At 71.9% G+C, this 55296-nt stretch carries 54 protein-coding genes and 1 riboswitch (2 of these 55 cut by a window edge); of the genes, 21 read left to right on the forward strand and 33 right to left on the reverse strand.

The annotated features are described in order from the left end of the window. A protein-coding gene (locus tag ACWDX6_RS02795) for an adenosine deaminase (protein WP_451483148.1) crosses the window boundary here: on the reverse strand, positions 1-267 show its 5' portion. The gene continues 888 nt to the left of window position 1, outside the view; only the first 267 of its 1155 coding nucleotides appear in the window; the start codon lies at positions 265-267; its stop codon lies off the left edge, out of view. Positions 268-382: 115 nt separating this feature from the next. On the opposite strand from ACWDX6_RS02795, the gene ACWDX6_RS02800 reads away from it, so the two are divergent. Continuing rightward, positions 383-1159, forward strand: coding sequence for an alpha/beta hydrolase (locus tag ACWDX6_RS02800; RefSeq protein WP_451483149.1), 777 nt, complete (start codon positions 383-385; stop codon positions 1157-1159). A 4-nt stretch (positions 1160-1163) separates the two neighbouring features. Here the strand turns inward: ACWDX6_RS02800 and ACWDX6_RS02805 are convergent, their stop codons facing one another. After that, positions 1164-2117, reverse strand: coding sequence for a LysR family transcriptional regulator (locus tag ACWDX6_RS02805; RefSeq protein WP_451483150.1), 954 nt, complete (start codon positions 2115-2117; stop codon positions 1164-1166). Between the two features lie 62 nt (positions 2118-2179). Here ACWDX6_RS02805 and ACWDX6_RS02810 point away from each other — a divergent pair, with 62 nt between their 5' ends. From ACWDX6_RS02810 to ACWDX6_RS02820, 3 genes are all read left to right on the forward strand, one after another. Continuing rightward, a complete protein-coding gene (locus ACWDX6_RS02810; RefSeq protein ID WP_451483151.1) occupies positions 2180-3454 on the forward strand; it encodes an MFS transporter in 1275 nt (424 codons plus the stop codon). 77 nt (positions 3455-3531) lie between these two features. Then, positions 3532-4230, forward strand: coding sequence for a L,D-transpeptidase family protein (locus tag ACWDX6_RS02815; RefSeq protein WP_451483152.1), 699 nt, complete (start codon positions 3532-3534; stop codon positions 4228-4230). An 81-nt stretch (positions 4231-4311) separates the two neighbouring features. Then, complete coding sequence (locus ACWDX6_RS02820) at positions 4312-5289, forward strand: sigma-70 family RNA polymerase sigma factor (RefSeq protein ID WP_451483153.1); 978 nt, start codon at positions 4312-4314, stop codon at positions 5287-5289. Here ACWDX6_RS02820 and ACWDX6_RS02825 read toward each other — a convergent pair whose 3' ends face one another. Next, positions 5290-5559 (reverse strand): STAS domain-containing protein, encoded by a 270-nt coding sequence (locus ACWDX6_RS02825; protein ID WP_451483154.1) that lies wholly within the window; start codon positions 5557-5559, stop codon positions 5290-5292. It lies immediately after the preceding gene. Positions 5560-5612: 53 nt separating this feature from the next. On the opposite strand from ACWDX6_RS02825, the gene ACWDX6_RS02830 reads away from it, so the two are divergent. Then, on the forward strand, positions 5613-6272 hold the full coding sequence (locus ACWDX6_RS02830; protein ID WP_451483155.1) for an HAD family hydrolase: 660 nt from the start codon (positions 5613-5615) through the stop codon (positions 6270-6272). Between the two features lie 37 nt (positions 6273-6309). On the opposite strand, the gene ACWDX6_RS02835 is transcribed toward ACWDX6_RS02830, so the two are convergent. The 11 genes from ACWDX6_RS02835 to ACWDX6_RS02885 form a co-directional block, all read right to left on the reverse strand. Then, entirely contained in the window at positions 6310-7587 is a 1278-nt protein-coding gene (locus ACWDX6_RS02835) for a thymidine phosphorylase (protein WP_451483156.1), read from the reverse strand. 80 nt (positions 7588-7667) lie between these two features. After that, positions 7668-8072 (reverse strand): cytidine deaminase, encoded by a 405-nt coding sequence (locus ACWDX6_RS02840; RefSeq protein ID WP_451483157.1) that lies wholly within the window; start codon positions 8070-8072, stop codon positions 7668-7670. After that, on the reverse strand, positions 8069-9358 hold the full coding sequence (locus tag ACWDX6_RS02845) for an ABC transporter permease (RefSeq protein WP_451483158.1): 1290 nt from the start codon (positions 9356-9358) through the stop codon (positions 8069-8071). The genes ACWDX6_RS02840 and ACWDX6_RS02845 overlap by 4 nt, the downstream gene beginning before the upstream one ends. After that, a complete protein-coding gene (locus ACWDX6_RS02850; RefSeq protein ID WP_451483159.1) occupies positions 9355-10467 on the reverse strand; it encodes an ABC transporter permease in 1113 nt (370 codons plus the stop codon). The genes ACWDX6_RS02845 and ACWDX6_RS02850 overlap by 4 nt, the downstream gene beginning before the upstream one ends. Continuing rightward, the gene (locus ACWDX6_RS02855; protein ID WP_451483242.1) at positions 10464-12074 is read right to left on the reverse strand and encodes an ABC transporter ATP-binding protein; all 1611 of its coding nucleotides are present in this window, start codon (positions 12072-12074) and stop codon (positions 10464-10466) included. The genes ACWDX6_RS02850 and ACWDX6_RS02855 overlap by 4 nt, the downstream gene beginning before the upstream one ends. Before the next feature lie 194 nt (positions 12075-12268). After that, positions 12269-13309: a BMP family lipoprotein gene (locus ACWDX6_RS02860; RefSeq protein WP_451483160.1), complete on the reverse strand. Its 1041-nt coding sequence runs from the start codon at positions 13307-13309 to the stop codon at positions 12269-12271. A gap of 376 nt (positions 13310-13685) precedes the next feature. Then, positions 13686-14906, reverse strand: a complete 1221-nt coding sequence (locus ACWDX6_RS02865; RefSeq protein ID WP_451483161.1) for an amidohydrolase — start codon at positions 14904-14906, stop codon at positions 13686-13688. Between the two features lie 116 nt (positions 14907-15022). Beyond that, positions 15023-16267 carry a hypothetical protein gene (locus ACWDX6_RS02870; protein ID WP_451483162.1) on the reverse strand — a complete coding sequence of 415 codons (1245 nt, stop codon included), beginning with the start codon at positions 16265-16267 and terminating at the stop codon, positions 15023-15025. Continuing rightward, positions 16264-17175, reverse strand: a complete 912-nt coding sequence (locus ACWDX6_RS02875; RefSeq protein ID WP_451483163.1) for an N-acetylneuraminate synthase family protein — start codon at positions 17173-17175, stop codon at positions 16264-16266. The genes ACWDX6_RS02870 and ACWDX6_RS02875 overlap by 4 nt, the downstream gene beginning before the upstream one ends. 14 nt (positions 17176-17189) lie before the next feature. After that, positions 17190-18470, reverse strand: a complete 1281-nt coding sequence (locus ACWDX6_RS02880) for a cytidylyltransferase domain-containing protein (RefSeq protein WP_451483164.1) — start codon at positions 18468-18470, stop codon at positions 17190-17192. Then, entirely contained in the window at positions 18470-19762 is a 1293-nt protein-coding gene (locus ACWDX6_RS02885) for a DUF6716 putative glycosyltransferase (RefSeq protein WP_451483165.1), read from the reverse strand. The genes ACWDX6_RS02880 and ACWDX6_RS02885 overlap by 1 nt, the downstream gene beginning before the upstream one ends. Before the next feature lie 219 nt (positions 19763-19981). Between ACWDX6_RS02885 and ACWDX6_RS02890 the strand changes: the two genes are divergently transcribed. After that, positions 19982-20986, forward strand: coding sequence for a glycosyltransferase family 2 protein (locus ACWDX6_RS02890; protein ID WP_451483166.1), 1005 nt, complete (start codon positions 19982-19984; stop codon positions 20984-20986). Continuing rightward, a complete protein-coding gene (locus tag ACWDX6_RS02895) occupies positions 20983-22356 on the forward strand; it encodes an alpha-2,8-polysialyltransferase family protein (protein ID WP_451483167.1) in 1374 nt (457 codons plus the stop codon). Before ACWDX6_RS02890 ends, ACWDX6_RS02895 begins: the two co-directional genes overlap by 4 nt. A 60-nt stretch (positions 22357-22416) precedes the next feature. Here the strand turns inward: ACWDX6_RS02895 and ACWDX6_RS02900 are convergent, their stop codons facing one another. From ACWDX6_RS02900 to ACWDX6_RS02910, 3 genes are all read right to left on the reverse strand, one after another. Next, on the reverse strand, positions 22417-23241 hold the full coding sequence (locus ACWDX6_RS02900; protein WP_451483168.1) for a MerR family transcriptional regulator: 825 nt from the start codon (positions 23239-23241) through the stop codon (positions 22417-22419). A gap of 69 nt (positions 23242-23310) precedes the next feature. Further along, the gene (leuE, locus tag ACWDX6_RS02905; protein WP_451483169.1) at positions 23311-23964 is read right to left on the reverse strand and encodes a leucine efflux protein LeuE; all 654 of its coding nucleotides are present in this window, start codon (positions 23962-23964) and stop codon (positions 23311-23313) included. 58 nt (positions 23965-24022) lie between these two features. Further along, on the reverse strand, positions 24023-25603 hold the full coding sequence (locus ACWDX6_RS02910) for an acyl-CoA mutase large subunit family protein (RefSeq protein ID WP_451483170.1): 1581 nt from the start codon (positions 25601-25603) through the stop codon (positions 24023-24025). 204 nt (positions 25604-25807) lie between these two features. On the opposite strand from ACWDX6_RS02910, the gene ACWDX6_RS02915 reads away from it, so the two are divergent. Then, positions 25808-26674 carry a L,D-transpeptidase family protein gene (locus ACWDX6_RS02915; RefSeq protein WP_451483171.1) on the forward strand — a complete coding sequence of 289 codons (867 nt, stop codon included), beginning with the start codon at positions 25808-25810 and terminating at the stop codon, positions 26672-26674. A 187-nt stretch (positions 26675-26861) separates the two neighbouring features. Here ACWDX6_RS02915 and ACWDX6_RS02920 read toward each other — a convergent pair whose 3' ends face one another. The 3 genes from ACWDX6_RS02920 to ACWDX6_RS02930 form a co-directional block, all read right to left on the reverse strand. Continuing rightward, positions 26862-28070: a hypothetical protein gene (locus tag ACWDX6_RS02920; RefSeq protein WP_451483172.1), complete on the reverse strand. Its 1209-nt coding sequence runs from the start codon at positions 28068-28070 to the stop codon at positions 26862-26864. Then, positions 28070-28738 (reverse strand): RNA polymerase sigma factor, encoded by a 669-nt coding sequence (locus tag ACWDX6_RS02925; protein WP_451483243.1) that lies wholly within the window; start codon positions 28736-28738, stop codon positions 28070-28072. Before ACWDX6_RS02925 ends, ACWDX6_RS02920 begins: the two co-directional genes overlap by 1 nt. A gap of 324 nt (positions 28739-29062) precedes the next feature. Then, entirely contained in the window at positions 29063-29725 is a 663-nt protein-coding gene (locus tag ACWDX6_RS02930; protein ID WP_451483244.1) for a hypothetical protein, read from the reverse strand. Between the two features lie 67 nt (positions 29726-29792). Between ACWDX6_RS02930 and ACWDX6_RS02935 the strand changes: the two genes are divergently transcribed. Next, positions 29793-30530, forward strand: a complete 738-nt coding sequence (locus tag ACWDX6_RS02935) for a Clp protease N-terminal domain-containing protein (protein WP_451483173.1) — start codon at positions 29793-29795, stop codon at positions 30528-30530. Between the two features lie 69 nt (positions 30531-30599). Here ACWDX6_RS02935 and ACWDX6_RS02940 read toward each other — a convergent pair whose 3' ends face one another. Continuing rightward, a complete protein-coding gene (locus ACWDX6_RS02940; RefSeq protein ID WP_451483174.1) occupies positions 30600-31145 on the reverse strand; it encodes a hypothetical protein in 546 nt (181 codons plus the stop codon). Between the two features lie 163 nt (positions 31146-31308). Further along, entirely contained in the window at positions 31309-32961 is a 1653-nt protein-coding gene (locus ACWDX6_RS02945) for a beta-N-acetylhexosaminidase (protein WP_451483175.1), read from the reverse strand. Between the two features lie 216 nt (positions 32962-33177). Between ACWDX6_RS02945 and ACWDX6_RS02950 the strand changes: the two genes are divergently transcribed. From ACWDX6_RS02950 to ACWDX6_RS02975, 6 genes are all read left to right on the forward strand, one after another. Then, on the forward strand, positions 33178-33711 hold the full coding sequence (locus ACWDX6_RS02950) for a 2-oxo-4-hydroxy-4-carboxy-5-ureidoimidazoline decarboxylase (protein ID WP_451483245.1): 534 nt from the start codon (positions 33178-33180) through the stop codon (positions 33709-33711). Positions 33712-33883: 172 nt separating this feature from the next. Further along, on the forward strand, positions 33884-34264 hold the full coding sequence (gene sdhC, locus ACWDX6_RS02955; protein WP_356885877.1) for a succinate dehydrogenase, cytochrome b556 subunit: 381 nt from the start codon (positions 33884-33886) through the stop codon (positions 34262-34264). 8 nt (positions 34265-34272) lie between these two features. Then, positions 34273-34749, forward strand: a complete 477-nt coding sequence (locus tag ACWDX6_RS02960; protein ID WP_451483176.1) for a succinate dehydrogenase hydrophobic membrane anchor subunit — start codon at positions 34273-34275, stop codon at positions 34747-34749. 24 nt (positions 34750-34773) lie between these two features. Continuing rightward, on the forward strand, positions 34774-36528 hold the full coding sequence (gene sdhA / locus ACWDX6_RS02965; protein WP_392287908.1) for a succinate dehydrogenase flavoprotein subunit: 1755 nt from the start codon (positions 34774-34776) through the stop codon (positions 36526-36528). Then, the gene (locus ACWDX6_RS02970; RefSeq protein ID WP_451483177.1) at positions 36528-37286 is read left to right on the forward strand and encodes a succinate dehydrogenase iron-sulfur subunit; all 759 of its coding nucleotides are present in this window, start codon (positions 36528-36530) and stop codon (positions 37284-37286) included. Before sdhA ends, ACWDX6_RS02970 begins: the two co-directional genes overlap by 1 nt. Positions 37287-37389: 103 nt before the next feature. Next, positions 37390-37899 (forward strand): hypothetical protein, encoded by a 510-nt coding sequence (locus ACWDX6_RS02975; protein ID WP_451483178.1) that lies wholly within the window; start codon positions 37390-37392, stop codon positions 37897-37899. 47 nt (positions 37900-37946) lie between these two features. Here the strand turns inward: ACWDX6_RS02975 and ACWDX6_RS02980 are convergent, their stop codons facing one another. After that, complete coding sequence (locus ACWDX6_RS02980; RefSeq protein ID WP_451483179.1) at positions 37947-38522, reverse strand: MarR family winged helix-turn-helix transcriptional regulator; 576 nt, start codon at positions 38520-38522, stop codon at positions 37947-37949. A gap of 86 nt (positions 38523-38608) precedes the next feature. On the opposite strand from ACWDX6_RS02980, the gene ACWDX6_RS02985 reads away from it, so the two are divergent. Next, complete coding sequence (locus ACWDX6_RS02985) at positions 38609-39850, forward strand: MFS transporter (protein WP_451483180.1); 1242 nt, start codon at positions 38609-38611, stop codon at positions 39848-39850. On the opposite strand, the gene ACWDX6_RS02990 is transcribed toward ACWDX6_RS02985, so the two are convergent. Next, on the reverse strand, positions 39847-40608 hold the full coding sequence (locus ACWDX6_RS02990) for an alpha/beta fold hydrolase (protein ID WP_451483181.1): 762 nt from the start codon (positions 40606-40608) through the stop codon (positions 39847-39849). The two genes, ACWDX6_RS02985 and ACWDX6_RS02990, sit on opposite strands and share 4 nt — an antisense overlap. Before the next feature lie 134 nt (positions 40609-40742). Between ACWDX6_RS02990 and ACWDX6_RS02995 the strand changes: the two genes are divergently transcribed. Beyond that, the gene (locus tag ACWDX6_RS02995) at positions 40743-41609 is read left to right on the forward strand and encodes a TetR family transcriptional regulator (RefSeq protein WP_451483182.1); all 867 of its coding nucleotides are present in this window, start codon (positions 40743-40745) and stop codon (positions 41607-41609) included. Between the two features lie 24 nt (positions 41610-41633). Here the strand turns inward: ACWDX6_RS02995 and ACWDX6_RS03000 are convergent, their stop codons facing one another. From ACWDX6_RS03000 to ACWDX6_RS03010, 3 genes are all read right to left on the reverse strand, one after another. After that, positions 41634-43193 (reverse strand): ABC transporter substrate-binding protein, encoded by a 1560-nt coding sequence (locus ACWDX6_RS03000; protein WP_451483183.1) that lies wholly within the window; start codon positions 43191-43193, stop codon positions 41634-41636. 186 nt (positions 43194-43379) lie between these two features. Continuing rightward, positions 43380-44744, reverse strand: a complete 1365-nt coding sequence (locus tag ACWDX6_RS03005; RefSeq protein WP_451483184.1) for a metallophosphoesterase — start codon at positions 44742-44744, stop codon at positions 43380-43382. Positions 44745-44756: 12 nt separating this feature from the next. Beyond that, complete coding sequence (locus ACWDX6_RS03010) at positions 44757-45002, reverse strand: SCO4848 family membrane protein (protein WP_451483185.1); 246 nt, start codon at positions 45000-45002, stop codon at positions 44757-44759. Positions 45003-45111: 109 nt separating this feature from the next. On the opposite strand from ACWDX6_RS03010, the gene ACWDX6_RS03015 reads away from it, so the two are divergent. Next, positions 45112-46407, forward strand: a complete 1296-nt coding sequence (locus ACWDX6_RS03015; protein WP_451483186.1) for a D-alanyl-D-alanine carboxypeptidase family protein — start codon at positions 45112-45114, stop codon at positions 46405-46407. On the opposite strand, the gene ACWDX6_RS03020 is transcribed toward ACWDX6_RS03015, so the two are convergent. The 3 genes from ACWDX6_RS03020 to ACWDX6_RS03030 are packed head-to-tail and all read right to left on the reverse strand — an operon-like array spanning position 46337 to position 48881. Then, positions 46337-47242 carry a YihY/virulence factor BrkB family protein gene (locus tag ACWDX6_RS03020; RefSeq protein ID WP_451483187.1) on the reverse strand — a complete coding sequence of 302 codons (906 nt, stop codon included), beginning with the start codon at positions 47240-47242 and terminating at the stop codon, positions 46337-46339. The two genes, ACWDX6_RS03015 and ACWDX6_RS03020, sit on opposite strands and share 71 nt — an antisense overlap. A gap of 26 nt (positions 47243-47268) precedes the next feature. Beyond that, complete coding sequence (locus tag ACWDX6_RS03025; protein ID WP_451483188.1) at positions 47269-48237, reverse strand: decaprenyl-phosphate phosphoribosyltransferase; 969 nt, start codon at positions 48235-48237, stop codon at positions 47269-47271. After that, complete coding sequence (locus tag ACWDX6_RS03030; RefSeq protein ID WP_451483189.1) at positions 48234-48881, reverse strand: phosphatase PAP2 family protein; 648 nt, start codon at positions 48879-48881, stop codon at positions 48234-48236. Before ACWDX6_RS03030 ends, ACWDX6_RS03025 begins: the two co-directional genes overlap by 4 nt. 181 nt (positions 48882-49062) lie before the next feature. On the opposite strand from ACWDX6_RS03030, the gene ACWDX6_RS03035 reads away from it, so the two are divergent. Together ACWDX6_RS03035 and ACWDX6_RS03040 are read left to right on the forward strand one after the other, a co-directional pair. After that, positions 49063-50460, forward strand: coding sequence for an FAD-binding protein (locus tag ACWDX6_RS03035; RefSeq protein ID WP_451483190.1), 1398 nt, complete (start codon positions 49063-49065; stop codon positions 50458-50460). 103 nt (positions 50461-50563) lie between these two features. After that, positions 50564-51319 (forward strand): decaprenylphospho-beta-D-erythro-pentofuranosid-2-ulose 2-reductase, encoded by a 756-nt coding sequence (locus ACWDX6_RS03040; RefSeq protein ID WP_451483191.1) that lies wholly within the window; start codon positions 50564-50566, stop codon positions 51317-51319. Between the two features lie 38 nt (positions 51320-51357). On the opposite strand, the gene ACWDX6_RS03045 is transcribed toward ACWDX6_RS03040, so the two are convergent. The 3 genes from ACWDX6_RS03045 to ACWDX6_RS03055 form a co-directional block, all read right to left on the reverse strand. Then, complete coding sequence (locus ACWDX6_RS03045; protein ID WP_451483192.1) at positions 51358-51948, reverse strand: 2'-5' RNA ligase family protein; 591 nt, start codon at positions 51946-51948, stop codon at positions 51358-51360. A gap of 94 nt (positions 51949-52042) precedes the next feature. Next, on the reverse strand, positions 52043-53056 hold the full coding sequence (gene trpS, locus ACWDX6_RS03050; RefSeq protein ID WP_451483193.1) for a tryptophan--tRNA ligase: 1014 nt from the start codon (positions 53054-53056) through the stop codon (positions 52043-52045). Positions 53057-53182: 126 nt separating this feature from the next. After that, on the reverse strand, positions 53183-54451 hold the full coding sequence (locus ACWDX6_RS03055; protein WP_451483194.1) for a serine hydroxymethyltransferase: 1269 nt from the start codon (positions 54449-54451) through the stop codon (positions 53183-53185). A gap of 70 nt (positions 54452-54521) precedes the next feature. Continuing rightward, positions 54522-54612, reverse strand: a riboswitch (ZMP/ZTP riboswitch). A 108-nt stretch (positions 54613-54720) separates the two neighbouring features. On the opposite strand from ACWDX6_RS03055, the gene rocD reads away from it, so the two are divergent. Continuing rightward, positions 54721-55296 carry the start of an ornithine--oxo-acid transaminase gene (gene rocD / locus ACWDX6_RS03060; protein ID WP_451483195.1) on the forward strand. Its footprint extends 630 nt past the window's final position, so the window shows 576 of its 1206 coding nt (coding positions 1-576); it begins with the start codon at positions 54721-54723; the stop codon falls past the right edge of the window.

Below are 55296 nucleotides of genomic sequence, written 5' to 3' on the forward strand. Positions count from 1 at the left end.
CACGAGCGCCTCACGGGTCTGCATGACGGCGCAGGTGTGCGCGAAGGTCTCCAGATAGCGCTCCAGCGAACCCGAGTCGGCGGCTTCGCGGAACCAGCTGCCGAGCTTGTCGGGCTCGGTCTCGGGGAGGTTGCCGTAGCCCTGGGCGGCGGCGAGGTCGAGGATCGTCGCGGGGCGCAGACCGCCGTCGAGGTGGTCGTGGAGGAGCACCTTCGGGGCGCGGCGGATCTGGTCCGTGGTGGGGACGTTCGGGATCTGGCTCGTCATTGCGGCACTCTAGCCCCTACGCGCGTAGAGCGCCCCCTCTCCACTCCCCTGTCGATACGTAACAGTGACCGCGCGTACGGATGGCGTACACCTCGGCTTCTGAGACTGTTCTGCCATGGCGCACTCCGCACTCGTAGGGACTGCCGACAGCCGGACACCCCGGCTCGGACGGCCCGTCGGCGCATCGCACCCGGTCACCTCGGTGGGCGGCGTGGTCCTGCTCCTTCCCGACGGCGAGGTGGCGTCCGGGCGGCGCGCCTCCGGCCGTGCCCACCTGGCCCTGCTGCCGCTGGCCCGGCGGCTGGTGGGAGCCGGGCGGGCGGACGGTCTCGTGGCGCACGTGGTGCGTTACCGGGGCCGGGGCTGGAACGGCGCGGACGCGCGGCTCGCCTCGGACGCGAGCTGGGCGGTGGCGGAGGTGGTACGGCGCTACGGCGACGTGCCGGTCTGTCTGGCCGGCCATGGGATGGGCGCGAGGGCGGCGCTGCGGGCCGGCGGGCACGAGGCGGTCGGCGCGGTGCTCGCGCTGGCACCCTGGCTGCCGGAGGACGACGTGGCGGCGGAGCCGGAGCCGGTACGGCAGCTGGTGGGGCGCCGGGTGCTGATCGTGCACGGCACGAACGACGCGCGGACGGACCCGGAGCTGTCGTACCGGCTCGCGGAGCGGGCGAAGAAGTCGAATCGCGACACCTGCCGCTTCGAGGTCCACTCGGACGGCCACGCGCTGCGCCAGTACCACGCCGAAGTGCGGGCCCTGGCCTGCGACTTCGTGCTCGGTTCACTCTTTTCCCGCCCGTACGCCCGCCCGCTCGCCGACGCGCTGGCGGCCCCGCCGCCGCTGGGTCTGCGGATGCCCCTGGCGGCGGGGTTCGGCCGCTCGCCGCGGCGGTGAGCCGTCACTCCGGCAGGAGATGGCCCCGCTTGCTCAGGAGGAACTTCTTGAAGGCGGCCACCGGGGCGGTGTCCGGGTGGCCGTCGAGCCAGGCGACGCCGATCTCGCGGACGGCGCGGGGGGCCGTGACGTTGAGTTCGACGACGCCGGGGCGCGGGACGGCCGGGGGCGGCAGCAGCGCCACGCCGAGGCCCGCCGCGACCAGGCCGCGCAGGGTCTCGGCCTCCTCGCCCTCGAAGGCGACGCGGGGCCTGAACCCGGCCTCCGCGCACAGGTCGTCGGTGATGCGGCGCAGCCCGTAGCCGGGCTCCAGCGTCACGAACGTCTCGTCGGCGGCCTCCGCGAGGCGGACGCGCCTGCGGGTCGCGAGGCGGTGGTCGTCGGGCACCACCAGGCGCAGGCGCTGTTCGTCGATGCGCCGGGCGACCAGGTCGGGCGCGTCCGGGACCGGGGAGGTCAGGCACAGGTCCAGGTCCCCGGCCCGGAGGCGTTCGATCATCGCCTCGCCGTAGTTCTGGACGAGGGTGAAGCGGACCCGGGGGTGGTCGACCCGGAAGGCCCGGATCAGCCCCGGCACGGTCTCCGAGCCCATCGTGTGCAGGAACCCGAAGGCGACCCGCCCCGCCGTGGGGTCCGCGTCCGCCCGTACGGAGTCCGCCGCCCGCTCCACCTCCGCGAGCGCCCGCTCGGCCGAGGCGAGGAACGTCCGGCCGGCCGGGGTCAGGGAGACCGTGCGTCCCTTGCGGGCGAAGAGGGCGACTCCCAGGTCCTGTTCGAGCCTGACCATCGCCCGTGAGAGCGTCGACTGCGGGACGCCCATCTCGGCCGCCGCCCGGGTCACATGCTCGTGCCGGGCCACCGCCGCGAAGTACGCCAGCCGGGGCGCGAGCAGCAGTCCCATGTCTTCTTCGTAACTACCCGGTGACAGCCGACCCTGTGACCTGTACTCATGCACCATGGGAACGATTACAGCAGTTCCATGCATTGGACGCATGAAATGATCCGGCCTACGTTCGATTCATGCCTCCCGCCAGTACCAAGGCGGCCGCCACCAGCACGGTCGCCGACACCCGCCTCTCCCCCGGTGCCCCCGGCTACCGCCGTATGAGCTTCGCTCTCTTCGCCGCCGGACTCGCCACCTTCGCTCTTCTCTACTCCACCCAGGCCCTCCTGCCCGCGATCTCGGCGGAGTTCGGCGCCACCGCCTCCGCCGCCTCCTGGACGGTCTCCGCCGCGACCGGCGCCCTCGCCCTCCTCGTCCTTCCGATGAGCGCCCTGTCCGAGCGCTTCGGGCGGCGCGCGCTGATGACCGCCTCCCTCGCCGTCGCGGTCGTCGTCGGACTGCTCGTGCCGTTCGCTCCGAGCCTGGAGTGGCTGGTCGCCCTGCGCGCGGTCCAGGGCGCGGCGCTCGCCGGTCTGCCGGCCTCCGCGATGGCGTTCCTGGCCGAGGAGGTGCGGCCGAAGGCACTGATCGCCGCGATCGGCCTGTTCGTCGCGGGCAACTCCATCGGCGGCATGAGCGGCCGGATCGTCACCGGCTGGGCGGCCCAGCTGTGGGGCTGGCGCGCCGGACTCCTCGCGGTCGGTCTGATGGCCGTGGCCTGCGCGGTCGTCTTCCGGCTGCTGATCCCCAAGGCCCGCCACTTCACGCCCGGTTCACTGAACCCCCGCGCACTGGCCCAGACCGTGCGCACCCACCTGTCCGACCCGCTGCTGATGCGTCTGTACGCCATCGGCGCCCTGTTCATGACGGTGTTCGGCGCGGTCTACACCGTGATCGGCTACCGCCTGGTCGAAGCCCCGTTCTCGCTCCCGCAGGGCGTGGTCGGCTCGATCTTCCTCGTCTACCTCGTCGGTACGGTCTCCTCGGCCGCGGCCGGGAAGCTGGTGGCCCGCCTGGGCCGGCGCGGCGCGCTCTACCTGGCCGTCGGCACGACCGCGGCCGGACTGCTGCTGTCGCTCGCCGACACCCTGACCGCCGTCCTGCTCGGCCTGGTCCTGATCACCGCCGGGTTCTTCGCCGGGCACGCGGTCGCCTCCTCCTCGGTGAGCCGTACGGCGAAGACCGGCCGCGCCCAGGCGTCGGCGCTCTACCAGTCGGCGTACTACGTCGGCAGCAGCGTGGGCGGCACGCTCGGCGCGATCGCCTTCCACGCCGGCGGCTGGGCCGGCACGGTCCTGCTCGGACTGGTCGCGGTCCTCGGCGTCGTGTCGATCACCCTGTACGGCAGCCACAGCGCGCGCGTGGCGGCGCGGGCCGAGGCCCGCCGCTTCCAGGTCCGTACGGCGGCCTGAATCCGTACGGAGAACGTACAACCGCACCGGCTCTTCGTTCGTCCTACGTCGTAGGACCCTAGGGGGAGTTGGTGATCATGGGAGCCATACGCAAGCGGACCGGGATCGTCCTCGGCATCACCTCGATGGTGGTGCCGCTGACGGTCGCCCTCGGCGCCGCACCGGCCCAGGCGGCCTCGTCGTGCAACGTGACGACGGGGCCGTACCAGAAGCAGGTGGAGAAGTTCCTCGGCCGACCGGTGGACGGCCGGCAGTCGCGGGCGGACTGCCTGGCGGTCCAGACGTTCCAGCGCAAGCACGGCATCACCCCGGCACAGGGGTACGCCGGGCCGCTGACCTGGCGGACGATGAACACGATGCTGGCGCAGAAGGCGGCCGGCACCAACCCGAACAAGGCCGGGTCGTGCCCGACCGATCGGGGCCGGATCGCGTGCGTGGACCTGACCCGCCAGCTGAGCTGGATCCAGGACGGCGCACGGCTGAAGTACGGCCCGGTTCCGGTGCGTACGGGCAAGAACGGCACCGAGACCCGCACCGGCTCCAAGAAGATCTACTGGCGAAACATCAACCACTGGTCGACGCTCTACCACGTCTCCATGCCGTACGCGCAGTTCTTCGACGGCGGCCAGGCCTTCCACTCCACGACCAAGTCGATGTGGAACCCGCCCGGGTCGGGCGGGTGCGTCAACATGCGCCCGGCCGACGCGAAGGCGTACTGGAATCTGCTCAGGAACGGCGACGACGTGTACGTCTACGGGCGCAAGCCGGGAACCTGACCCCCGCTGTCGGTGGGCTGCGGTAACTTCCCCTCATCGGCACCGCGTCGGTGCCGATGAGGGGCGAGTGGGGTGGACCCGATGAGCGATCTGGCGACGACCGGCGATCTGGATTCGCAGCTGGAGAAGTACCGCACCGAGCTGACCGGCTACTGCTACCGGATGCTCGGCTCGGCGTTCGAGGCCGAGGACGCCGTCCAGGACACGATGGTCCGCGCCTGGCGGTCCATCGACTCCTTCGAGGGGCGCTCGTCGCTGCGCTCCTGGCTCTACCGCATCGCGACCAACGTCTGCCTGGACTCGCTCAACGCGAGCAACAGGCGGGCCAGACCGATGGATCTGACGGCCGCCACCCCCGTCGCCCAGGCGCAGTTGAACGCCCGGCCGGAGATCACCTGGCTGGAGCCGGTGCCCGACGGGCGGGTGCTGCCGTCGGTCGCCGACCCGGCGGAGACGGCGGTGTCCCGCGAGACCGTGCGGCTGGCGTTCGTGGCCGCGCTGCAGCACCTGCCTCCCAAACAGCGGGCGGTGCTGATCCTGCGCGAGGTGCTGGCCTGGAAGGCGAGCGAGGTGGCCGAACTGCTGTCGACCACGGTCGCGTCGGTCAACAGCGCGCTCCAGCGGGCGCGTGCCACGCTCGCCGAGCAGGAACCGGCCGCCTCGGCCCCGGCGAACCCGCTGGACGAGGAGCAGAAGGAGCTGCTCGAGCGCTATGTCGCCGCCTTCGAGGGGTACGACATGAAGGCGCTGACCGCGCTCCTCCACGAGGACGCGACGATGTCCATGCCGCCGTACGACCTGTGGCTGCGCGGTCACGACGACATCGTGGGCTGGATGCTGGGCGTCGGCGAGGTCTGCGCGGGCTCGAAGCTGGTGCCGACGGTGGCCAACGGCGCCCCGGCGTTCGCGCAGTACCACCCGGACCCGGAGGGCGGATACAGCCCGTGGGCACTGATCGTCCTCGACATCCGCGAGGGCAAGGTCGCCGGGATGGACTTCTTCCTGGACACGAAGCGGTGGTTCCCGCTGTTCGACATGCCGGAGCGGCTGGAGGCGTAGTCATACGAGGTCGGCGAGGCCGACGAGGTCGAGCAGGCGCCGCAGCTCGGCCCCGGCGCCCCGGAAGCTGACCCGGTGCCCGAGGCGCCCGGCGGCCAGCCTCAGCCGGGCGAGGGTGTCGACGGTGGTCAGATCGGCGTGCGTGAGCGCGCTGATCTCACAGATCACATCGCCGGGCCGGGCGCCGGCGAGCTCGGCGCACAGACGCGGCACGTCGGCCGGGGTCACCCGGCCGACGAGGGTGAGAACGATCGGTTGACTGGTGTCCACACCAAGGAGACCCCCGTCACGGCCGGAACTCATCGCCCCCCTAGGCTGCGGCCATGAATCAAGATCCTGTCGAACTGGTGATCTTCGACTGTGACGGCGTTCTGGTGGACAGCGAGCGGATCTACTGCCGTGTCGACCGCGAGGTCTTCGCCTCGCTCGGTGCGGAGTTCACCGAGGCGGAGATCGTCGACCATTTCGTGGGCTCGTCGCACGAGGTGCTCACGGCGATCCTGGAGGAGCGGCTCGGCCGGTCCCTGGAGCCGGACTGGCACCACGCGTACAGGCCGCTCTACGACCGGGCGCTGGACGCGGAGCTGACGGTGGTCGAGGGCGTCACGGACGCGCTCGACGCGCTGCACGTGCCCTTCTGTCTCGCGTCCAACGGCAGCCACGCCACGATCCGGCGGAACCTGACGCGCACGGGTCTCCTCGACCGTTTCGAGGGCCGGATGTTCAGCGCCCGCGATGTCGCGCGGGGCAAGCCGGCCCCGGACCTGTTCCTCCACGCGGCGGCGGCGATGGGGGTGCCGCCGGAGCGCTGCGCGGTGGTGGAGGACAGCCCGTACGGTGTCGCGGCGGCGCGCGCTGCGGGCATGCGGGCGTTCGGCTACTGCGGCGGGCTGACGCGGGCGGACCGGCTGATCGGGCCGCGGACGCTGGTCTTCGACGACATGCGGGAGCTTCCGAGGCTGCTCGGGCAGCCCCTGGTGTGACCCCGGGGCCCAGGCCAGGCCCCGGGGTCGTACGGGGTCAGGCGATGCGGTCGAGCACGATCGGGTTCGGGGTGAAGTCCGTGCCCTGGGGCGCGATGTCCCAGGCGGTGTCCAGGGAATTCAGCGCGTACTCGAACTTCGCCGGGGTGTCCGTGTGCAGGGTCAGCAGCGGCTGACCCGCCGTCACCGTGTCACCGGGCTTCGCGTGGAGTTCGACACCGGCGCCGGCCTGGACCGGGTCCTCCTTGCGGGCACGGCCGGCGCCGAGGCGCCAGGCGGCGATGCCGATGTCGTAGGCGTCGAGGCGGGTGAGGACGCCCGAGGACGGGGCCGTGACGACGTGCTGCTCGCGGGCGACCGGGAGGGTGGCGTCCGGGTCGCCGCCCTGGGCGGCGATCATGCGGCGCCAGACGTCCATCGCCGAGCCGTCCGCGAGCGCCTTCGCCGGGTCCGCGTCCTTGATGCCGGCCGCGTCGAGCATCTCCCGGGCGAGGGCGAGCGTCAGCTCGACGACGTCCGCCGGGCCGCCACCCGCGAGGACCTCGACCGACTCGCGGACTTCGAGGGCGTTGCCCGCGGTCAGGCCGAGCGGGGTCGACATGTCGGTGAGCAGGGCGACGGTCTTCACGCCGCTGTCGGTGCCCAGGCCGACCATGGTGGAGGCGAGTTCGCGCGCGTCCTCGATGTTCTTCATGAACGCGCCGGTGCCGACCTTCACGTCCAGGACCAGCGAGCCCGTGCCCTCGGCGATCTTCTTCGACATGATGGAGCTGGCGATCAGCGGAATGGCCTCGACCGTGCCCGTGACGTCCCGGAGGGCGTACAGCTTCTTGTCGGCGGGAGCCAGTCCGTCGCCGGCCGCGCAGATCACCGCGCCGGTCGTGTCGAGGACGCGCAGCATCTCCTCGTTGGAGAGCAGGGCGCGCCAGCCCGGGATCGACTCCAGCTTGTCCAGCGTGCCGCCGGTGTGGCCGAGGCCCCGGCCCGACAGCTGCGGCACGGCCGCGCCGCAGGCGGCCACGAGCGGCGCCAGCGGGAGGGTGATCTTGTCGCCGACGCCGCCGGTCGAGTGCTTGTCGGCCGTGGGGCGCGAGAGGGACGAGAAGTCCATGCGCTCGCCGCTGGCGATCATCGCGGCCGTCCAGCGGGCGATCTCGCCGCGGTTCATGCCGTTGAGCAGGATGGCCATGGCGAGGGCGGACATCTGCTCGTCGGCGACCTCGCCGCGGGTGTAGGCGTCGATGACCCAGTCGATCTGCTCGGGGCTCAGCTCGCCCTTGTCCCGCTTGGTCCGGATGACGGAGATGACGTCCATGTGGTGCCTCTTTCTACGCGCATAGAGGGGAAAAGGGAGAGCGGCCCTTCCCATCGTGCCGGAAGGGCCGCTCCGAGGTGTTACGGGGCGAGGTGGTCCGGGCCGAAGGCCTGCGGAAGCATCTCCGCGAGCGTCACGCGCCCGGCCGGGGTCTCCAGGACGAGTTCGGCGCCGCCGAACTCGTACAGCAGCTGGCGGCACCGGCCGCAGGGCACCAGCGGCTCGCCGCGGCCGTCGACGCACACGAAGTGGGTCAACCGGCCGCCTCCGGTGGCCTGGAGCTGGGAGACGAGCCCGCACTCGGCGCACAGGCCGATGCCGTACGAGGCGTTCTCCACGTTGCACCCGGAGACGATCCGCCCGTCGTCGACGAGCGCGGCGGCGCCGACCGGGAAGCGGGAGTACGGGGCGTACGCGTGGGACATGGCCTCGCGCGCCGCCGTACGCAGGGCCTCCCAGTCGGCCTCCGAGACGCCGGGCGTCACTTGCCCTGGCCCTTGCGGTACCGCATGCCGTCCGCCTTGGGCATCCGCAGGCGCTGCGCGGAGAGCGAGAGCACCAGCAGGGTGACGACGTACGGCGTGGCGCTGACGAACTCGGTCGGGACCGTGTCCGTACCGAGGTACCAGATCAGCACGCCGACGGCGATGACGGCGCTGATCGCGGCCGTGATCCAGCGCTTCTTGTACGCCTTCCAGGCCGCCAGGATCACGAGGATCGCGAAGAGCAGCAGGAGCAGCGCGTGCACGGACTGACCGCCGCTGCGCAGCTGGAGCGCGTCGGCGAAGCCGAACAGGCCCGCGCCCATGGCGAGTCCGCCGGGCCGCCAGTTGCCGAAGATCATGGCGGCGAGGCCGATGTAGCCGCGGCCGCCGGTCTGGCCCTCGTTGTAGATGTGCGAGGTGACCAGCGACAGGAACGCGCCGCCGAGTCCGGCGAGTCCGCCGGAGACGATCACGGCGATGTACTTGTACTTGTAGACGTTGACGCCGAGGGACTCGGCGGCGATCGGGTTCTCGCCGCAGGAGCGCAGGCGCAGACCGAACGGCGTCTTCCACAGCAGGAAGAACGAGCCGACCAGCAGCAGCACGGCGACGACCGTCAGCAGCGAGAGGTTGGTGACCAGGCCGCCGAGGATGCCGGCGACGTCCGAGACCAGGAACCAGTGGTGCCTCTCGACGTCGGCGAGCCAGTCGGAGACCCCGGGCACGGTGATCGAGGTGATGTCCTCGGCCGGCGGGGACTGCTTGGGGCTGCCGCCCCTGGCCGCGGCCTCGCCGGAGTTGAACCACAGCTTGGCGAAGTAGGTGGTCACGCCGAGCGCCAGGATGTTGATCGCGATACCGGAGATGATGTGGTCGACGCCGAAGGTGACGGTGGCGACCGCGTGCAGCAGGCCGCCGAACATGCCGCCCAGGACACCGGCGAGGACGCCGAGCCAGGGGTCGGTCTGCCAGCCGGCCCAGGCACCGAAGAAGGTGCCGAGGATCATCATGCCTTCGAGGCCGATGTTGACCACGCCCGCGCGCTCGGCCCACAGACCGCCGAGACCGGCGAGGCCGATCGGCACGGCGAGCGAGAGCGCGGCGCCGATCTGGCCGGCCGAGGTGAGGTCCTGCGCCCCGGTGACGGCCCGCACGGCCGAGAGCGCGAGCAGGGCGCCCGCGACGATCAGCAGGATCACGGGGAGGGAGAGGCGGGTGCGGCCGCCCTTGCCGCCGGCCGCCTTGGGGGCCGCGGGCGGCGGGGTGGAAGTCGCCGTGGCGGTCACGCCGACACCTCCGTCTTGTCGTTGGTACGGGCCTGGGCCGCGAGCTTCTCGCCGACCTGACGCTGCTGGCGCTTGAGGCCGTAGCGGCGGACGACTTCGTAGGCGATGACGACGCAGAGGACGATGACGCCCTGCATGACGCCGACGATCTCCTTGTCGTACTCCTCGAACTCGAGCTTCTGCGAGCCGCGCTCCAGGAAGCCCCAGAGGATCGCGCCGAGGGCGATGCCGACCGGGTGGTTGCGGCCGAGGAGGGCGATGGCGATACCGGTGAAGCCGATGCCGACGGGGAAGCCTCCGCCGTACTCGTAGCTCTCGTTGAGCAGCGTGGGCATACCGATCAGACCGGCCATGGCGCCGGAGATCAGCATGGAGGTCACGACCATCTTCTTGACGTTCACACCGCTGGCCGCGGCGGCCGTCTCGGACTGGCCGACCGTGCGCAGGTCGAAGCCGAAGCGGGTGCGGGAGAGCACGTACCAGTACGCGACGCCCGCGAGGACCGCGATGACGACGAACCCGGCGATCGGGGTCGGCATGGTCGGGAACTCGAAGAAGTGCGAGGACTCCGGGAGCGGGCTGGTGGCGACCTCGGTACCGGCCTCGTCCAGGTGGCCGAGGCGCCCCGGCTGGAGGAGGTAGCCGATGACCGCGGTGGCGATCATGTTCAGCATGATCGTCGAGACGACCTCGCTGACGCCCCGGGTGGTCTTCAGGACACCGGCGATGCCCGCCCACATGGCGCCGACGATCATCGCGGTGATGATGATCAGCGGGATCTGCACGATGCCGGGCAGCGTCAGCGCGCCGCCGACGGCGGCGGCGAAGAACGCGGCGAGGCGGTACTGCCCGTCGACGCCGATGTTGAACAGGTTCATACGGAAGCCGATGGCCACCGCGAGACCCGCCAGGTAGTACGTCGTCGCCTTGTTGATGATGTAGACCTGGCTGTCCGACTTCACGCCGTAGTCGAACATGATGCCGAAGGCGCTGAACGGCTCCTTGCCGGTCGCCGCGAGCACCAGGGCGGTGATCAGGAAGGCGGCGACGACCGCGAGGAGCGGTGCCGCGATGCCCAGGAGCAGCCGCTCCTTGTCGATCTTCTTCATCGGGCCTCGTCCTCCGGGCCGTCGGTGCGCTCGGGGCCCGCGGGGCCCTCGTCGCTCGGTTCGTGCTCAAGGTGGCCGGTGGCGGCACCGGTCATGGCCGAGCCCAGCTCCTCCGGCGTGATCGTGGCCGGGTCCGCGTCGGCGACCAGCCGGCCGCGGTACATCACGCGCAGCGTGTCGGAGAGGCCGATGAGCTCGTCCAGGTCGGCGGAGATCAGCAGCACCGCCAGTCCCTCGCGGCGGGCCTCGCGGATCTGGTCCCAGATCTGCGCCTGCGCGCCGACGTCCACGCCCCGGGTGGGGTGCGCGGCGATCAGCAGCTTGGGGGCGTGGCTCATCTCGCGGCCGACGATCAGCTTCTGCTGGTTGCCGCCGGAGAGCGAGGCCGCGGTGACGTCGATCCCGGGGGTGCGGACGTCGTACTCGCGGACGATCCGCTCGGTGTCCCGGCGGGCCGCCTTCAGATCGAGGATGGCGCCCTTGGAGTTGGGCTTCTCGGTGACGTGACCGAGGATGCGGTTCTCCCAGAGGGGGGCCTCCAGGAGCAGGCCGTGCCGGTGGCGGTCCTCGGGGATGCAGCCGATGCCGTCCTCGCGCCGCTTGCGGGTCGGCGCGGCGGAGATGTCGGCGCCGTCCAGGGTCAGCACACCTCGGTCGGGGTGGCGCATGCCCATGATCGCGTCGACGAGCTCGGACTGGCCGTTGCCCTCGACGCCGGCGATGCCCAGGACCTCGCCCTTGTGGATGGTGAAGGTGATGCCGTCAAGCACCGCGCGGACCACGCCGTCGGGGTCGACGGCGCTGAGCGACAGGTCCTCGACCGTCAGCATCGGGACGTCCGTGACGGTCGACTCGCGGGTCTCCGGGGAGGGCAGCTCCGTGCCGACCATCAGCTCCGCGAGCTGCTTGGGCGTGGTGGAGGCCGGGTCGGCGGTGCCGACCGTCGTGCCGCGCCGGATGACGGTGATGTCGTCCGCGACCGACAGGACCTCGCCCAGCTTGTGGGAGATGAAGATGACGGTCAGGCCCTCGGCCTTGAGCTCGCGCAGGTTGGCGAAGAGCGCGTCGACCTCCTGGGGGACCAGGACCGCGGTCGGCTCGTCGAGGATCAGCGTGCGGGCGCCGCGGTAGAGGACCTTGAGGATCTCCACGCGCTGGCGGTCGGCCACGCCCAGGTCCTCCACGAGGACGTCGGGGCGGATGCCGAGACCGTACGCGTCCGAGATCTCCTTGATCTTGGCGCGGGCCTTGTCGCCGATGCCGTGGAGCTTCTCGGAACCGAGGACGACGTTCTCGAGGACGGTGAGGTTGTCCGCGAGCATGAAGTGCTGGTGCACCATGCCGACACCGCGGGCGATGGCGTCACCGGGGTTGTTGAACGACACCTGCTCGCCGTCGATCGCGATGGTCCCCTCGTCCGGCTTCTGCATGCCGTAGAGGATCTTCATCAGGGTCGACTTGCCCGCTCCGTTCTCGCCCACGAGGGCGTGCACGGTGCCGCGGCGCACGGTGATGTCGATGTCGTGGTTGGCCACGACTCCGGGGAAACGCTTGGTGATGCCGCGGAGTTCTACGGCGTGGGGACTACTGGAGCTGGAGGCTTTGATGGCGCACTCTCCTAGGCAGGGAGCGTGAGGAGGATGAGGCGGGACGCAGGCGCTGTCGGTGGCGAAAAATACCGTGCTGGCCGGGAGCTACGCGCGTAGCGTTCGCGAAATTGTTCAACTGCCGGTGGGCATACGTGTGAAGGGGGCCCGGAGTGTCGGCCGAAGCCGCTCTCCGGGCCCCCCTCCGACGAGCGTCAGAGGGTCGTGGCGACCTTGATCTGACCGTCGACGATCTTCTTCTTGGCCTCGTCCAGCTTGGCCTGGATGTCCTTGAGGTGGTCACCCGTGGTGGTCAGGGAGACGCCGTTCTGGGCCAGCGAGTAGGGCTGGGTGCCGGTCAGCGGCTTGCCGTCCTTGACGGACTTGATCAGGTCGAAGACGCCGGTGTCGACGTTCTTGACGACCGAGGTCATGATCGAGCCGGCGTACTTGGACAGGGCCGGGTCCTTGGCCTGGTCCGAGTCGACGCCGATCGCCCAGGTGCCAGGCTTGGCGGCGACGGCCTCGATGGCGCCGGCGCCCGAGCCGCCCGCGGCGGCGAAGACGACGTCGATGCCCTTGTCGAGCATGCCCTTGGCGGCGGCCTTGCCCTTGTCCGGGGCGCCGAAGCCGGAGAGGTCCGTACCGGTGGACAGGTACTGGATCTGGACGCTGGCGCTCGGCTTGGTGTCCTTGACGCCCTGCTGGAAGCCGGCGGCGAACTTCTTGATCAGCGGGAGGTCGACACCGCCGATGAAGCCGATCTTGCCGTCCTTGGACTTCAGCGCGGCGGCGACACCGGCGAGGTAGGAGCCCTGCTCCTCGGTGAAGACGATCGAGGAGACGTTCTTCTTGTCCGAGACCGAGTCGATCAGACCGAAGGTGGTGTTCGGGAACTTGGCGGCCACCTTGTCGATCGCGTCCTTGTACGCGAAGCCGACACCGATGACCGGGTTGAAGCCGCCCTCGGCCAGCGACGCGAGGCGCTGCTCACGGTCGGCCGGCGTCTCGCCGTTCTTGGCCGTGAGCTCCTTGGTCTCGACGCCGAGGTCGGCCTTGGCCTTGTCCAGGCCGCGCGCGGCGGAGTCGTTGAAGGAGTTGTCGCCACGGCCGCCGACGTCGTAGGCCATGCCGACCTTGATGGTGCCCTTGTCGGAGCCCGTGTCCTCGGTGGAGGACTCCCCGCAGGCGGTGGCAGTGAGAGCGAGGGCCGCAGTGACAGCACACGCGGCGGTGATCTTGGATACCCGGCGCACGAGGAGGTCCCTTCAAGACTGACCGAAAGCGCCTCTTGCGGCGCTGGCTTTTCGGCGATCGTAACGCGCGTAGATGTCAGTTAAAGACCCGTTCACGAGTCGTTACCGGATCGACGCCCACGAGTCGTACCAGACCGTCATGCAGGCGTGTTGGGCCGCCGTGCGGGCCAACCGGGTGAGGGGTGCGCCGACCGGGCGGACCGGCCCGGACGGACCGGCCGGGGGTTGGCCGGTTTACGTCCGCACCGGGGGCCGGAGCCCCCTGTCGGGAGCCTGCGCCGGGGCGTGGGCCGGAGCCTGGGCGAGGGCGTACGTCGGCGCCAGGGCCGGGGCGTACGTCGGAGCCAGGGCCGGGCGTACGTCGGCGCCGGGTGCGTCAGAGCCGCGGTGCCGCGTCCAGGAGGGCCGCCGCCGTGAAGAGCTCCACGCCGACCTGGATGGCGCGTTCGTCCACGTCGAAATCGCCGGAGTGCAGGTCACGGTGGGTCGGGTCGCCGGGGACGCGGACGCCGAGCCGGGCCATCGCGCCCGGGACGTGCTCCAGGTACCAGGAGAAGTCCTCGCCGCCGAGGCTCTGCTCGGTGTCCTCGATCGCGTACGGTCCGCGGCGGGCGGCCATCGCGTCGTGGAGGAGATCGGCCACGGCCGGGTCGTTGACCACCGGCGGGACGCCGCGGACGTAGTTGATCGTCGACTTGGCGCGGTGGAGGGCGGCGACCTCGTCGACCGCCGCGTGCACCAGGTCGGGCGCCTCGCGCCAGGTGCGCAGGTCGAGGCAGCGGATGGTGCCGGACAGTTCGGCGTGCTGCGGGATGACGTTGCAGGCGTGGCCGGACGCGATCCGGCCCCAGGTGACCGAGAGTCCGGCGCGGGCGTCCACGCGGCGGGCCAGCACGGCGGGCACGTCGATGGCGATGCGGGCGGCCGCGGTGACCAGGTCCGTGGTGAGGTGCGGCCGGGCGGTGTGGCCGCCGGCGCCGTCGAGGGTGACTTCCAGCCGGTCGCAGGCGGAGGTGATGGCGCCGTGGCGCAGTCCGATCTTGCCCGCGTCGACCTTCGGGTCGCAGTGCACGGCGATGATCCGGCCGACCCCGTCCAGGACGCCCGCGGCGACGGCGTCGGCGGCGCCACCGGGCAGCACCTCCTCGGCGGGCTGGAAGATCAGCCGCACCGCGTTCGGCAGCAGGCCCTGCCGGTCCAGGTCGGCGAGGACGAGACCGGCGCCCAGGACCGTGGTGGTGTGGACGTCGTGCCCGCAGGCGTGCGCGCGGTTGGGCACGGTGGAGCGGTACGCGACGGTCTTGACGTCGGGGATGGGCAGCGCGTCGAGGTCGGCGCGGATCGCCAGCATGGGGCGTACCCCGTCCCAGGTGCCGATGTCGCACACGAGCCCGGTGCCCGCCGCGAGGACCTTCGGCGCGAGGCCGGCCGCCTCCAGGCGCGCCTTCAGGGCAGCGGTGGTACGGAACTCCTGGTTGCCGAGCTCGGGGTGCATGTGCAGGTCGCGGCGGAAGTCGATCAGTTCTGCGCGCAGCGAGTCGGACAGCGTTCCGGGCAGGGCGAGGGAGTCGGGCTCACGGGACTTCAACTGGTTCACCTTTTGAAGGGTAGGCCCCCGAAGAGATCAACTGCCCGTTGATCAGAAAAAGTTCAGCCCGATAGGGGAAAGAAACCCGTCTGACGAGGCGTGACGGCCACCCCTTGTGGGTAAGCTCACCCGAATTCGAGCCGTTCGACGGCCGGGGTGGCGCGGGTGGTGAGCCGGTCGACCTCGTGGGCCGCGGTGCCGGCGACTCCCGCGAGGAAGCCCTGAGCCCGGGGGGACACGTTCTCCCGGAGCCATTCGGGGGCGATCTCGCAGACGGCGACCTTGACTCCGGTGCCCTCCAGGGCCAGCGGCAGGGTGTGCACGACGGTGGACGGGAAGCTGACCACGGTACGCCCGATCGGGCCGCGCCGGGCGATCACCTCCAGCGGCAGCTCGGGGCGGACGATCTCCAGTCCGGTCTCCACCGCGATCCGGTGCAGTTTCTCGGTGGACTCGCGGCGGTGGGCGAAGTAGCGGGTGGCTCCGTGGGTCCGGGCGAGATCGGCGACGGCCTTCGTGTACCGGTCGGCGTCGACCACTCCCGTCTCGACGAGCGAGGTCCCGACGAGGTCGGCGCCCCGGGTGAGGCGGGGCGGGCCGAAGCGGGCCCGGGTCCAGGCGAAGGTGTGCGGGGTGACGGTGGTGCCCGGGGGCGGCTCGACCGGCAGCGAGGTGAAGATCTCGACGGTGCGGCGGCGGGTGGGGGCGAGGCGGCGGCGGGCGAGCGCGGAGACGGGGGTGAGGACGAGCTCGCGCGGACCGCCGCTGCCGCGCCGGTGCCACCGCACCAGGCGCTCGCCTCGAGCCAGCTGGGAGGCGAACTCCATCGTGGCGGTGCCGTCGTCGACGACGGTGAGCCGCCGGGGCCCGAACAGGGTCAGCAGCAGCTGTACGTAGCGGGAGAACGGGTCTCCGACGATCACCCGGTCCGCGGCCCGCAGCAGCGGGGCCAGCTCCCGCAGCGTACGGACGAGCGCGCCCCGGCCGCCGCGGGCCTCCTGCCAGCGGACCCGGATCCCCTCGTCGCGGGCCAGCTGGGCCATCCGGCGCAGCTGGCCGCGCGACATGGGGTCGGTCGGCGAGAGCACGACGATCGTGAGGCCGGGGGCGGACCCGGCCGCTCCCCCGGTCGCCGCCGATTCCCTGGTTCCCCCGGCTCCGGGCGGCCCCGGCACCGCCGTGGCGTCCCAGGCACCCGGCTCCGGGCCGGCGGTGGGCCCCGGAACGTGCCCGGCACCCGGCTCCGGGCCCGCGGCCGGCCGGGCCGGTGGGGCCGGGGCCGTCGCCGGCCGGGAGGTGCGGGCGTGGGACCACTCCAGAACGTTCAGGAGCTGGACCGGGCTCTCGACGAACGCCAGCTGGCCGGTCATGCGGCGACGAGCCCCTGGACCCGGCGGAGCTTCTTCATCGGGCCGAGCTCCGACTCGTACACCTTCTTGACGCCGTCGCCGAGCGCGGTCTCGATGGTGCGGATGTCGCGGACCAGGCGCTGCAGGCCCTGCGGCTCGACGGACGCGGCCTGGTCGGAGCCCCACATCGCGCGGTCCAGCGTGATGTGGCGCTCGACGAACGTGGCGCCGAGCGCGACGGCGGCCAGCGTGGTCTGGAGGCCGGTCTCGTGGCCGGAGTAGCCGATCGGGACGTTCGGGTACTCCTCCTTGAGGGTTTCGATCACCCGGAGGTTGAGCTCCTCGGCCTTGGCCGGGTACGTCGAGGTGGCGTGGCAGAGCAGGATGTTGTCGCTGCCGAGGACCTCGACCGCGTGCCGGATCTGCTTCGGGGTGGACATGCCGGTCGAGAGGATGACCGTACGGCCGGTGGCGCGCAGGGCGCGGAGCAGTTCGTCGTCCGTGAGGGAGGCGGAGGCGACCTTGTGGGCCGGGACGTCGAACTTCTCCAGGAAGGCGACGGCCTCGGTGTCCCACGGCGAGGCGAACCAGTCGATCCCGCGCTTCTCGCAGTGCTCGTCGATGGCGCGGTACTCGTCCTCGCCGAACTCCACGCGGTGGCGGTAGTCGATGTACGTCATCCGGCCCCAGGGGGTGTCGCGCTCGATGTCCCACTGGTCGCGCGGGGTGCAGATCTCGGGCGTGCGCTTCTGGAACTTCACGGCGTCGCAGCCGGCGTCGGCGGCCGCGTCGATGAGCGCGAAGGCGTTGTTCAGGTCGCCGTTGTGGTTGATGCCGATCTCACCCGTGATGTAGACGGGGTGGCCGGGGCCGGCGACCTTGCTGCCGAAGGTACGGATGCGGGCGTGGGCGCTGGTGCTGGTGCTCATGGTTCGTGTGTTCCTTACGCGTCGGGGGTGTGGAGCTCGGGTCCGAGGAGCCAGGCGGCGATCTCGCGGATGGCTCCGGAGCCACCGGGGGTGACGGTGACCGCACGGGCGGCGGCCCGTACGGAGTCGTGGGCGCTGCCCACCGCGACGGGCCAGCCGACGAGGTGGAAGCAGGGCAGGTCGTTGACGTCGTTGCCGGCGTAGAGCACGCGCTGGGGGTCGATCCCCTGCTCCTCGCACCACTGCTTGAGGGCGAGGTCCTTGCGGTCGATGCCGTGCAGGACGGGGATCTTGAGCTTGCGGGCGCGGGCGGCGACGACGGGGTTCTGTTCGGTGGAGAGGATCAGGAGCGGGAGGCCGGCGCGGCGCAGGGCGGCGATGCCGAGGCCGTCGCCGCGGTGGACGGAGACGAACTCGCGTCCCTCGCCGTCGATGTGCACCCGGTCGTCGGTCTGCGTGCCGTCGAAGTCGAGGACGACCGCGTCGACGTCGTCGATCCGGGGGGTGGCGGGGGTGTCGAGGAGGGGGGCGAGCGCGCGGGCGCGGGCGAGGTCGTGCGGATCGTCGATCTCCAGGACCCGGGAGGGGTCGGTGACGACGAGCGCGGTGCGGCCGAAGAAGCGGTGGCGGTGGGTACGGAAGCCCTCGGCGTCCATGGCGTAGACGGCGCCGGTCTCCAGGTACTCGGGCTCGCGGTCCTGGCGTCGGGGGCGGTGCGCCTTGTCGTGGTTGACGCCGTGGGCGCCGGGCGCCGGACCGGTGCCGGCCGTGCCGTCGCCGGATGCCGGGCGGCTGCCGGTGTCCTCAGCGCTTGTGCCGGTGTCGACCGTGCCGCGGGTGGGCGCCGGGCCCTCGCGCCAGAGGAAGCCGTGGGTCGGGGCCACCGTCAGCGCCGTGTCGGCCGTGCCCGAGGTGATCCGGTCGGCCGCCTCGCTCACCTCCTCCGGGGTGAGGAAGGGGCTCGTGCACTGGACGAGGAGGACCACGTCGGCGCGGCGCCCCTGGGTTGCCTCGAAGGCGTCCATCGCGTGGAGCACCGCCGACTCGCTGGTCGCCGTGTCGCCCGCGAGCGACGCCGGGCGGTGGGTGGCCTCCGCGCCGGCCGCGCGGGCCTCCGCCGCGATCGCCGCGTCGTCCGTGGAGACGACGACGTCGGTGACCGCACGGGCGCGGAGGCAGGCGCGGACCGCGCGGGAGACCAGCGGGACGCCCGCCACCGGGGCGAGGTTCTTGGCGGGGACGCCCTTGGAGCCGCCCCGCGCGGGGATCACGGCGAGCACGGTGGGGGTCGGCATCAGAGTTCTCCAAGGCGGCGGATGACGGGGGCCACGCGCTGGACGCCGTGGCGGTACGCACCCCGCGCCGCCTCCCGGACCACACGGCGCAGCCCGCTGTCGCGGGGCTCGGGGGCGGTCACGTCGAGGCGGTGCCGGGCGAGGATGCCGGGGAGGTAGCCGGGGGCCGTCTCCGCCGTGTAGTAGGGCGCGATCGGGGGCAGCGCGGGCCGGGCCAGCAGCTCGTGGACGCGCGCCCGCGCCGCGTCGAAGGAGGACGCGTACGACCCGCCCCCGGCGGCGACGCCCTGCCGCGCCAGCCACTCCTCGTCCGGCACCGGCCGTACGTCCGCGTCGAGGCGGTCGAAGGAGGTCAGCAGACCCGAGCCGATGAAGTGGTGGTTGCCGAGCACCTCGCGGACGCCCAGGTCGGTGAGGACGGCCGTGGGGATGCGCCGGTGCAGCGCTTCGAGCGCCGCGGTCGAGGAGACGGTGACCAGCAGGTCGGTACGGTCGAGCACGTCGCCCATGTGCCCGTACACGAGGCGGAGGTTGGGCGGTACGGCGAGCTCGCGCACCAGCCTCTGGTACGGGAGTTCCTCCAGGTGCGTCGTGTGTTCGCCGGGCTTGGAGCGGAGCTTGAGGAGGACCTCGCGCTCCGGGTGGGCCCGGGCGTACCCGACGAGCCTGCGCAGCAGGTAGGTGCGTTCGGCGCGGGTGGCCGGAACGGACGGCTGGGCCGCGAAGACGAGCGTGTCGCGGCCGGCCTCGGGGGCGTAGGGCGCTCCGCCCAGGAAGGGCAGCGCGGCCTCCACCACCGAGGAGGCGTCGGCGCCCACTCCTTCGTACACCGCGCGGAAACGCTCCGCGTCGTGCCGGGAGTTGGCGAGGACGACGTCCGCGCCGTGGCGCAGCAGGAGCCCGTCGGCGAGCTTCTCGTAGACGACTCCGACATAGCCGGTGACGATCACCGGCCGCCGCGTGAGGGAGAGTTCGGCCAGGCCCTGCAGTACGGCGCGCACGGTGCCGCCGACGAGGGCGAGGACGACGACGTCGTAGCCCTGGTCGCGGGCCGCCGCGTCCCGTACGGCGCGCAGGAACTCCGCACCCGTCACCTCGCGCGGCGGCGTCGTGGACACCCCCGTCTCGGCGAGCTGGCGCGCGGTGGGGGTGGCCCGGCCGCGCAGGAGGAAGCCGGTGGGTTCGACGGCCTCGGCCGTGATTCTGCGCGCGGTGAGCGCGCCCCATTTCCACCGGGTGTCGGAGTCGGCGAGTACGGCGACGCGTACCGCTTCATTGGTACTTGCTGGCACGTCGAGGACGTTAGAGAGCCATTCCGGTTCCCGGCCCAACTGGGCCACAACAAACGGTGAACAGCGCCGCTACGCCTTCTGAAAACGCATGGGAAGGGGTGTCGGAGAAGGGCGGGAGGTGTTTCGCTCGGGGCGGTTAAGGGCCCCGCCGCTCTGCGTTCACCCGGCATCTCTCTGCCGGTCAGGACGAATGCCGGGGCGGCGCGTAGCGTCGGTGGCGTGGTCAAGCTCTCCGTCGTCGTGCCGTTCTACAACGTGCAGACATACGCCCCGGACACCCTCAGAAGCCTGCGCGCCAACGCCCGCGACGACTTCGAGTTCCTTCTCGTCGACGACTGTTCGACGGACGGGACCGCGGAGCTCCTCGAACGGGCCGTCCGCGAGATCCCGGGTGCCGTCCTGATCCGGCACGCACGCAACGAGGGCCTCGCCACCGCGCGCAACACCGGCCTGGACGCGGCTCGCGGCCGTTACCTCGCCTTCCTCGACGGGGACGACTGGCTCGCGCCCGGCCACTACGACCGACTCGTCGGCGCCATCGAGGAGTTGGGCTGCGACTTCCTGCGCACCGACCACGTCCGGGTGACCGGGCGGACCCGTTCGGTGCGCCGGTCGCCGGTCGGGCGGCGGGGCGAGGTGCTGCGGCCCCGGGACGTGATCCTGCCCGCCGGCCGGACCACCTCGGTGGACTACCCGTACGCCTGGGCCGGGCTCTACGACCGGCGGCTCCTCGACCGCGGGCTGCTGCGCTTCACCCCCGGGCTGCGGACGGCGGAGGACCGGCCGTGGATCTGGAAGCTGCACCGGGAGGCGGATTCCTTCGCGGCGGTGAGCACGCTGGGAATCTTCTACCGGCGCGGAGTCTCCACATCGCTCACACAGATCGGCGATATCCGCCAGCTGGATTTCATTCGCGCTTTCGATCAGGTGATCGACGAAACCGCGAATGATCACGACGCCGACCGTCTTCTCCCGAAGGCCGTACGGACCTATTGCGCGCTCATTTCGCATCACGTCGGAAACATGGAGCGGTACGAGCCGATGGTGGCGAGGAAATTGCGGGCGATGAGCGCGGCCGCGCTGCGGCGCATGCCGCAGGACCTGCTCGGCGAGGCGCTGGGGTCGATGGACGAGCAGCGGGCGGCCGTGCTGCGCAAGCTGCGCCGGAGCCGGGTGGTCGCGAGCGCCCTCCGTCGCACCGGGAGCACGGAGGCCGCCGCATGAGCACCACCGGAACCGACAGGACCACCGGCACCACCGGGACCCCTCGGGCCGTCGGCACCACGCAGATCTTCTACGCCTCCACCCTCTACGGCGCCGCCACGCTGGCCGCCGCCCTGGACAGCGGCTGCTTCGGGCCGGCCGACCGGCGGCTGCTGCTGGTCGCGAACAACGCGGCGGTGCCGGAGACGACGCCCTCCCTGGACGAGATGCCCGGCTTCGAGAGGCTGCGCGGCCGGTTCGACGCCGTCCTGTCCTGGAACGAGGTGATCTCCCCGCTCCACCCGGCCGGCTGGACCCCGCGAGCGGACGACCTGCCGCTCCTGGAGCGCCATCTGCGGCTGCTGTGGGGGCTCGGCGACGACCGGCTGGAGATCGCGGTGGAGTCCGTGCAGGTGACACCCGCGCTGACGGTCGCCCGGCTGTTCCCGGACGCGGCGCTCGATGTGTACGCGGACGGACTGATGAGCTACGGCCCCACCCGCAACAAGATCGATCCGCTCGTCGGGCAGCGGGTGCGCCGGCTGCTCCACCTCGACCTGGTACCCGGGCTCGAACCCCTGCTGCTCGGGGAGTTCGGGCCGGTGGCGACGGTGGTGCCGACGGAGGCGTTCACCAAGGTGGTCGCCGAGCTCGCGGACGACGCCGCCGCCGTCGGGGACGGGGAAGGCCCCGCGCTGCTGCTCGGCCAGTATCTGGCGGCGCTGCACCTGCTCACTCCCGCCGAGGAGGAGGAGCTGCACGTACGGATGGTCCGCGGCGCGATCGCGCGCGGGCACCGGCGGCTCGTCTTCAAACCGCACCCGACGGCGCCGGACGCCTGGACGAGGAGCCTGGCCCTGGAGGCGGAGCGCCTCGGGGCCGAACTGACCGTCATGGAGCGGCCCGTGCCGGCCGAGGTGCTGTACCGGGAGCTGCGCCCGGCGCTGGTGGTCGGCTGCTTCTCGACGGCGTTGATGACGGCGCGCGCGTTCTACGGGATCCCGGTCGCCCGGGTCGGCACCGAGACTCTTCTGGCCCGGCTCACCCCGTACCAGAACAGCAACCGTGTGCCGGTCACCCTCGTCGACGCGCTCGTCCCCGCTCTGGAGGAGGGCGGCGCCGGGGGCGCGGCGGACGCACCGGATCCGGAGGGGCTGGCCGGTCTGGTCGCGGCGGTCGGTTTCGCCATGCAGCCGAAGATCCGCCCGGATCTGCGGGAGGCCGCCGTACGGCATCTCTCCGGCCCGCTCGCCGCACGCACCCGGCACCACTTCACCCGCCGCCGCCTCACCGTGCTCGGCCTCCCGGGCGGCCTCCCGGTCCCCCGCCACCCCGGGGTCCGCCGGCTCGCGCGCCGCGCGCTGAGGCTGAAGCGGGCGCTGATCCGGTAGCCGGCGTGGAGACGCGGAGACGGTGTGCGGGACCCGCCCGGGTCCCGCACACCGCACCTCCTACGCCCGGCCGACCGGTTCCTGGAGCTCCGTCACCCACTGGGCGCGGTCGTCCGGGCACTCCAGATACAGCTCGCGGGCGTACCCCTCGGACCGGTAGCCGTGGGTGTCGATCCAGGTGGCCAGGGTCTGGGCGGTCGGCAGGATGTCGTCCATCGAGCCCCGGTGGACGACCGTCGCCGCCTCCTCGATGCCGGGCAGGACGACCACGTCGACGCCCTCGGCCGCCGGGACCCCCTCGGGCAGGATCATCCCGGCGTGCACGACGACCGAGCCGTCGCCCCGGCCGGCGTCCTCGTAGTACGCGACCGCGGGGCCGTAGCCGCCGACCCCCGCCGCGTCCAGCCGGGCGCACACCTCGTCGTACAGCGGGTCGATCACCGGGGAGATCTCCTCGGTGCCGAAGCTCGCGGCGATGCCGCTCAGCTCGGCCAGCCGTACCGCGGGCACCTTCTTGATCACGACGTCCTGGGTGGGCATATGTCCCTCGCTCTCGATGGCCCGGAGCCTCGCGCCGACCTGTGCCAGCCGTCCCGCCGCCTCCGCCAGGGCCGTTTCCAGCTCGGCCTGGCGCAGCCGCAGCATCCCGCGCAGCTCCTCGGCGCCGATCCGCTCGTCGAGGATCGACCCCACCTGGTCGAGGGTGAAGCCGAGCTCCTTGAGCGCGATGACACGGTTGAGCCGGGCGAGCTGTTCCGCCTCGTAGAAGCGGTAACCGCTGCGCGGGTCGACATGGGCCGGGCGCAGCAGTCCGATGGCGTCGTAGTGGCGCAGCATGCGGACCGACACGCGCCCGTGCCGGGCGAAGTCTCCGATGGTGAACATGACGCCCCCTACGGAACGGCCTCACACGGTGTCAGGGTCAAGCCGGGTCAGGGCCAAGCCGTGTCGGGGTCAGGCTCCTGCCAGGGAGAGCTTCGCGGCAAAGCCGAGGAAGAGGGCTCCGGCGGCGCTGGTGGCCCCCGCCGCGAGCCGCCGACGGCTGCGGAACGCGGCCGCGAGCCGCGTCCCGCCGAATATCAGCATCGTGAGGTAGAGGAAGCTGCCGAGCTGCAGCAGCGTGCCGAGGACCAGGAAGGACAGGGCCGGATAGGCGTAGCCGGGGTCCACGAACTGCACGAAGAACGAGATCAGGAAGAGGATCGCCTTCGGGTTGAACAGGCTGATGATCAGCGCGCGGCGGTACGGATTCTCGCCCGGGGCGGCCCCCTCCGGCGCCGGCTCACCGGCGGGCGTCTCGCCCCGGGAGCGCCACATGGACCAGGCGGCCCGCAGCATGCCGTACGCCATCCAGGCGAGATAGCCCGCGCCCGCGTACTTCACGATCATGAAGAGCAGGGGCGTGGTCTGGAGGAGGGAGGCCGCGCCGAGCGCGGCCAGCGTCATCAGGACGGCGTCGCCGGTGAAGACGCCGGCGGCGGCCTTGTATCCGGTCCGGGTTCCCTTACGGGCGGCGACGGACAGCACGTACAGCGAGTTCGGCCCCGGCAGAAGGATGATGAGGACGAGCCCGGCGAGATAGGTCGGAAGATCGGTGACACCCAGCATGAAGCGGAGTGTCGCACGTGGGTACGACACTCCGCCCTCATGTTTCGTACCGCGGAGATCAGAACGCGTCGGTCGGGACGTAGGTGCCCCAGACCTCGCGCAGCGCGTTGCAGACCTCGCCGACGGTGGCCCGCGCCTTGAGGGCGTCCTTCATCGGGTAGAGCACGTTGTCCGTGCCCTCGGCCGCCTTCTTCAGCTCCGCGAGCGCCGCGTCGACGGCCGCCTGGTCCCGCTCGGCGCGCAGCTTGGCCAGCCGCTCGGCCTGCTGGGCCTCGATCGCCGGGTCCACCCGCAGCGGCTCGTACGGCTCCTCGACGTCCATCGTGTAGCGGTTGACGCCGACGACGACCCGCTCGCCGCTGTCGGTCTCCTGCGCGATGCGGTAGGCGGACCGCTCGATCTCGTTCTTCTGGAAGCCGCGTTCGATCGCGTTGACCGCGCCGCCCAGCTCCTCGACCTTCTCCATCAGCGCGAGCGCCGCGGCTTCCACGTCGTCGGTCATCTTCTCGACGACGTACGAACCGGCGAAGGGGTCGACGGTGGCGGTGACGTCCGTCTCGTAGGCGAGGACCTGCTGCGTCCGCAGCGCCAGCCGGGCGCTCTTGTCCGTCGGCAGGGCGATCGCCTCGTCGAAGGAGTTGGTGTGCAGCGACTGCGTGCCGCCGAGGACGGCCGCGAGGCCCTGGACGGCGACGCGCACCAGGTTGACCTCGGGCTGCTGGGCGGTGAGCTGCACACCCGCGGTCTGGGTGTGGAAGCGGAGCATCAGCGACTTGGGGTTCTTCGCCCCGAACTCCTCCTTCATCACCCGCGCCCAGATCCGGCGGGCGGCCCGGAACTTCGCGACCTCTTCGAGGATGGTGGTGCGGGCCACGAAGAAGAAGGAGAGCCGGGGCGCGAAGTCGTCCACGTCCATGCCTGCGGCGACGGCCGTACGGACGTACTCGATGCCGTCGGCGAGGGTGAACGCGATCTCCTGCGCGGGCGAGGCACCGGCCTCGGCCATGTGGTAGCCGGAGATCGAGATGGTGTTCCACTTCGGGATCTCGGCCTTGCAGTACTTGAAGATGTCCGCGATCAGCCGCAGCGACGGCTTGGGCGGGAAGATGTACGTGCCGCGCGCGATGTACTCCTTCAGCACGTCGTTCTGGATCGTGCCGGTCAGCTGGTCGGCCGGGACGCCCTGCTCCTCGCCCACGAGTTGGTAGAGCAGCAGCAGGAGGGAGGCGGGGGCGTTGATGGTCATCGAGGTCGAGACCTTGTCCAGCGGGATCCCGCCGAACAGCACGCGCATGTCGTCGATCGAGTCGATGGCCACACCGACCTTGCCGACCTCGCCCGAGGAGATCGCCGCGTCGGAGTCGTGGCCCATCTGGGTCGGCAGGTCGAAGGCGACGGACAGGCCCATCGTGCCGTTGGCGATCAGCTGCTTGTAGCGGGCGTTGGACTCGACGGCGGTGCCGAAGCCCGCGTACTGCCGCATGGTCCAGGGACGGCCGGTGTACATCGACGGGTACACGCCGCGCGTGAAGGGGTACGAGCCCGGCTCGCCCAGCTTCTCGGCGGGATCCCACCCGTCCAGGGCGTCCGGTCCGTAGACCGGCTCAATGGGCAGTCCCGACTCCGACTCGCGCGCCATCTGTTGTGCCTCCCGATAGACCTACTGAGTGGTACCGACCCTCGCGACGGACTGTAGCGGCGGCCGTGCGGCCGGTGGAGGGCCGCACGCTGGGACCTTCCTCACAACATGCTCCGTACTTCATGCTCCGCACTTCGGGCGGGTGCGCAACCAACGGGGCACGGGAAGCATCCCTACGTACACACACTCGTTCGGGGGGCTCCGATGCAGCGTTCGTCCGTCATACGCAGAGCACTACTGGCCGCGGCGGCCGTGGCACTGGCCACGGGCTGCACGGCGCAGGCGGCCGGTACGGGAGGGACGGCGAGCCCGTCGGGCCCATCCTCCTCTCCGTCCTCCTCCGCGGCTCCCGCGCCCAGTGCCTCGTCCCCGACGGCCTCGGCCTCGGCCACGGCGGACGGCAAGCCGTCGTCCTCGTCCACACCCGACAAGCCCGCGGGCAAGGTCCTGATGGACGACGGCGACGAGAGCGCGCAGGTGCGCGAGCTCCAGGCGCGGCTGCGCCAGATCGGGTACTTCGACCGGGCGCCCACCGGGTTCTACGGCACGATGACGGCGGGGGCGGTGAAGGGTTTCCAGCAGAAGCGGGAGCTGCCGGAGACCGGTTCCGTGGACGAGACCACCTGGCAGCGGCTGCTCGCGATGACCCGCGAGCCGACGGTGGACGAGCTGAAGCCGTCCACGACGAACAAGCTGGACAAGCCGGACGCCCGCTGTATGACGGGCCGAGTGCTGTGCATCAGCAAGGAGAGCCGGACGCTGGCCTGGATGATCGACGGCAGGGTCGTGTCGTCGATGGACGTGCGCTTCGGCTCGGAGAACACCCCGACCCGCGAGGGGACGTTCAGCGTCGGCTGGAAGGCCAAGGACTGGAAGTCGACGATCTACCACACGCCGATGCCGTACGCGATGTTCTTCAGCGGCGGTCAGGCCGTGCACTACTCGGCCGACTTCGCGGCCCGCGGCTACAACGGGGCCTCCCACGGCTGTGTCAACGTGCGTGACCGGGGGAAGATCGCGACGCTCTTCGACCAGGTGAAGGTCGGCGACAAGGTCGTCGTCCACTGGTGAGCGGCGGATGAGCGGCGGATGAGCCTGCGGTGAGCGGCCGGCGGGAAAAGGGGGCGCGGGTGGGACCGGGGGAACGTGTCCCACCCGCGCCGGTGCGCAGAGCCGAAGGTACGGGGGGAACCCCGGCTCCATGCGCGGCCGATGACCAGTCGGCTCACTCAGTACTGCGCCGGCGAGCCGAAAAGTGTCACACCTGGTGTGTCACGGCCTCTTCCGCGGCCGGCGCGGGCGTCTTCGCGGGGGCGGCGACGGCGTTGCGGGCGTGGCCCCGGCCCTTGCCCTGGTCACCGGCGCCACCCTTGGCCGGGTCGCTTCCCGGGGCACCGCGCGAACCGTCGTTCTTGTGACCCGTGCCCCTGCCGCCGGCACCGGAGGATCCGGCCGTGGTGCCCCCTCCGGCTCCCGACGATCCGGCGGAACCGGCTCGATCGCCCTCTCCGTCGGCGGAGCCGTCGTCGTCCTTGCCGTCACCGCCGGAGGAGTCGCCGCCGGACGTGCGGCCGGTCGCGCCGGTCGCACCGCCCGTGCCGGCGGAGCCGCTCGCTCCGGCCGAGCCGCCGGCCAGGACGCGGTCGCAGAAGCCCGAGACGCTCTCGCCCTTCTTGGCCGCGCCGGCGAGCCGCTGCCGGTCGCTGTCGCCGAGGCGCCCCGCGCGGTGGTCCAGACACCACTTGACGGTCTTGGCGCGCAGGGCCGCGGCGTTCTCCCCGGAACCGTCCGCGCTCTTCTCGGGCAGCGGGTCACCGCCGTCCGTGCCGCCCGTGCCACCGGGGCCGGCGGTGGCGGGCGGCGCGCTCGACGAGGGCGACGGGCCGGGGGAACGGTCGTCGCCGGTCTCCGGGGGCACCGACGGCGTACCCGTGCCGGCGGTGTCGCCCGGGGAGTCGGAGCGAAGGGGCTCGGGGGTGTCGGCCACCGTGACGGACACGGCGGGCTCGGGGGTGTCGTCGAACGGCCGGGGCAGCAGCCCCGTGCCGGCGGCGACGGCGACCCCGCCGACGGCGACGGCCGCGACCGCGGCGGCCAGGCCGTACCGCAGCGAACGGCCCCACCGCTGGGCGGCGGGGAGCGGCGCCGCGACCCGTACGCGGTCGAGCTCGGCGACGGGCTCGGGCCCGTCGGCGGGCGAAGCGACGAGGGGCGAGGGTGCCGGGGACGAGGCGGCGAGAGACGCCCGCTCCGCCGTGGCCTTGCGGAAGGCGGCCAGCGCGGCCGCCTCGCCGGGAAGTTCCGCCTCCGCCGCGAGGACGGGCGGCAGGGGACGAGCCGCCGCGAGGGCCTGGGCGAGACGTCGGGCCTGCTCACGGGCGTGATCGTCGACGGGGTCGACCGGGTCGCCACGCAGCAACCGCTCCGCGGCCTCCTGGTCGAGCCACTGGTACCGCTCGTCGGCCATCACATGTCCTTCTGCGTACGCGCGCGCGATTGCGTCACACCACCGGGGGCCGGGGCCCCCGGTCTGCGACCGCGTTGCGGCGGTACGCCCCCGAGCGGGGCCGTGCCGACGTCGGCGCCGTCGGCACCGAGGAGTTCGGCGAGCCGCTTGAGGCCGCGGTGCGCCGCGGTCCGTACGGCTCCGGGGCGTTTGCCGAGGGTGTCGGCGGCGCTCTTGGCGTCCAGACCGACGACGACCCGCAGGACCACGGCCTCGGCCTGGTCCTGGGGGAGTTGCGCGATCAGATTCATCGTGTGGCCGGTGGCCAGTGCTTCCATGGCCTCGTCCGCCGTGTCGGACTCGGCCGGCTTGTCGGTGAGTTCGGTCTCGTCTCCACCCACGGCGGGGCGTCTGCCGCGCATCCGGATGTGGTCGAGCGCCCGGTTGCGGGCGATACGGGCCGCCCAGCCGCGGAACCGGTCGGCGTCGCCGCTGAAGCGGTCGAGATCGCGGGCGATCTGGAGCCAGGCCTCGGAGGCGACGTCCTCGGCGTCGGCGTCACCGACGAGCGTCCTCGTGTAACCGAGCAGCCGGGGATGCACGGCGCGATACACAGTACGGAAGGCGTCTTCGTCCCCGTCCTGCGCAGCGAGCACCGCGGCCGTCAGCTCCGCGTCGTCCCCCAGCACTCCCCACAACCTGTTCGTCATCGCGGCCGGTCACCACCGCCACCACGCCGCCCGGCGCAGAGCAGCACGCTACGTCCTTTCCCGTGGCGGCGTCCATGTTCGTCCGGTCTTTGTACAAACTGCAACCTTCAGCTGACCCTCCGCGGTGTGACAGAAAACGCATGCACGGCGCTGAGAGAAGTACGGGGCCGTGCTGCGGCCCCGGCGGACGGCGACCGGGGCCTCTCCTGTGGGGGGTGGCGGCCCCGGTCGTCCTCCTTTTCCGGCGTTTTCGGCGTTTCCAGCATTTCCGACCTTTCGGCCTTTCCGGCCGCCGTGCGGCCTTCACGCCCCGGGGACCCCGGCGTACCAGCGCCATGAGGTGAGCCGCTCCCGCCCGGGGAGTCCGCCCCTGCCGGTCGCCCACAGCAGGGTCGGCCAGCGCTCCGTGTCCGTCGGCGCGTCCGGGAAGAGCCGGACGAGGACCCGGTCGCACAGGCCGGCCGGCGGGTTCCACGGAACGCCCAGCCCACGGGCGATGTCATGGGTGTGGACGAGCACTTCGACGATGCCCATGGCCGCGAAACCGGCCGCGTCGGCGATCCCGAAGCAGTGGTACGCGCGCCGGTCGGCCGGGGCCGTGCGCACCAGGGCCGCCAGCATCGCGCCGCAGGACTCCAGGACCTGCAGGAGGCCGGTGACGCCGGCGGCGGGGTCGGCGTAGGTGACGTTGGCCGGGCCGCCCTCCCTCCGCCGCTCCCAGCGGAAGGGCACCTCCTTGTCGAGCGGCGGTGTCTCCGGGCCGATCTGGGCCGCGTAGGCGAACAGGTCGTCGGCCAGGTGTTCGGCCGTCTCCCAGCAGCTCCAGGTCAGGGCCCCGGCGGGCCGGTGCCATTCGGCGGCGACGGTGCCGGTCGAGGCGCCGCGCAGGGTGGTGAGGGCGAGGCGGACGGCGTGCTGGAGGTCGTCCGCGGCCGTGGCGTGCTCGGGCGTCGCCATGGCGATCATCATGACGAGCATCGAACTGTCAACTGACGGTTGACACCTCGGGCACTGTCAACCTAGGGTTGCACCCATGACGAAACCAGTCGGCATGACCCCTCCCGTCCGGCTCGACGACCTCATCGAAGCGATCAAGAAGGTCCACACGGACGCGCTCGACCAGCTCTCCGACGCGGTCATCGCGGCGGACCATCTCGGCGACGTGGCGGACCACCTCATCGGCCACTTCGTCGACCAGGCCCGGCGTTCGGGCGCCTCCTGGACCGACATCGGCCGGAGCATGGGCGTCACCCGGCAGGCGGCCCAGAAGCGCTTCGTCCCCAAGGACCCCGACGCGGCCGCGCTCGACCCGGGTGAGGGCTTCGGCCGGTTCACCCCCCGGGCGAGGAACGTCGTCATGGCCGCCCACAACGAGGCCGCGGCCGCCCACAACGCCGAGACGCTCCCCGGCCATCTCGCCCTCGGCCTCCTCGCCGAACCCGAGGGAATCGCCGTCCACTGGATCACCTCGCGGGGCGTGACCCCGGAGCAGCTGCGCGAGGCCGTCACGGCGACGCTGCCCCCGGCGGTCGAGGACGTGCCGTCGCTCATCCCGTACGACGCGGGGGCGAAGAAGGTACTGGAGCTGACGTTCCGGGAGGCCCTGCGCCTCGGGCACAACTACGTCGGCACCGAGCACATCCTGCTGGCGCTGCTGGAGTTCGAGGACGGCAAGGGGGTCCTGACGGGCCTCGGCCTCGACAAGGCGACGGCGGAGCGGGACATCGCGGAGCTGATCGCGTCGGTCTCGCTGCCGGGCCAGGAGGCATGACCGCCGGCCGGGCGCCCATCGGGGTGCCCGGCCACCACGCCTCGCCTCGCCGCGCCGGCGGGAACCGCGTCAGGCCGTGCGCGCCCGGCGTGAGACGACGGCCCGGAGCACCCGGCCGCCCTCCGTGGAGAGTTCGCGGGCCCGGCGCAGTCCGGTCGGGCCATGGGCGACCGATTCCAGGACGGCCTCCTGCCGGCGCAGCTCACCGGCGACCAGCGGGCCGGATCCGGCCCCGTCCCCGGCCCGGCAGCGCGCGATCGACTCGTCGGTGACCTCGCCCGCGTCGTACCGGCCGTGCAGGGCCAGCGCGGTGACGGAACACCCGGAGGCCCACTCCCGCAGCGGCCCCTCGGCCCACTCGGCGGGCGCGGCGTCCAGCATCCCGCGTACCAGCCCGGCCGCCTCGTCGTCGGCGGCGGCGTCCAGCTCGACCCGGGCCTTGGCCATCGCCTCGCCCCAGGCTCCGCCGTCGCCGCGCGCGACCGCCGCCCAGACAGGCCGCAGCACCTCTCCGCCCTGGGGGGCGAGCAGCGGCAGGCAGCGGTCCAGGCAGGCGAGCCCGGCAGCCGCCAGACTCCGCTCGTCGGCCCGGTCGATCAGTTCCAGCAGGCTCATGGAGGCCTCCCGTTGCGGACGCAGTACTCCCCTTACTGCGCCGCCTGGCGCGATTACGTCACTGCGCGGCCGGAATCATGCCAGCCGCCTTCGCGTGCTGCATAGAGTGCGGACGGGAGTCCTACGGGGCGAGCAGGCGCTCCCCCTCACCCGCTCCCTCCGGTCAGCGCACCTCGCCCGCCAGCGCCCGGAACCGCTCCCACGTCATCGCCGGGTCACGGTCGTCCCACAGCTTCTGCGCCGTCGCCGCCAGCGGCATCCGTATCCCGTCCGCCACCTGCGCCTGCGTCTGCGCGCCCGACAGGTCGCACCAGACCGCGAACCGGCCGCCCAGGATCTGGGGTCCGTACCGCGCCGGCACCGGGGTCGTGCCGCGCAGCACCAGGGGCGTCCACTGCTCGTAGATGCGGCGGCCCGTGGGGTACGTGAACTGGTTCGGCTCACCGAGGACGTAGTAGAGGAACTCGTCGTTGAGGTTCACGACCTTGCGGCCCTCGGCCAGGTACTCGGCCGGCGGCCGGGCGCCGATCTCCTTGCCGGTCCAGTACTCGACCTCGATGCGCTGGTCGGCGTGGACGACCCCGCCACGGAAGAAGCCGTCGTTCCACGCCTTGGCCGTCTTGCCCGCCGCGCGCACGGTGGCCGCGCGGTCGTTGAGCCAGCCCTCCGCCAGGTCCTGCACCCCTGCCGACGCGCCGTACTTCTCCCGCGCGGCCCGCGCGAGCTGCGGGTACGAGGCGGCCGGGTCGCGCACCGTCAGCGCCTGGTACTCGTCCGCGCCCAGGTGGAACCACCGGCCGGGGAACAGCTGCGCGTACTCGCGCAGCAGATCGTCCACGATCCGCGCCGACCCGGGCTTGGAGATGTCGATCGCCCCCTGCCTCGGGGTGCCCTGGACGTTGCGCAGCTGGAGGTCCGGGTGGGCCCGCAGGACCGCGCCGAGGTGTCCGGGCGAGTCGACCTCCGGTACGACCGTGATGTGCAGGCTCCGGGCGAGCGCGATGATCCGGCGCACCTCGGCCTTGGTGAGGTGCTGGGCGGAGACGATCTCGGGGTGGCTGTCGGAGGCGATCCGGAAGCCCTGGTCGTCGGCGAAGTGCAGCCCGAACTGGTTGAGCTTGAGGTCCGCCATCTCCCGCAGCCGGTCCTCGATCCAGCCCGCGGTGAAGTGCTTGCGCGCGGTGTCGACCTGGAGGCCGCGCTGCGGTTTCGCCGGCCGGTCCTTCACCACGCCCTCCGGCATGGCGCCCGAGCCCCGCACCGACTGCTTGAGGGTGCGGGTGCCGTAGAAGACCCCGGCCTGGTCCGGGCCGGTGATCCGGACCCGGTTGTCGCGGGTCGTCAGGGTGTACGACTCGGCGGCGCCGTTCCCGCCGAGCGCCAGCTCGACATCGCCCGCGCGGGCGGCGACGGCCCCGCGGTACTGGATCCTGAGCTCTCCGGCGAGCAGCCGCGCCTCGTCGGCGAGGCCCTCGCTGCCCCGGGCGACGACGACACCGGCGCCGGGCGCGGGCCGCCAGCCGGGGCCGCGGGCGGCCTCGTGCGAGCGGACGGCGGGCACGGTGAGCGGCGCCGTCGAGAGCGGGTACGTCCGGGTGGGGGTCGGGGTGGGCGTGGGGCTCGGAGCCGTACCCGTACCGGTGGTCGGCGGCCCGGTGGTCGGCGCGCCGACCGCGGAGGGCGGCGTGCGGGGGCCGGAGACGGTCCCCGCGGAACCTTCCGGCGACCCGCCGGCACAGGCGGCGACGGTGATCCAGACCACCGCGGCCGCGAGCAGAGCCGGGCCCCTGTGGGACCCACGTATGGAGTACCGCATCACTCGGAATCCTCCCTCGGGGAACGGAGTGGGGCCATTCGGGGGCGTGGAGCCCGGGCACGTACGTCCACTGCCGTATCCCAAACTCTCCCTTCCGGGTGAAATTCGCGCATCCGTCGGACAGCTACCCCTTCCCGTCGATACCGTTGCGCCACATTCACCCCACCCTTCCCGGAGCCCACGCTGACCAGCGACACCCACGCCCCCTCACGGAACCTGGGCTCCCCCGCCATACCCGCTCCGCAGGGCGGTCACCGGCACCTCACCGGACTCGCGCGTTTCAACGCCGCCGCGCCCGGTCCGGCCGAGGAGCTGCTGCTCGGTTGCTGCGCCAGCCGCCGTTGGGCCGAACGGGTGGCCGCGCACCGTCCGTATCCGACGGTCGACGCCCTGCTCGCCGCCGCCGACGAGGCGGGCTACGACCTGTCCGCGGCCGATCTCGACGAGGCGCTGGCCCAGGAGTCCTCGGCCGCCTCCGCCGCGCTGCACCCGCACGCCCCGGCGGCCGCGCTCACCGCCCTGCGGGCCGCCCACGCCGCGTACGAGAGCCGATTCGGACACGCGTTCGTGATCAGTCTCGACGGGGTGAGGCCGGGCGAGCGGCTGGACCAGGTGCTCGCCGCCCTGCGGTCCCGGCTCGGCAACGAACCGGACGAGGAGCGGGCGATCACCGCCGACGAACTGCGCCGACTCACCCGTACGCGCCTCGTCCACCTGGTGTCCCGACAGAATCTGTCCGGAATGCGGTGATCCGGGCATGTGTGATAGCCCGTCCGTGCCTGTTTGATCACACCTATGGACCCCGCGCGAGCGAACCGACAACTCGTCGCTACGATGACCAGGGCCGGTGGACCGTACCCGGCCGGGTCAGACCGACACTGAAGCCGGCCGACCCTGATCCCCGCTCCCGGAGGGTTTTTCCGTGCCGGCTGGAACGCTGTACCGCGGCCGGGAAGGAATGTGGTCCTGGGTGGCTCATCGAGTCACCGGCGTCCTCATCTTCTTCTTCCTGTTCGTACACGTGCTGGACACCGCTCTCGTCCGCGTCTCCCCCGAGGCCTATGACGAAGTCGTCGCCACGTACAAGACGCCGCTCGTCGCACTCCTTGAGTACGGCCTCGTGGCCGCCATCCTCTTCCACGCGCTCAACGGCCTTCGCGTCATCGCCGTGGACTTCTGGTCCAAGGGCCCGCGCTACCAGAAGCAGATGCTCTGGACCGTCGTGGGCATCTGGGTCGTGCTGATGGCGGGCTCCCTGTACCCCATCCTCGGCCACGCCGCACGTGAACTGTTCGGGAGCTGACGCCAGACATGTCTGCTGACACCTCTACCGCTATCGGTCCCGTCGAGGGCGGTGCCCACTACGACGTGGACAACCCCGCGCCGTACATCGAGGCTCCCCGCAAGCGCACGGGCAGGACCCCGCGGGCGACCCGCGGCAACTTCGAGATGGCCGCATGGCTCTTCATGCGCCTGTCCGGCATCGTCCTCGTCGTCCTCGTCCTCGGCCACCTGCTGATCCAGCTCTTCCTGGACGGCGGCGTCTCCAAGATCGGCTTCGCCTTCGTGGCCGGCCGCTGGGCGTCCCCGTTCTGGCAGGTCTGGGACCTGCTGATGCTGTGGCTGGCCATGCTCCACGGCGCCAACGGCCTCCGCACGGTCATCAACGACTACGCGGAGCGTGCCAACACGCGCCTGTGGCTCAAGGGCCTGCTGTACACCGCCACGGTGTTCACCATCCTTCTGGGCACGCTGGTGATCTTCACCTTCGACCCGAACATCCGCTAGGCACGGGGCTGAGGTAATCCACTCATGAAGATCCACAAGTACGACACCGTCATCGTCGGCGCCGGTGGCGCCGGCATGCGCGCCGCCATCGAGGCGACGAAGCGCAGCCGCACCGCCGTGCTGACGAAGCTCTACCCCACCCGCTCCCACACGGGCGCCGCGCAGGGCGGCATGGCCGCCGCGCTCGCCAACGTGGAGGAGGACAACTGGGAGTGGCACACCTTCGACACGGTCAAGGGCGGTGACTACCTGGTCGACCAGGACGCCGCCGAGATCCTGGCGAAGGAGGCCATCGACGCCGTCCTCGACCTGGAGAAGATGGGCCTGCCGTTCAACCGGACCCCGGACGGCACCATCGACCAGCGCCGCTTCGGCGGCCACTCCCGCAACCACGGCGAGGCCCCGGTCCGCCGGTCCTGCTACGCCGCGGACCGCACCGGCCACATGATCCTCCAGACGCTGTACCAGAACTGCGTCAAGGAGGGCGTGGAGTTCTTCAACGAGTTCTACGTCCTGGACCAGCTGATCACCGAGGTGGACGGCGTCAAGAAGTCCGCCGGTGTGGTCGCCTACGAGCTGGCCACCGGCGAGATCCACATCTTCCAGGCGAAGGCCGTCATCTACGCCTCCGGCGGCACCGGCAAGTTCTTCAAGGTGACGTCGAACGCCCACACCCTGACCGGTGACGGCCAGGCCGCCTGCTACCGCCGCGGCCTGCCCCTGGAGGACATGGAGTTCTTCCAGTTCCACCCGACGGGCATCTGGCGCATGGGCATCCTGCTGACGGAGGGCGCCCGCGGTGAGGGCGGCATCCTGCGCAACAAGGACGGCGAGCGCTTCATGGAGAAGTACGCGCCGGTCATGAAGGACCTCGCGTCCCGTGACGTCGTCTCGCGCTCCATCTACACGGAGATCCGCGAGGGCCGCGGCTGCGGTCCCGAGGGCGACCACGTCTACCTCGACCTGACGCACCTTCCGCCGGAGCAGCTCGACGCCAAGCTCCCGGACATCACCGAGTTCGCGCGGACGTACCTCGGCATCGAGCCCTACACGGACCCGATCCCGATCCAGCCGACCGCGCACTACGCCATGGGCGGCATCCCGACCAACGTGATGGGTGAGGTCCTCAGCGACAACACCACCGTCGTCCCGGGTCTGTACGCGGCGGGCGAGGTCGCCTGTGTCTCCGTGCACGGCGCCAACCGCCTGGGCACCAACTCGCTCCTGGACATCAACGTCTTCGGCAAGCGGGCCGGCATCGCCGCCGCCGAGTACTCGGCGAAGTCGGACTACGTCGAGCTGCCCGAGAACCCGGCGGCGTTCGTCGCCGAGCAGGTCGAGCGGCTGCGCAACTCCACGGGTACGGAGCGGGTCTCCGTCCTCCGCAAGGAGCTGCAGGAGACGATGGACGCCAACGTGATGGTGTTCCGTACCGAGCAGACCATCAAGACGGCGGTCGAGAAGATCGCCGAACTGCGCGAGCGCTACCTGAACGTGTCCATCCAGGACAAGGGCAAGCGCTTCAACACGGACCTCCTGGAGGCCATCGAGCTGGGCAACCTGCTCGACCTGGCCGAGGTCATGGCCGTCTCGGCCCTGGCGCGCAAGGAGTCCCGCGGCGGTCACTACCGCGAGGACTACCCCAACCGCGACGACGTCAACTTCATGCGCCACACCATGGCGTACCGCGAGGTCGGCGCCGACGGCTCCGAGACCGTGCGTCTCGACTACAAGCCCGTCGTCCAGACCCGCTACCAGCCGATGGAGCGTAAGTACTGATGGCTACCCCCGTGCTCGACAAGGCGGAGAAGGACTCCGCCGCCTCGCCGTACATCACGGCCACCTTCCGGATCCGCCGCTTCAACCCCGAGATCTCGGACGCGGCGGTCTGGGAGGACTTCCAGATCGAGATCGACCCCAAGGAGCGCGTGCTCGACGCCCTCCACAAGATCAAGTGGGATGTCGACGGCTCGCTCACCTTCCGGCGCTCCTGCGCGCACGGCATCTGCGGCTCCGACGCGATGCGGATCAACGGCAAGAACAGGCTCGCCTGCAAGACGCTGATCAAGGACATCAACCCGGAGAAGCCGATCACGGTCGAGGCCATAAAGGGCCTCACGGTCCTCAAGGACCTCGTGGTCGACATGGAGCCGTTCTTCCAGGCGTACCGGGACGTCATGCCGTTCCTGGTCACCAAGGGCAACGAGCCGACGCGTGAGCGTCTGCAGTCGGCCGAGGACCGCGAGCGGTTCGACGACACCACCAAGTGCATCCTGTGCGCCGCGTGCACCTCGTCCTGCCCGGTCTTCTGGAACGACGGGCAGTACTTCGGTCCTGCCGCGATCGTCAACGCGCACCGCTTCATCTTCGACTCGCGTGACGAGGCGGGCGAGCAGCGCCTGGAGATCCTGAACGACAAGGACGGCGTGTGGCGTTGCCGCACGACCTTCAACTGCACCGACGCGTGCCCGCGTGGCATCGAGGTCACCAAGGCGATCCAGGAAGTCAAGCGCGCGCTGATCACGCGCCGTTTCTGACCGGTCGCACGGCCGAAGGCCCGTTTCTGTACGCTGCGGCGTGCGGGAACGGGCCTTCTGGCCTTTCCAGAGGACCGGATCACTTCGGGGAGAGCGGGGATTGATGAGCGAGCCGAACCCTTACGCGGACGGTGACTACACATGGGGGCCCGAACAGCAGGCGGGTGCGCCCGGGTACGGATATCCGCAGGCGGGGTCGGGGCCCGCGTACCAGCCGACGCTTCCGGGCGTACCGGTGCCGCCGCAGTATCCGCCCATGGCGCAGGGCGGGGCACCGCTGCTGAGCCTCGGTGACATCACCGTCGTCGGCGACCAGATCATCACGCCCGCCGGGGCGATGCCGCTCAAGGGCGCGGTGTGGAACGCGATGGACATGTCCCGGACGGAGGAGAAGGTCCCGGCCGCCGCGATCGTGCTGGCCATCATCTTCTTCATCTTCTGCCTGCTCGGCCTGCTCTTCCTGCTGATGAAGGAGAAGCAGACGACCGGCTTCATCCAGGTCACCGTGACCAGCGGCGGCCGGCACCACTCCACGATGATCCCGGCGACCGGCCCCGACACCATCCACTGGGTGATGGGCCAGCTCAACTACGCGCGCTCGCTGAGCATGTGAGCCGGTAGGACACGAGGCCGGCGGCGCACGGCGCGGGCCGGGGCGGCTCAGCCGTGCCAGGCCTCCGTGCCGCCGGGCTCCTCGGCCACCACCATGATCCGCCGGAGCATGTCGTTGAGCCGGACGCGCTCGTCCTCGTCGAGGACGCCGAGCAGCCGGTACTCCTCGTGGCCGAGGACGTCCATCGCGCCGAGCCATGTCTCGCGGCCGGAGGCGGTGAGTTCGACGACGACCCGGCGGCGGTCGGTCGTGGACTGCGTACGGCGGATGAATCCGCGCCGCTCCAGGGCGTCGAGGCGGCCGGTGACCGAGGCGGGGGCGAGGTCGAGGTCCTTGGCGAGCTCGGAAGGGGCGGCGCTGCCGCCGCGGCCGGCGAGCTTGTGCAGGGTGTCGAACTCGTGGCGTTCCAGGTCGAAGTCGAGGAGGGACTGCTCCCGCACCCGGCGCAGATGGACCGAGAGCTTCTTCATCCGGGTGACCGCGCCTTCGACGACGGGGTCGAGACCGGGCAGGACGGGCTGCCAGCGCGCCACGTGCTCGTCGGTCCAGTCACGCCGCGCCGGCTCGGCCGGCCGGGCGGGCCGCGGGGACTCGGTGGGCTGCGGGGGCTCTGTCGGCTCCATGGGGCGATGGTACGTCCCGGGGGCAGGTCTCTTCGTTTCCGAATATTTCGTTGCCGAATTATTCGGTACCGAATTACATTGGCGGCATGCCCGCCGCGCTCTCCGACACCGCTCCCGTCCCCCACCCGCTGCGCAGCCGCTCCTTCCGGCTGCTGCTCACCGGCCGCACCCTCTCCCTCCTCGGGGACGCCGCCATCCCCGCCGCCCTGGCCATCGCCGTCTGGGAGGCCACCGGGTCCACCTCCGCGCTCGCCCTCGTGCTGGCCTGCGCCATGGTCCCCAAGCTGCTCCTGCTGCCCCTGGGCGGCGTCGTCGGCGACCGCTTCAACGCCCGTACGGTGGCCCTGACCACCGATCTCGTCCGCTGCGTCACCCAACTCCTGGTGGGCGTACAGCTGCTGAGCGGTGAGCCGACCCTCTGGGTCATCGCCTGCGTCGAGGTGGTCGGGGGCGCGGCCGGAGCCTTCGCCATGCCCACGGTCTCGCCCCTGATCAAGGGAACGGTGGCCCCCGAGGCGCTCCAGCGCGCCAACGCCGCGATGAGCGTCGCCCAGAGCGCCACCCGCGTCGGCGGCCCCGCCCTCGCCGGCACCCTGATCCTGACCGTCGGACCGGGCTGGGCCTTCGTCCTGGACGCGGCCACCTTCGCGCTCAGCGCGGCCCTGCTGGGCGCCGTACGGGTGAAGCGGGTGCCGATTCCCCGCCGCTCCCTGCGGGCCGACCTCAGGGAGGGCTGGCAGGAGGTCCGCTCCCGCGACTGGTACTGGACCAGCCTCGTCGCCCACAGCGCCTGGAACGGCGCCGCCGCCGTCCTGATGACGCTCGGCCCCGTCATCGCCCTCACCCGGCTGGGCGGCAGCGCCACGTGGTTGCTCTTCCTCCAGGTCGGCGCGGTGGGCGTGCTCATCGGCGCGCTGGCCGCCGACCGGGTGCGCCCCAAGCGTCCGGTCCTGACGGCGAACCTCGGCCTCGCCACGTACGCCCTGCCGCTGCTGCTCCTGGCCCTGCCGGTCCCGGCACCGGTGACCATCGTCGCGTACGGGATCGCCCAGGCGGGTCTGGGGTTCCTCTCCCCGGTCTGGCAGACCGCCGTCCAGCAGGCGGTCCCGGCCCACGCCCTGGCCCGGGTGACCTCCTACGACTGGCTGCTCTCCCTGGCCGCGATGCCGGTGGGCTATGCCCTCGCACCGATCGCGGCCTCCGCCTGGGGCCCGGAAGTGCCGCTCTTCGCCGCGGCGGCGGTCGTCGGCTGCTGCTGTCTGGCGACGGCCCTGGTGCCCGGGGTGCGGCGCTTCGGCACCGACCGCCGACCGCCGGACAGGCCTTAGGGGGCGGCCAGGAAGGCGGTCAGCAGGGCGCTCGTCTCGTCGGGGCGCTCCAGGGCGGGGAGGTGGCCCGCCCACTCCAGTTCGACGTGGCGGGCGGCCGGGAGAAGGGCGGCGAGGCGGGGGCCGATGGCGCGGAAGTCGGCGACGTCGTGGGCGCCGGTGACGACGAGGCACGGCACGTCGACTGCGGCCAGCTCCTGCTCGCGGACCTCCGGGTCGGCCGGATGGAACTCCTCGGGCGCGGCGAGTTGGAGCTCGAAGGCGCGCCGCTGCATCACACGTACCCGCTCGCGGGCCTCGGGCCCGGCCTCCGGTCCGAGCCAGGTGTCGACGTTGAGCGCGACGGCGCCGTCGAGATCGCCGGACTCGATCAGTTCGTCCTCCCGCTTGCCCCAGGCCCGCAGGTCCGCGCTCGCCTCCTGGCCGGGCACGCCCGGGCAGAGCAGCGCGAGCGCGGAGACCCGGTCGCCGTGGCGGGCCGCGAACTCCAGGGCGATCCGGCCGCCGAAGGAGGAGGCGACCAGGGCGGCCCGGTCGATGCCGAGGGTGTCGAGCAGGGCCCGCAGGTCCTCGATGTGGGTGTGCGGCCGGTCGATCGGGGACTCGCCGAAGCCGCGGAAGTCGCAGCGCACGACCCGGTGTCCGGCGTCGGCCAGGACCTTGAACTGCGCGTCCCACATCCGTCGGTCACAGACACCGGAGTGGAGGAGGACGACTGCGGAGGGGCCTTCGCCGGCCAGGTCATGAGAGAGCGTCATCCGCCCGACCTTAGGCCGCCGCGACCTCGGCCGCCTCCTCTTTTCCCGGCGCGCGGCGCACCGGGGCGACGGCGGCCGCCCCGGTCGGACGGCCGGTGGGAGCCGCCCGGCGTACCCGGCTAGGCTCGGGCACTGTGAAGGACGTGAAGGAAGAGCAGCCCGCGGAGGCCGCCGGGACCAAGGTCCCCGCCCCGGCCGAGGCGGCCAGGCCGCCGAAGAGCGAGCAGACCCGCACCCTCATCCTCGAAACGGCCCTCCGGCTCTTCAGGGAACGCGGTTACGACAAGACGACGATGCGGGCCATCGCCCAGGAGGCCGGGGTCTCCGTCGGCAACGCGTACTACTACTTCTCCTCCAAGGAACACCTCGTCCAGGGCTTCTACGACCGGATCGCCGAGGAGCACCAGGCGGCGGTCGGGGAGATCCTCGACGGCGACGAGAAGGACCTCGCGGCCCGTATCCGCGGGGTCCTGCTCGCATGGCTCGACATCGCCGAGCCGTACCACGAGTTCGCGGCCCAGTTCTTCAAGAACGCCGCCGACCCGGACAGCCCGCTCAGCCCCTTCTCCCCGGAGTCGGAGGGCTCACGCGAGGCCGTGATCGAGGTCCACCGCCGGGTCATCTCCGGTGCGTCGGTGAAGGTCGACCCCGAACTCGCCGAGCCGCTGCCGCGGTTGCTCTGGCTCCAGCACATGGGCCTGGTGCTGTTCTGGGTGTACGACCGCTCCGAGGGGGCCGCCAACAGCCGGCGCCTCGTCGAGCGGCTCGCCCCGGTCACCGCCCGCGCGATCTCGCTCTCCCGCTTCCGCCTGCTGCGGCCGCTCGTCCGGGAGACGCACGACCTGCTCGCCGACTTCATGCCGACGGCGGCGGGGATGGCCGCGTCGGGCAAGCCCCAGCGGGCCCCGTCGACGGCGGCGAAGAAGGCGTCCGCGAAACAGCCCGGGAAGGCGACCGGGAAGGCGCGCGGAGCGGAGGACGGGGAGGGCGGCGCCGCCTAGGCGGAGGCCCTTCCCCCGTGCTCGCTAGAGCCAGTCGAGTTCCCAGAGCCGCCAGATGCCCGTGCCGTCGGTGAGGTACTGCGAGCCGGCCACGTCGTCCGTCGCCAGTACGTAGTCCTTCTTCTGCCACAGCGGCACCAGAGGGACGTCCTCGGCGACCTCCAGCTGGATGGCCTCGAAGTCGTTGCTGGCGGCGCCCCGGTCGCTGTACTGCTGCGTCGCCGCGATCAGCGAGTCGACCTTCCGGCTCGTGAAGCCGTTGTGCAGGGTGTTGCCGGTGCCGACGAGCGGGGCGGTGAAGCTGTCGGAGTCGGGGAAGTCGGGGAGCCAGCCGACGGTGTACGCGTCGTACTCGCCCTTGGCGTACGCCTTCTGGAAGTCCTTCCACTCCGCGGCGACGACCTCGACCTCGAAGAGACCGGTCGCCTCCAGCTGGCGCTTCAGCTCGGCGGCCTCGGCGGCGTAGGTGACGTCCGCGCGGTAGCCGAGGGTGAAGGCGACCGGAGTCTCGACGTCCGCTTTCCTCAGCAGGCTCTTGGCCTTCTTGGCGGAGGGGTCCGGATAGGCGTCGTAGAACGCGGTGCTGTGGCCGATGAAGCCCTGCGGGATGAGGGAGTACAGCGGCTCGACGGTGCCCTGGTAGGCACCGGTGACGATCGCGGGGCGGTCGATGACGGCGGCGACGGCCTGCCGCACCGCCTTCTCCGCCATCGGCGACCCGGAGCGCACATTGAAGTTGAGGTTCCGGATCTCGGGGCTCTCCGCCTCGGTGATCCTGCCGCTGGTCTCCTTGGTGCTGCCCAGGTCGGCGAGGAACTTCGGCGGCATCTGCCGGTGCGTGACGTCGACCTGCTTGTTCCGCCAGGCGGTGGCGAGCTGCTCGGACGCGCTGAAGTACCTGACGACGACCGGGCCGCCGGTCTTGGTAATCGCGCCCTTGTAGTGCGGGTTGGGTTCGAGCCGCGCGCTCTCACCGGGCTTGTACTCCTTGAGGACGTACGGCCCCGATCCGTCGACCGTGTTGCCCGCGCGCAGCGCGCCGGCCGGGTACTGGCTGCGGTCGACGATCGATCCGGCGCCCGTGGCGAGCTTCAGCGGGAAGGTCGCGTCCCGGCCACTGAGGTGGAAGGTGACCGTCCGGCCCTCGGCCACGACGTCCTTCAGGGTCGGGAAGAGCGGCTGGGGGCCGACGTCCGTCTTGATCCTCAGCATCCGCTCGAAGGAGTACTCGACGTCCTGGGCGGTGACCTTGCGGCCGTTGGCGAAGGTGAGGTCGTCCCGGAGTTCGCAGCGGTACGTCGAGAGCTTCGCGCCGACGAACTTGCAGCTCTCGGCGGCGTCCGGGACGGGCGTGGTGAAGCCCGTCCTGAACGTCAGCAGCGACTGGAACACGTTGCTGTACAGCGCCCAGGACCCGGCGTCGTAGGCGCCTGCCGGATCCAGCGACGTGACCTCGTCGGTGGTGCCGACGGTGATGGCGTCGGTCCGTTCCTCGTCGGACGGCAGAAGCTGCCAGCCCCCCAGCCCGGCGGCCACCAGAACTCCACACATGATGAGGATCCGCAGACGGACCGTCGACCGCATTGCCGTGCTTCCTTTTGTCGAGCCCACCCCTGTCGCGACGGCGCCCGGCCATGCCGCGATGGCGTCACCCAATCACACGAAATTCACTGGTGGAAGAGTAAACCTTCACCGCGCACGCATATGTCCGGGATATCAGCCTTCAGGTGACCGACCAGTACGTATCGGTCACCGCGGCGGCGCGCGGGGTCATGCCTGCTTCGACGCCAGCTGTACGAGGGTGATGTCGGAGGGCGCTCCGACGCGGACCGGGGGTCCCCAGGCGCCCGCGCCACGGGAGACGTAGAGCTGGGTGTCGCCGTACCGCTCGAGGCCCGCGACCGTCGGGTTGGCCAGCTCCGCGAGGACGTTGCCGGGCCAGAGCTGACCGCCGTGGGTGTGGCCGGAGAGCTGGAGGTCGACGCCGTGGCGGACGGCGTCGTGGACCACGATCGGCTGGTGCGCGAGCAGGACGGCGGCCTTCGCGCGGTCGCGGTCGCCGAGGGCGCTGACGAAGTCGGGGCCCTGGCCCTCGCTCTCGCCGGCGATGTCGTCCACGCCCGCGAGGTCGAAGCCGGCGCCGATCTCGACGCGTTCGTTGCGCAGGGGGCGCAGTCCGAGCTCACGGACGTGGTCGACCCAGGCGTCGGCACCGGAGAAGTACTCGTGGTTGCCGGTCACGAAGAAGGAGCCGTGCCGGGCCCGGAGCCGGGCGAGCGGCTCGGCGGCGGACCCGAGGTTCTCCACGGTGCCGTCGACGAGGTCACCGACGACGGCGATCAGATCGGGCTGGGTGGCGTTGACGGCGTCGACGATGCGCTGGGTGTGGGCGCGCCCGAGGATGGGCCCGAGGTGGACGTCGGACACGACGGCGATCCGGTATCCGTGCGCGGCCCGGGGGATCCTGGCGAGCGGCACGGTGACCCGCTTGACGCGGGGGCCGCGCAGCACGCCGTAGGCGCCGTTGCCGACGGTTCCGAGGGCGGCGGCCGCGGCGGCGCCCCCGACGACCCGGGACACGAACAGCCGCCGTGACACGGCGGAAGCCGAGGCGGGGGCGGAGGCTGGGAGGGGAGTGCCCTCGGCGGTCGGGGAGCCGCGGCGCGGCTCCCCGGTCACCGTGACCGTCGTACCGGACCGCTCGTCGGTCGCGCCGGTCACGACCGCGCCGCTCCTGGCTCCCGCGGCCGCAGGGGCCGCCGGAGCCGCTCCGGTGCGAATGCCGGTCGCGGGCGGGGCGGGCTCCGGCGCGGTCGCCCGGCGGGCCGTCCAGCGGTGCAGGAGGGGCCGGACCGCTTCACCGGCCACCAGGGCCAGCGTCACGTACAGCAGCAGCGCGAGCCAGAGGAAGCCGGGCCAGGCCACCACCTGCTGGAACCAGAACGGAGCCCCGAGCCGCGCGGAGGTGAGGGCGGTGAGCGAGAGGAGCGGGAGGACGAAGGCCGCCGCCGTGCCGAGGCGGCGCGCCACGCCGCCGGGGGCCGTCACATCACGGACGAGGCGCCTCCACACGTACCAGTGGACCCCGCCCAGCAGGGCGAGGACCACCACGAGAACCAGCAGGAAGACGACCACGCCCCGAGACCCCTATCCGCGTTCACGCCGCAATGCGCGCACGCCACGCAACCCGATCGCACCGACCACCGTCCCCAAGACAAAGGACGTGATGGCGAGCACCAGATGAACCCAGAAGTAGGCCGTCGGATCGCCCGCGTCGTCGAAGGCGAGCCCGCTCCCGTCGTTCCACAGGTTCTTGACGAAAGAGATCCAGATGAACCAGCTCCACACCCCGAACGCGAGCAGGAACCAGGAGACGGACCGGCTGAGCTTCATGACCCCAGTATCACCGCCCGTCCCACGGACCCCGCGTCCGGGTGGACGGCCGGGGACGAACCGCCCGGCGGGGTTCGGATCCCTCAGGCGTGCATGTACGTTTCCGACCGTGTCTGCTTCGAAAAAGACCGCATGGACGGTCACCGCCGCCGCCACGGCCGCCGCGCTGCTCCCCCTCCTCACCGCCGCGCCCGCGCTCGCGCACCCGTCGGCGGACAAGAAGGAGGACAAACAGCCCAAGCCGCCCGCCGTCATGTCCCACGTCGGCGGCGCGCTGCTCGGCAAGCCGGGCACCCAGGTCCAGCTCGGGCCCGGCGCCCCGGTCCTCCCCAAGGAGCTCAGCGCCCGGTCGTGGATCGTGGCGGACGCGGAGACCGGCGACGTGCTCGCCGCGCACAACTCCCACTGGCGCCTCGCCCCCGCCTCCACGCTCAAGATGCTCTTCGCGGACACGCTGCTGCCTAAGTTCCCGAAGACGACGACCCACACCGTCGCCTCGGCCGACCTGGCGGGCATCGGCGCGGGATCCAGCCTGGTGGGCATCAAGGAGAAGCAGACCTACACCGCGCACGAGCTGTGGCTCGGCGTGTTCCTTCGCTCGGGCAACGATGCCGTCCGCGTTCTGTCGGCGATGAACAACGGCATCCCGCAGACCGTCCGGGAGATGAACGAGCACGCCGCCGAGCTGCAGGCGCTCGACACCCACGTGGTCTCCCCCGACGGTTACGACGCCCCGGGCCAGGTCTCTTCCGCCTACGACCTCACTCTCATCGCCCGCAGCGGCATGCAGAAGCCGGACTTCCGCGAGTACGCCGCGACGGCCCGCGCGACGTTCCCGGGCGAGCTGAAGCCGGGCAAGAAGCGCGAGACCTTCGAGATCCAGAACACCAACCGGCTGCTGACCGGAGACTTCGGCGTCGCGCCGTACCAGGGCATCGCCGGGGTCAAGAACGGCACCACCACGCACGCCGGCGCGACCTTCACGGGCGTTGCGGAACGCAACGGCAAAGTGCTGCTCGTGACGGTGATGAACCCGTCCTCCAAGGAGCAGCACGCGGTCTACAAGGAGACCGCCCGGCTGCTCGACTGGGGCTTCGCGGCGTCCGGGAAGGTGACGCCGGTCGGCGAGCTGGTCCCGCCGAAGTCCGCCCGTACCGGCACGGAGCCCGGGCCGGGCACCGGTACGGACCCCACCGCGCTGCCGGTGTCCGGCAAGGACACCCCGGCCTCGGTCGAGAAGGCCGCCGTCGCCCAGGAGAAGTCCGGCGGGATCGGCACCGCCCTCGCGGTGGCGGGCGGCGTCCTGGCGCTGCTCGCGGGCGCGGTGTTCCTCGTCAACCGTCGCTGGCCGCTCCCTGAGCTGGTCGGTCGGCGTCAGCCTCGGGACGAGAGCGTGAACCCGTAGCCGTCCAGGCCGCGCAGAACAGCAGCAGCTTCGCGGTGAAGTTGATCCACAGCAGCAGGGCGACCGGTACGCCGAACGCCCCGTACATCGACTTCCCCGCGACACCGCTCATATAGCCGCCGAGCAGCAGCTTCAGCAGCTCGAAGCCGACCGCGCCGATCACCGCCGCCACCACCAGGCGGCGGCGCGGCGGCTCGACCCCGGGCAGCAGGGTCAGGACGTACAGCAGGATCAGGAAGTCGGCGAGCGCGGCGAACGCGACCGCGGCGGCCTGGAGCAGCACGCCGCCGGCCCCGCCGCCGGAGATCCCGAGCTGTCCGGCGCTCCAGCCGACGGCGGTGGAACCGAGCGAGGACGCGGCGAGCGAGCAGAGCCCCACCCCGCCGAGCCCGAGCAGGACGACCGCGTCCTTGCCCTTGCGCACCACGGGGTTGCCCTCGTCCTCGTCGTCCTTCTTCCACACCGCGCGCAGGCAGTCCCGCATGTAGCCGACCCACCCGATGCCGGTGAAGAGCAGCAGCGCGCCGGCCACGATCCCGATCGTGCCGGCGTTGTCGACGAGCGCGTTGATGTCGAGCTGGTCGGAGATGCCGGGGACCTGCTCGGACATCTTCGCCTGGATGCTGTCGAGCTGCGCGTCGGTGAGCAGCGCGGCGCCGACCGTCGCGGCGACGGTGATCAGGGGGAAGAGGGCGAGGAAGCTGATGAAGGTGATGGCGGCGGCGAGCCTCGTCCAGTGGGCCTCGTCGAGGGTCTCGTACGAACGCCAGGCGTGGGTCCGCATGAGCCGGGCGGCCCAGGGGCCGATGACGGGGAGTTTGGTCAGCCAGTCCATGACGTACGCCTACCCCTAGAACCGGCTCACAGGTCGGTGACCGCCATCCCGTACATCGCCGCCCACGCCAGGCCGATGACGGCGAGCGGCCTGTCGCGCAGCACGACGTCCTCCGGGGCCCCTGCCGCGCCGCGGTCGGCGAAGACGGCGTAGCGCAGCACGGCGAGGATGAAGGCGATCACGGAGAGCTGGCGCCAGGGCAGCAGCGAGCCGTCGGCGACCCCGCCGCTCTCCAGCGCCCAGAGGCAGTAGCCGAGGACGGCGACCCCCGCCGCCAGCTGCCAGACGAAGCGCAGATAACCCGTCGTGTACTGGGTGAGCAGGGCCCGGGTCGCCCCCCGCGCGCCCTCCATCCGCACGGCCTCGGAGTACCTCTTGGCGGCCACCATGAACAGCGCGCCGAAGCCGGTGGTGATCAGGAACCAGCGGGAGAGGGGGATGCCGAGCGCGACCCCGCCGATCATGGCCCGCATCAGGAAGCCGGTGGTGACGACGGCCAGGTCGACGACGAGGACGTGCTTGAGGCGGAGGCAGTACGCGCACTGCATGACCAGGTACGCGATGAGGACCGCGGCGGTCATGGGGTTGCACAGGACCGCGCCCGCGACGGCGGCCCCGAGGCCGAGCAGCACGCCGGTGGCGTACGCGAGCGGCACGGGGACGAGCCCGGCGGCCACGGGGCGGCGGCACTTGACCGGGTGGGCGCGGTCGGCGTCGGCGTCGCGGGCGTCGTTGACCAGGTAGACGGCGGAGGCGGCAGCCGTGAACAGCACGAACACCAGGGCGAGCTGGGCGGCCGTGTGCCAGGAGACCAGCTGGCCGGCGGCGACGGGCGCGGCGACGACGAGGACGTTCTTGACCCACTGGCGGGGCCGCGCGGTGCGCAGGAGTCCGACCGGAACGGCGACCACCGCCCACGGCGCCCGGGCGCGCCGCCGCTCCCGTACGACGGCGGGCTTGTCGAGGAGCACGGCCCCGCTGGTGCGCTCGGTCACGGCGCCCACCGGGAGAGCGGCGACACGGAGCCCCGGCCGAGGCCGCCCACCGGGACCGCGGATGACACCGCCGTGCCGCCCACCGGGACCGCGGGTCGCTTCTCTCCGGTGCCTCCCCGCCGGCGGTGACCGGCGGTCGCCGTCACCGCGCCCAGGAGCACGCCCGCCACCACGTCCGTGGGGTAGTGGACGCCGACGACCAGGCGGGACAGGCACATCGCGGCGGCGGCGGGGACGAGCAGGCGCCGGACCGGCGGACGCAGGGCTCCGAGGGCGACGGCCGCCGCCGCCGCGGAGGCCGCGTGGGAGCTGGGGAAGGAGTGCCGGCCCGCCGTGCGGACCAGGGGCGCGTACCGTTCCACGCCGGGGCGCGGCCGCCGCACCAGCCGCTTGAGCCCCATGCTCGCCAGCTGCGCCGCGCCGACCACGGCCGTGCCGCGCAGCCAGTCCGCCCGGCGCTCGGTGTCCACGGCCGCGCCGGTGAGTCCGGCGGCGAGCCAGACGGCGCCGTGCTCACCGGCGAAGGACAGCGCGCGGGCGGCCCTCGCCACCGGCGGCCGGCGGCCGCAGCCGCGCAGGGCGGCCAGGAGCCTCCTCTCGGCTCCGATCGCGGTCCTCGCCCAGCCCCGGTCCGCGTCTCGCATCGACTCCGCCTCCCCGCTCCCCGGCGCTCGGCGCCCGGCACTCGGTTAATCAGGGGCGACTCTGACCCGGCGCGCAGCCGACCGCACGGCAATCTTTCCTGACACTCCTTTAATCACCCATTTCGACGAACCGCAGGGCGAACCAGGCATAAGGCACACTCGGGGCGATACGGTCGCGTCCATGGCTGCCGAGACCGACACCGGGCCCGCGACCGTCGCCGACGCCGGGGTTCCCGAAGACGCCGAAGCCCTCACCGGATGGGGCCGCACCGCGCCTACCCTCGCGCGCGTGCACCGGCCCCGCACCTACGAGGAGGCGTCCGCCGCCGTCCGCGCCTGCGGCGCCCGCGGCTCCATCGCCCGTGGTCTCGGCCGCGCCTACGGCGACGCCGCCCAGAACGCGGGCGGCTCCGTCCTCGACATGACCGGGCTCGACCGGATCCGTACCGTCGACGCCGCCGCCGGCCTCGTGGTCTGCGACGCCGGGGTCAGCCTGCACCGTCTGATGGAGGTGCTGCTGCCGCTGGGCTGGTTCGTCCCCGTCACCCCGGGAACCCGGTACGTCACCGTCGGCGGCGCGATCGGCGCCGACATCCACGGCAAGAACCACCACGTCTCCGGCTCCTTCGCCCGCCATGTGGCCTCGTTCGAACTCCTCACCGCCGACGGGGAGATCCGCACCGTCGTCCCCGGCACCGATCTGTTCGACGCCACCACCGGCGGCATGGGCCTCACCGGAGTGATCCTCCGCGCGACCCTCCGGCTCCTCCCCGTCGAGACCTCGCTCATGTGCGTGGACACCGAACGCGCCACCGATCTCGACGACCTGATGGCCCGGCTCACCGCCACCGACCACCGCTACCGCTACTCCGTCGCCTGGATCGACCTGCTCGCGCGCGGCGCCGCGACCGGCCGGTCCGTCCTCACCCGCGGCGACCACGCGCCGTACGACTCACTCCCCCGCCGCGCCCGCCGCGCGCCCCTCGCCTTCCGGCCGGGCGGGCTGCCGTCCGCGCCCGCGCTCGTCCCGGAAGGGCTCCTCGGCCGGACCACCGTCGGCCTCTTCAACGAGCTCTGGTACCGCAGGGCCCCTCGTCGCCGCACCGGTGAGCTCCAGCGGATCTCCACCTTCTTCCACCCGCTGGACGGCGTCCCGCACTGGAACCGGATCTACGGCCGCGGCGGCTTCGTCCAGTACCAGTTCGTCGTCGGGTACGGACAGGAGGAGACGCTGCGCCGGATCGTGAGGCGCATCGCGCGGCGCGGCTGCCCTTCCTTCCTCGCCGTACTGAAGCGCTTCGGCGCGGAAGACCCGGGCTGGCTGTCCTTCCCGATGCCCGGCTGGACGCTCGCGCTCGACATCCCGGCCCGGCTCTCCGGGCTCGGCGCGTTCCTGGACGAGCTGGACGAGGAGGTCGCGGGTGCGGGCGGCCGGGTCTATCTCGCCAAGGACTCCCGGCTGCGGCCGGACGTGCTGCACACGATGTATCCCCGGCTCGCCGACTTCCAGGCGCTGCGCGCCGCGGTCGACCCCCGCTCGGTCTTCACCTCCGACCTGTCGCGCCGGCTGGCCCTGTGAGAGCCGCCGCCCCGCCACGGCGGGGAATCCGGGGACGACGCCCCCGGACGACGCCGTACCCCGGACCTGTTCCGCCGTCTCGCCCCTGAGGAGCCAGCTCGCCATGAAGGACGCCTTCGGCACCCCGCAGTCCCTGCTCGTACTCGGCGGCACGTCCGAGATCGGGCTGGCCACCGCACGTCGGCTGATCGCCCGCCGCACCCGTACGGTCTGGCTGGCCGGGCGCCCCTCCCCCGCCCTGGCGGCCGCCGCCGACTCGCTGCGCGAGCTGGGCGCGGACGTCCGGACCGTGCCTTTCGACGCGCTCGACACCGAGTCGCACCAGGAGCGGCTCGGGAAGACCTTCACCGAAGGCGATGTCGACATGGTGCTGATCGCCTTCGGTGTCCTCGGCGACCAGGCGCGCGACGAGTCCGACCCGCTCGCCGCCGTCCGGGTCGCCCAGACGAACTACACGGGCGCGGTCTCCGCGGGCCTCGTCTGCGCCCAGGCCCTCCAGGCGCAGGGGCACGGCTCGCTGGTGGTGCTCTCCTCGGTGGCCGGCGAACGGGCCCGGCGCGCCAACTTCATCTACGGCTCGTCCAAGGCCGGCCTCGACGCGTTCGCCCAGGGGCTCGGGGACGCGCTGCACGGGACCGGGGTGCACGTGATGGTCGTACGGCCCGGATTCGTCCGCTCGAAGATGACCGCCGGGCTCGACGAGGCACCGCTGGCGACCACTCCCGAGGCGGTCGCCACGGCGATCGAGCTGGGCCTGCGGCGCCGCTCGGAGACGGTGTGGGTACCGGGAGCGCTGCGCGCCGTGATGGCGGCACTGCGGCACGTGCCGAGGCCGCTGTTCCGCCGGCTCCCGGTCTGACGCGGGAGCGGGGGCCTGGGGTCTGCGGCCCCGCCGGGTCAGCCCGCCGCCGGGGTCGGGGTGTCGACCGGGGAGCCCTGGGCCGGGACGGCGGAGTGGGCGCGGCCGCCGCCGAACTCGTACTCCTTCAGCTTGCGCCACACCCCGTCCGCACCCTGCTCGTAGAGCGCGAAGGACGAGCAGGTCCACGCCGCCTCGAAGTCGGCCAGCTCTTCGTACGCCCGGTCCATCGCCTCTTCGGAGATGCCGTGCGCGACGGTCACGTGCGGGTGGTACGGGAACTGCAGCTCCCGCACCAGCGGGCCGGACGTGTCACGGACCCGCTGCTGGAGCCAGGCGCAGGCGGAGACGCCCTCGGCGAGCTGGACGTAGACCACCGGCGACAGCGGGCGGAACGTTCCCGTCCCGCTGAGCCGCATCGGGAAGGGGCGGACACCGGCGGCGATCTCCGTGAGGTGCAGCTCGATCGCGGGCAGGCGGGAGGCGTCCACCTCGGTCGGCGGAAGCAGGGTGACATGCGTGGGGATGCCGTGGGCGGCGGGATCCCCGAAGCCCGCGCGCAGCTCCTGGAGCAGGCTGCCGAAGGGCTCCGGGACCGCGATCGAAACGCCGAGCGTTACGGTCCCCACGTCTTCTCTCCTCACTCGTCCGTGCCGGTGGTGCAGCCGCCAGTGTGCGGCCTGCACCACCTCTGTGGCCAGGGTCCTCGGACCGGGTCGCCGGTCAGTGCTTCGCGGGCAGGAAACCCACCCGCTCGTACGTCTGCGCCAGGGTCTCCGCGGCGACCGCACGGGCCTTCTCCGCGCCCTTGGCCAGGATGGAGTCCAGCGTCTCGGGGTCGTCCAGATATTCCTGCGTACGGGCCCGGAACGGCGTGACGAAGTCCACCATGACCTCGGCCACGTCGGTCTTCAGCGCGCCGTACATCTTGCCCTCGTATCCCTGTTCCAGCTCGGCGACGGAGGTGCCGGTGAGGGTGGAGAGGATGGTGAGGAGGTTGGAGACGCCGGGCTTGTTCGCCGGGTCGAAGCGGATCACCGTGTCGGTGTCGGTGACCGCGCTCTTGACCTTCTTCGCGGTCGTCTTCGGCTCGTCGAGGAGGTTGATCAGACCCTTGGGCGTGGACGCCGACTTGCTCATCTTGATCGTCGGGTCCTGCAGGTCGTAGATCTTCGCCGTCTCCTTGAGGATGTACGGCGCCGGCACCGTGAAGGTCTCGCCGAAGCGGCCGTTGAACCGCTCCGCGAGGTCGCGCGTCAGCTCGATGTGCTGGCGCTGGTCCTCACCGACCGGGACCTCGTTGGCCTGGTAGAGCAGGATGTCGGCGACCTGGAGGATCGGGTACGTGAAGAGGCCGACGGTGGCCCGGTCGGCGCCCTGCTTGGCGGACTTGTCCTTGAACTGCGTCATGCGGGACGCCTCACCGAAGCCGGTGAGGCAGTTCATGACCCAGCCGAGCTGCGCGTGCTCGGGGACATGGCTCTGGACGAAGAGCGTGCAGCGCTCGGGGTCGAGGCCGGCGGCCAGCAGCTGGGCGGCGGCGAGCCGGGTGTTGGCACGCAGCTCGGCCGGGTCCTGCGGGACCGTGATCGCGTGCAGGTCCACCACCATGTAGAACGCGTCGTGGGACTCCTGCAGGGCGACCCACTGACGCACCGCGCCGAGGTAGTTGCCGAGATGGAACGAGCCTGCGGTGGGCTGGATTCCGGAGAGCACACGAGGACTGTCAGAGGCCATGCTCATCATTCTCTCAGGTGCCGGCGACAGCTCGGGAACGGATCCCGCCCGCTCCCGAGGGGCCCCCTCGTCACCGTACCGACTGAGACGAGGAACACAGGGAGCGGGCGGGCGGGCGGGTACGCGTCAGACCGGCAGGCCCGGCGCCGGGTGGGCAGCCATCAGGTCGGCGACCTCGGCGCGGATCCCGGCCAGGGAGTCCTCGTCCCCGGTCCGTGCCGCGGTGACGCCCCGGTCGATCCAGTCGGCGACCTGCGCCATGTGATCGGTGCCCAGACCGCGCGAGGTCAGGGACGGGGTGCCGATACGGACACCGGAGGGGTCGAAGGGCTTCCGGGTGTCGTAGGGGACGGTGTTGTGGTTGACGACGATCCCGGCCCGGTCGAGGGCCTTCGCGGCGACCTTGCCCGGGACCTCCTTCGGGGTGAGGTCCATCAGGATCAGATGGTTGTCGGTGCCGCCGGAGACCAGGTCGAAGCCGCGGGCGAGCAGCGCCTCGGCGAGGGCCCCGGCGTTGGCGACGACCGCGTGGGCGTAGTCGCGGAAGGAGGGCTGGGCCGCCTCGCGCAGGGCGACGGCGATGGCGGCGGTGGTCTGGTTGTGCGGGCCGCCCTGGAGGCCGGGGAAGACGGCCTTGTCCAGGGCCTTGGCGTGCTCCTCGCGGGACATCAGCATGGCGCCGCGCGGTCCGCGCAGCGTCTTGTGGGTGGTCGTGGAGATCACGTCGACGTGCGGCACCGGGGAGGGGTGGGCGCCGCCCGCGATCAGGCCGGCGATGTGGGCGATGTCGGCGACGAGGACGGCGCCGGCCTCGCGGGCGATCTCGCCGAAGGCGGCGAAGTCGATCGTGCGCGGCAGCGCGGTGCCGCCGCAGAAGATCACCTTCGGGCGCTCCTTGAGCGCGAGGTCGCGGACCTGGTCGAAGTCGATGAGCCCCGTGTCCTGGCGTACGCCGTACTGCACGCCCCGGAACCACTTGCCGGTCGCGGAGACGCCCCAGCCGTGGGTGAGGTGGCCGCCCATGGGCAGGGCCATGCCCATCACGGTGTCGCCGGGCTCGGCGAAGGCGAGGTAGACGGCGAGGTTGGCCGGGGAGCCGGAGTAGGGCTGGACGTTGGCGTGGTCGACGCCGAAGACGGCCTTGGCGCGCTCGACGGCGAGCGTCTCGATCCGGTCGATGTTCTGCTGGCCCTCGTAGTAGCGGCGGCCGGGGTAGCCCTCGCTGTACTTGTTCTGCAGGACGGTGCCGGAGGCTTCGAGCACGGCCTGGGAGACGTAGTTCTCGCTGGGGATCAGCCGCAGGGTCTCGGCCTGCAACCGCTCCTCGGCGCCGACGAGCGCGGCGAGTTCGGGATCGGCGGCGGACAGCGCGGGGTGGCGGTCGGGGTGGTTCACGGCGTTCCTCCGGGCGTTCGGCGGGTCCCGGGGCACTGCGTCGTGTCGCGGCACCACACGGGAAGGGGTCCCGTGGTGCCCAGGCGGGCGGCACCTCGTGCGGTCTGCCGCGCACGGCTCCCCCGGGGTCTTTTCCCCGTACGCCAGTCGCCGTGCGTGTTTCCAGCCTATCGGGCGAGCCGTCACCCGAGTTTGCTCGTCCGTCGTCCGAGCGACGATAGGAAAGGGGGCCACACCCACCCCCGGGCCGCAGGACGAACGGAGAACCCGTGTCGAGGACGCAAGACGCGATCGCTTCCGCGGAGGCGCGCAGCGCACACAACTACCACCCCCTGCCCGTCGTGGTCGCCTCGGCGGACGGGGCATGGATGACCGATGTCGAGGGGCGCCGCTATCTCGACATGCTCGCCGGGTATTCGGCGCTCAACTTCGGGCACGGCAACCGCCGGTTGCTCGACGCCGCGCGGGCCCAGCTGGAGCGCGTGACGCTCACGTCGCGGGCGTTCCACCACGACCGTTTCGCCGAGTTCTGCACGGCGCTCGCCGAGCTGTGCGGCAAGGAGATGGTCCTGCCGATGAACACGGGCGCGGAGGCGGTCGAGACGGCCGTGAAGACCGCGCGGAAGTGGGGGTACGAGGTCAAGGGCGTGCCGGACGGGCACGCGAAGATCGTGGTCGCGGCGAACAACTTCCACGGCCGTACGACGACCATCGTGAGCTTCTCCACGGACCACGAGGCGCGGGACCACTACGGCCCGTACACCCCGGGGTTCGAGATCGTTCCGTACGGCGATCTCACCGCGATGGAGGCCGCGGTCACCGAGAACACGGTCGCGGTGCTCCTG

The sequence above is a fragment of the Streptomyces sp. NPDC003027 genome, assembly GCF_053591435.1.

What these genes read in the sequence shown, in the direction of transcription:
- ACWDX6_RS02975 (WP_451483178.1), top strand. Translation starts at nt 37,390, where the DNA reads ATGAGCGAGCCGAACCCTTACGCGGACGGTGACTACACATGGGGGCCC.
- ACWDX6_RS02805 (WP_451483150.1), bottom strand. Translation starts at nt 2,117, where the DNA reads ATGGTGCATGAGTACAGGTCACAGGGTCGGCTGTCACCGGGTAGTTAC.
- ACWDX6_RS03020 (WP_451483187.1), bottom strand. Translation starts at nt 47,242, where the DNA reads ATGGACTGGCTGACCAAACTCCCCGTCATCGGCCCCTGGGCCGCCCGG.
- ACWDX6_RS02930 (WP_451483244.1), bottom strand. Translation starts at nt 29,725, where the DNA reads ATGATCGCCATGGCGACGCCCGAGCACGCCACGGCCGCGGACGACCTC.
- ACWDX6_RS02810 (WP_451483151.1), top strand. Translation starts at nt 2,180, where the DNA reads ATGCCTCCCGCCAGTACCAAGGCGGCCGCCACCAGCACGGTCGCCGAC.
- ACWDX6_RS02970 (WP_451483177.1), top strand. Translation starts at nt 36,528, where the DNA reads ATGGCTACCCCCGTGCTCGACAAGGCGGAGAAGGACTCCGCCGCCTCG.
- ACWDX6_RS02880 (WP_451483164.1), bottom strand. Translation starts at nt 18,470, where the DNA reads ATGCCGACCCCCACCGTGCTCGCCGTGATCCCCGCGCGGGGCGGCTCC.
- ACWDX6_RS02820 (WP_451483153.1), top strand. Translation starts at nt 4,312, where the DNA reads ATGAGCGATCTGGCGACGACCGGCGATCTGGATTCGCAGCTGGAGAAG.
- ACWDX6_RS02875 (WP_451483163.1), bottom strand. Translation starts at nt 17,175, where the DNA reads ATGAGCACCAGCACCAGCGCCCACGCCCGCATCCGTACCTTCGGCAGC.
- ACWDX6_RS02960 (WP_451483176.1), top strand. Translation starts at nt 34,273, where the DNA reads ATGTCTGCTGACACCTCTACCGCTATCGGTCCCGTCGAGGGCGGTGCC.
- ACWDX6_RS02850 (WP_451483159.1), bottom strand. Translation starts at nt 10,467, where the DNA reads ATGAAGAAGATCGACAAGGAGCGGCTGCTCCTGGGCATCGCGGCACCG.
- ACWDX6_RS02910 (WP_451483170.1), bottom strand. Translation starts at nt 25,603, where the DNA reads ATGGCGCGCGAGTCGGAGTCGGGACTGCCCATTGAGCCGGTCTACGGA.
- leuE (WP_451483169.1), bottom strand. Translation starts at nt 23,964, where the DNA reads ATGCTGGGTGTCACCGATCTTCCGACCTATCTCGCCGGGCTCGTCCTC.
- trpS (WP_451483193.1), bottom strand. Translation starts at nt 53,056, where the DNA reads ATGGCCTCTGACAGTCCTCGTGTGCTCTCCGGAATCCAGCCCACCGCA.
- ACWDX6_RS02895 (WP_451483167.1), top strand. Translation starts at nt 20,983, where the DNA reads ATGAGCACCACCGGAACCGACAGGACCACCGGCACCACCGGGACCCCT.
- ACWDX6_RS02815 (WP_451483152.1), top strand. Translation starts at nt 3,532, where the DNA reads ATGGGAGCCATACGCAAGCGGACCGGGATCGTCCTCGGCATCACCTCG.
- ACWDX6_RS03030 (WP_451483189.1), bottom strand. Translation starts at nt 48,881, where the DNA reads ATGCGAGACGCGGACCGGGGCTGGGCGAGGACCGCGATCGGAGCCGAG.
- ACWDX6_RS02980 (WP_451483179.1), bottom strand. Translation starts at nt 38,522, where the DNA reads ATGGAGCCGACAGAGCCCCCGCAGCCCACCGAGTCCCCGCGGCCCGCC.
- ACWDX6_RS02900 (WP_451483168.1), bottom strand. Translation starts at nt 23,241, where the DNA reads ATGTTCACCATCGGAGACTTCGCCCGGCACGGGCGCGTGTCGGTCCGC.
- ACWDX6_RS02920 (WP_451483172.1), bottom strand. Translation starts at nt 28,070, where the DNA reads ATGGCCGACGAGCGGTACCAGTGGCTCGACCAGGAGGCCGCGGAGCGG.
- ACWDX6_RS02830 (WP_451483155.1), top strand. Translation starts at nt 5,613, where the DNA reads ATGAATCAAGATCCTGTCGAACTGGTGATCTTCGACTGTGACGGCGTT.
- ACWDX6_RS03000 (WP_451483183.1), bottom strand. Translation starts at nt 43,193, where the DNA reads ATGCGGTCGACGGTCCGTCTGCGGATCCTCATCATGTGTGGAGTTCTG.
- sdhA (WP_392287908.1), top strand. Translation starts at nt 34,774, where the DNA reads ATGAAGATCCACAAGTACGACACCGTCATCGTCGGCGCCGGTGGCGCC.
- ACWDX6_RS03010 (WP_451483185.1), bottom strand. Translation starts at nt 45,002, where the DNA reads ATGAAGCTCAGCCGGTCCGTCTCCTGGTTCCTGCTCGCGTTCGGGGTG.
- ACWDX6_RS02870 (WP_451483162.1), bottom strand. Translation starts at nt 16,267, where the DNA reads ATGACCGGCCAGCTGGCGTTCGTCGAGAGCCCGGTCCAGCTCCTGAAC.
- ACWDX6_RS02800 (WP_451483149.1), top strand. Translation starts at nt 383, where the DNA reads ATGGCGCACTCCGCACTCGTAGGGACTGCCGACAGCCGGACACCCCGG.
- ACWDX6_RS02985 (WP_451483180.1), top strand. Translation starts at nt 38,609, where the DNA reads ATGCCCGCCGCGCTCTCCGACACCGCTCCCGTCCCCCACCCGCTGCGC.
- ACWDX6_RS02990 (WP_451483181.1), bottom strand. Translation starts at nt 40,608, where the DNA reads ATGACGCTCTCTCATGACCTGGCCGGCGAAGGCCCCTCCGCAGTCGTC.
- ACWDX6_RS02835 (WP_451483156.1), bottom strand. Translation starts at nt 7,587, where the DNA reads ATGGACGTCATCTCCGTCATCCGGACCAAGCGGGACAAGGGCGAGCTG.
- ACWDX6_RS02940 (WP_451483174.1), bottom strand. Translation starts at nt 31,145, where the DNA reads ATGAGCCTGCTGGAACTGATCGACCGGGCCGACGAGCGGAGTCTGGCG.
- ACWDX6_RS02915 (WP_451483171.1), top strand. Translation starts at nt 25,808, where the DNA reads ATGCAGCGTTCGTCCGTCATACGCAGAGCACTACTGGCCGCGGCGGCC.
- ACWDX6_RS02945 (WP_451483175.1), bottom strand. Translation starts at nt 32,961, where the DNA reads ATGCGGTACTCCATACGTGGGTCCCACAGGGGCCCGGCTCTGCTCGCG.
- ACWDX6_RS03040 (WP_451483191.1), top strand. Translation starts at nt 50,564, where the DNA reads ATGAAGGACGCCTTCGGCACCCCGCAGTCCCTGCTCGTACTCGGCGGC.
- ACWDX6_RS03035 (WP_451483190.1), top strand. Translation starts at nt 49,063, where the DNA reads ATGGCTGCCGAGACCGACACCGGGCCCGCGACCGTCGCCGACGCCGGG.
- ACWDX6_RS02935 (WP_451483173.1), top strand. Translation starts at nt 29,793, where the DNA reads ATGACGAAACCAGTCGGCATGACCCCTCCCGTCCGGCTCGACGACCTC.